The organism is Exiguobacterium sp. UBA1053 (genome assembly GCF_002316465.1).
Classification (GTDB): domain Bacteria; phylum Bacillota; class Bacilli; order Exiguobacteriales; family Exiguobacteriaceae; genus Exiguobacterium_A; species Exiguobacterium_A abrahamii.
Window position 1 is genome coordinate 1 of sequence record NZ_DCDO01000001.1, and the last position, 57,671, is coordinate 57,671.

Here is a 57,671-nt window from a genome sequence, read left to right on the forward strand (position 1 = left end):
TGCGCGCATCCAATGCCTTTTTTACATCTATTCGTTTCATACCATCAATAAACACACATCATTCGCGAACGCTACTGGATCCTCGAGTGGAAGCCCTTCGACAAGCAATGCTTGTTGATACATCAGTTTTGTATAGCGCTCGAATTTCGAACGATCGTTTTGATATGCCGTTTCAAGAGAGTGGAACACTGCGTGTGACGGATTCAATTCAAGAATCTTGACCGCTTCTACCCCTTCGTTATTCGGCATCGCCTTCAGGATTTTCTCCATCTCGATCGAGACGGCGCCGTCCGTCGCAAAACATACGGGATGCGATTTGAGACGCGTTGAGGCTTTGACTTCCTTGACTTGTCCACTTAGCACTTCCTGCATAGCTTGGAACATCTCTGCTTGTGCGTCCGTCGTCTCCGCTTCTGCTGCTTCAATCCCTAAATCGCTGCTTGTGACCGACTTGAACGTCTTCTCGTTATACGTCACGAGCATCTGAATCGCGAACTCATCGATCTCTTCCGTGAAGTACAAGATATCATACCCTTTATCACGAACGAGCTCGGATTGTGGTAATTTATCCAGACGATTCGTACTCTCACCAGCAGCGTAATAGATATGTGCCTGATCTTCCGGCATCGCTGCGACGTATTCTGCGAGTGTGATCAACTTCTTCTCCTTGGCTGAGTAGAAGAGGACGAGGTCCTGCACCTGTTCTTTATGCATGCCGTAATCATTATACATACCGAACTTCAGCTGACGTCCGAACGCTTGATAGAACGTTTCGTACTTCGTACGATCCTCGCGCAGAAGTGCTTCGAGTTGTGTCTTGATCTTACTTTGGATGTTTTTCGCGATCAATTTCAATTGACGATCGTGCTGCAGTAACTCACGCGAGATGTTGAGCGATAAGTCTTCCGAGTCGACCATCCCTTTGACGAAACTGAAGTGATCCGGCAACAAGTCGCTGCATTTTTCCATGATCAAGACACCGTTGGCATAGAGTTCAAGACCCTTTTCAAATTCCTTCGAATAATAATCGTACGGCGCTTGCTCCGGAATGAATAAGATCGATTGATAACGAACAGCGCCGTCGACACTGATATGAATGTGTTTCGCCGGTGTGTCGAAACCATACCGCTTCTCTTGGTAGAAGTTCGTATAGTCTTCGTCTGTCAGTTCCCGTTTGTTCTTCCGCCAGATCGGCACCATGCTGTTGATCGTCTTGACGACTTCGACCTCTTCCGTCTCGTCACTGCCTTCGATCGGCTGACGTTCGAGTTCCTTCATCTCGATCGGATAACGAATGAAATCTGAGTATTTTTTGATGATACTGCGCAAGCGATACGTCTCGAGGTATTCGTCATACGATTCTTCTTCCTCGTTCGCCTTGATGTGGAGTGTAATCTCCGTTCCGACGGTTTCCTTGTCGATTTCCTCGATCGTATAACCTTCGACACCTCGCGATTCCCATTTATAAGCGACTGCACTGCCGAACGGTTTCGTAACGACAGTGACGACGTCTGCGACCATGAAGGCAGAATAGAATCCGACACCGAATTGTCCGATGATATCATGACCATCTTGTGCTTCATTCTCTGCCTTGAAGGCAAGCGATCCACTTTTTGCGATCGTACCGAGATTGTCTTCTAGTTCTTCCTTCGTCATTCCGATTCCCGTATCACGAATGATGAGTTGACGCGCTTCTTTATTTGGTTCGATCGTAATTTTGTAGTGTTCCTTTTCGAACGAAATCGTCTCGTCAGTCAATGCTTTATAGTACATCTTATCCATGGCGTCACTTGCATTCGAGATCAATTCGCGCAGGAAAATCTCCTTATGCGTATAGATGGAATGAATCATCATCTCCAGCAATCGTTTTGATTCCGCCTTAAATTGTTTCGTTTCCATGCTCATTCTGCCTCCCCTTTTTTAGCACTCAATCATATAGAGTGCTAATTCACCTCCTATTATTAGGGAGTTCGAAATATCTGTCAATCTCCTTTTGCACTGTATGTCGTAACTTTTTCAAGGACAATCATTCCAATTTGACGTAAGTGTTCTGCTGACCCGTAGGTGCCATGGCTAACGCCGTTTTCATCCTTTCGATTACCGAGACCGATGAACTGCTCACTCGGTTTGAAGTGGAGTCCGACGACGGGTACCTGAAATCGTGACGAGAAGCCAACTTGAAAAATCGCGTCCGGATAATCCGTTGGTCGATAGGTTGTCCAATCGATATCTGGTTCGAGCTTCGCAAATCGTTCCGTGTGTTCCTTACCGAGCAGGATGATTCCTTTTATCGAAAACAGTTCAAGCAGGCGTAACAAAAATGTCTGACCGAATGGACTATCTTCCAACACGCTGCGTTCTTTGATCGCTCCCATGTAGTGGTGTGTCGGAAACGGGAAAAAATCCAAGTGAATGACCGGATCAAGCGTCTTCTCGTAAAACGACGCACCGAGTCCGTTCAAGAATCCTTCGAGCTTACCGCCACCTGGTCGACCGAACCAGGTCCGGTACACATTTGGTTGTTTGAAGTAACGATTGAAGCGTCGAATCGATTCCGTCAATGTCTCTTCTTGTAAATACGCATTCCATGTCATAGATTGTGGACGTATGAAAAGCGGACCATGCTCGTCAAATCGTAATGCACCTGTTCGGTCTAAAAACTGCGATCGAGATGGGTTCGTCGCGATCGTCACCCAACTGCTACGTGTCGCATCACCAAACCAGAGGACCGGTGTCGTTTGGTCGATCAATTCACTTGCGAATGCACTCTTCTCGAGTGTCATTTGGTACTGGACGGCTTCGTGTAATAAGTTTTTAGCAAGTTGCCATTGATTGGATGTCAGCGTTCTCATCTCCCTCTATATAGCGATTGTGCTGTTGTAGATGTACCCCCTATCCTCTAACACTAGACGCATCGATGGGTTTAATCTCCATTTCTCCGGGAATGTTTCATAAGGTGAACGATACGACTTAGGAGGGATTTAACAATGGGTAGACTCGATCAAAAAATAGCTGTCATTACTGGCTCGGCAACAGGAATTGGACAAGCGACTGCGCTTGTCTTCGCAGAACAAGGAGCAACGGTCGTCTGTGCCGATGTCTCACTTGAAAAAGCACAACAAACAGTAGAACAGATTACACGACAAGGTGGGAAAGCGGAAGCCGTCCATGTCGATGTCTCAGACGTCGAGAGTGTCGAGCAACTAGCGAAGCACATCAAAGAGACATACGGTACAATCGATGTCCTCTTCAACAATGCCGGAATCGATGAACAGGGCGGGAAGGTCCACGAGTATCCAATCGATCTCTTCGACCGGATCATCGCGGTCGACTTGCGCGGTACATTCCTCGTCAGTAAATTCTTGATTCCACTCATGCTTGATAACGGTGGTTCAATCATCAATACGTCATCGATGTCTGGTCGCGCAGCTGACTTGAACCGGTCCGGTTATAACGCAGCGAAAGGCGGGATCGCGAACTTCACACGCGCGATGGCAATCGATTATGCGCGTCATGGCATTCGTGTCAACTCATTATCACCAGGAACGATCGAAACACCACTCATCGATACACTCGTCGGTGAAAAAGAAAAAGATCAAGGTAAACAGTTCCGCGATGCGAACGCTTGGATCACACCACTCGGACGACTCGGTAAACCACGCGAGATGGCAACGGTCGCCCTCTTCCTTGCTTCTGACGACAGCTCATATGTCACCGGTGAGGATATCACAGCAGACGGCGGCATTATGGCTTATACATGGCCGGGAGAGATGTTGATTGATTCGAAGTGGAAAGACGAAGCAGAAAAAAGTGAATGAGTAAGGTACGGTGTAACCTTCTGGTTGCACCGTTTTTCTTTTATCTCAAGACGTTCAGTCCCTTAAATTATTTTCCGAATTCGTTTACCTCCCTGAAGTATTTTTATCAGGGTACAGGATAAGTAAAGGGGGAAATACTTATGCAAACAGCAATTACTTACTTACAACGGTGTCTTCAAATCCCAAGCGTCAACCCGACGGACGGAGAGGAAGCCGTCGCACGTTACGTGTACGATGTACTGGTCGATCATCAGATTTCGACTGAATGGATTGAGGTCTCATCAAAACGAATCTGTCTCGTCGCGACCGTTCCTGCGACCGAGGAGTTTTCACGTCCTGCTGTCCTCGGATTATCTGGTCATCTCGATACGGTTCCGGTCCAAGAAGACGGCTGGACGAAAGATCCATACGGTGGTGAAATCGAAGACGGACGCATTTTTGGTCGTGGGGCTTCGGATATGAAATCAGGTGTCATGGCGATGGTACAAGCACTCATTCAATACAAGGAACGTCAAGACCGTCCGAACACCGTCAAACTTCTGATTACATCCGATGAAGAGAATGGCATGACGGGTGCTCGGCATTTGACCGAACAAGGGCATGCGGATGATTTAGATGCTTTACTGATCACAGAACCGACGAGTGGGATGATCGGTTATGCACAAAAAGGGGTTGTCGGGATAGAAGTGACATGCCGTGGGAAAAGTGCACACAGCTCTGCCCCGCAACTTGGACGTAATGCGATTGATGACGTATATCGCGTCATCCAGGAAGTGAAGTCGGAACGCTTCTCGATCACGGTGAATCATCACTCGGCACTCGGTCCGGTCGTTGCGTCGATCACATCCATAACAGGAGGCGAAGGACCAAACGTCGTTCCGAGCCAGGCTTCGTTCTATATGGATATTCGAACGATTCCGGGATTCGGTCGAGCGGATGTACTTGCTGCCTTTACGGATATCGAGCGTCGACTTGTTGCCGAAGATCCTGACTTTGATATGAGCGTAACCGTCATCAAGGATATTCCTTCCTGTGAAACCGATGAACAAGCGCCTTTCTTGCAGCAGGTCGCAGATACGATGGAGCAGGTCAGCGGCGTGACACCACGAAAAATCGCCATCCCAGGTGGAACGGATGGTGCGATGTTCAGCCAAGCAAAAAAAGCATTCCCGATCGCGATTGCTTCTTTCCATGATTTCCGTCTCGCGCATCAAGTCGATGAGTCGATTCCGTTATCCGAATATGAACAAACGATTGCGTTTTGCTTCAACTTGATCAACACACCATTACATCAACCTCTTTCATCACACTAAATAAAAGAAGGGACGACATTCGGGTGCAATACCCAAAGTCGTCCCTTCTACTTTTACTGTGTCTAGTTTAGTACACACCAAGCTGTGCCAATGCCTCACTTAAATAACTTTGATCACTGCGAAACTGATGACTCGTTTGTCCGTCAGACCAACTGATGAAGACACGACCAAGCCGGTCATATCGTAAACGGAGACGTATCACGCCCTGCTCAAATACGACTTCTCCCTGTAACGATTCATGAACATGGGCAAAATCACGGATGAACAGATCATATTCGTCGAATGAAACTGAAATGTCGTGTTTACTATCTTGTCCCGTCATCTGAATCGTTAGTTCACCTTGCTTTGGATACACGTGTAAGATGTCCCACGATATACTGTCTTCTTCTCCTCGAAACACGATGCGATGCTTCATTTGATTTCCACCTCTGAGTTACAGGATATTTACTAGCCTTTCTCGAAAGTAACCGATATCTTCTTCATCCGAAAGGAGTCTGCTTATGTCTGATACGCCAAAGACAGGTCCTACCGAACAGTCCGTTGATGCCTTTTTGGCACAAGTCGAACCGCCACTACGTCAAGCAGATGGTATCACGTTACGTCAGTTCTTCGAAGATGTCACGGGATACGAAGCCGTCATTTGGGGATCTTCCTTGATTGGTTTTGGTTCCTATCATTATCACTATGCCTCCGGTCACGAGGGCGACAGCTTTTATGTTGGCTTTTCTCCGCGCAAGACGAACCTCGTCCTTTACCTCGCGCTTGGTGAAGACGATGTATCGGAACGACTGCTTGCCACTCTCGGTACGTATCGACGCGGCAAGTCCTGCCTCTACGTAAAACGACTGACTGACATCGATTTAAACGTCCTTCGGGAAATGATTGAGCACTCGATCCGCACGTTAAAAGACATGTACCCGTCTTGATTTCAATCAAAAACAGCCGAAGCGGATTCGCTTCGGCTGTTTTTGAAATTAATGTCCGCCTTCCGTCCGATCGATATGGCGAATGTGTTTGAGATTGACCCCGATGATGATGACGGATAAGAGGACAAAGCCACTTCCGACATAAAATGGTAGGTTTGCGTTGAAGATTTCAGCCAATTTACCGGCCATGAATGGCGCGATGGCTGCCCCGAGAAAGCGTAGGAAACTGTATGCCGCAGATGCTGTCGAACGTTCGACAGGTGCTGCGTCCATGACAGCTGTCGTGATGAGCGTGTTGTTATTCCCAAGCACGGCTCCCGCCAAGATGACACAGACGATGACGACGGCTGGTGTTTCCGTGAAGATCCCCATTAATAGAAGCAAGATTGCGAATGTGATCAACATCATGACCATCGCTTTGATTGTTCCGAACCATTGTTTCAGTTTCGGAGCCGTTAAGACCGATGTGATCGCAAGCAACATTCCCCAGCCGAGGAAAACAAATCCGAGTCCTTGCGCTGGTAGTTTCATGACGAATGGTGCATAGGCCATGATCGTGAAGAACCCCACGTTATAAAGTGCCGCAACGATCCCGAGCGTCAAGAGTGAACGATGCTTCATCGCTTGAAACGGTGCTTTTAATGATAACTTCTGTTTCGGTGCAGCAGATGCTGCTGGTTTTGGCATCAAGAAGAGCAAGACAAGGAACGCGATGACCATGATTGTTGCAACACCCATGAATGGCGCGCGCCATGTGATCGATCCGAGCGTTCCGCCTAACAATGGTCCAATCGAAATCCCAAGACCAACGGCTGCTTCATACAAAATGATCGCTTTGGCTGTTCCGCCTGACGATAAGGAAACGATCGCAGCGAGTGCTGTTGCAACGAATAAGGCATTCCCAAGCCCCCAACCACCGCGTAACGCGACGAGCGTCCAGATGCTGTCAGCTTGTGAAGCAAAACCAGCAACGATTGCGATGACGGCGATCCCGAGCATCAATGTTCCTTTTTGACCAATCCGTGATGAGATCGCGCCTGTAATCAACATCGCGAATGCCATGACGGCGTTATAACTTGTAAATAAGAGCGTTACTTCACTTTTTGACGCTTCTAAATTCTCGGCAATCGTCGGTAAGACCGGATTGACGAGCCCCATTCCCATGAATGCTGTGATACTGGCGAAAAAGACTGCCCAGACAGCAACCGGTTGATGGAATAATCCATGTTTGCTTTCTGCTAATACCGTTTCCGGCTCAAGCGTCGTTGTTTTTTCAGCAAGTGCCATAGTGTCCCTTCTTTCTATTGAGTGTGTTACATGAACTGTTTAAACGAATGACGGATGACGTCGCCTCGACTAATGATCCCAACAAGCCGTCCTGCTTTAAGGATTGGAAGCTTTTTGATTCGTTTTGCGCCGAGCGTTGCTGCAATCTCTTCCATTTCTGTGTCAGCGTCCGCAGTTACGACTTTCCGGCGTGCCAGTTCCATGACAGGTCGATTCAAGATATGACGAATCCGATCTTCATAATCTTCTTCGTCTCCTTTGATGACATCTACATATAAGAATGTATCGACGATGATGTCCTTGTGTTTTCCGATCGCGCGCATGATATCTCCATCACTGATATACCCGACGACCTCCTGCTCAGCATTGATGACAGGAACGCCGCTAATACCAGATTGAATGAATCGTTCGATGACCGTCCGAATCAGATCTGTATCGTTTACCGTGATGACCTCTTGTTTCATCGACTCATAAGCTTTCATCTGAATTCTCCTTTGTCGTTCATTTCTCATATGAAAAAGTTGTATGATACAATTAAAAGAACAAAAATGATTGTATAATACAACTACAACTCTGTCAAGCCTCCTGCTTTTCGCATTGACAGCTTATCCACATTGGGTAATCATGAGGGACAGAGAGACTTTTTTGAAAGGGGAGATACCCGATGTCTCAACAAGCACTCGAAACCATTGAATTGGAGTTAGCGATTCTGATCCGGCGCTTGACGACAGCGACGGCAGACAATCGCAATTTAGATCGTGCTTCCTACCTCTTACTGCGACAACTAGCGGATTCCGGCAACGTCGGTGTCAAAACACTTGCCCGTGAACTCCAGCTTGATGTCTCGACCGTCAGTCGCCAAGCTGCAGCGCTCGATCAAAAGCAACTTGTGGAAAAAGTAAAAGATCCGACAGATGGTCGTGCCTTCTTCTATCATATTACGGATAAAGGACAAGAAGAGCTCACGATTTACCGGACAGCACGTCTCGCGAGCATCGAACGTCTCCTGACGGATTGGCCATCGGACGATGCTGAAGATTTTGGACGTCTGTTGCAACAATTCAACCGTGCCTTGCGCGAGCGTTAACAAAATCACACCATTTAAAGGAACGGACGCAAAATCAATCGATTTCGCGTCCGTTTTTTCGTCATTCTTCATGATATATGAGCAACCTGACAAACCGAACGAATTTGTGCGATGTGTTCAGGTGACGTTCGGCAACAACCGCCGATCAATCGTGCCCCTGCCTCATACCATGTCTTCGCGACGGTTTGGAACGATGTACACTGATTCGTACCTGACCACGTTTTTGCGATCGGATCATAGACCTCACCGGAGTTTGGATAGACGATGATTGGCACATCCGTCAACGCCTTGAGGTGACGGATAAAGTCGGTCGCGTAAGATGCCGGAAAGCAATTTGCACCGATTGCTGCGAGCTGTGGATGTTGTCCAATTGTCTCGATGCACGTCGCAAGTGCCGTTCCTTCACTAATGTGCGTCGCATCTTGAAGCGAAAACGTCAGCCAAGCGGACACTTCCGGATACGTTTCGAGAATCCGGAACAACACGACAGCTTCCTCGAGCGACGGAATCGTCTCGAATGCCAGCAGATCAGCCCCCGCTTCAATCAATGCTTCGATTCGTGGTCTGTGGAAGGCTTCCAGCACATCTGCTGACACCCCATAATGACCGCGATACTCAGAACCATCTGCTAAGTAGGCACCATAAGGACCCACTGATCCCGCGATTAATGCGTCACTCTTTCCGCTACGCGTGCGTGCGTTTTGCGCCAAGGTGACCGTTTGTCGGATCAGCGCCTGTGCTTCCTCTGTCGTGATATGACGTTGCTTGAACCCTTCGATACTTGCTTGATAGCTTGAAGTGATGGCAACATCGGCACCTACTTCAAAGTAGTCACGATGGACGTGTTCGATTTGTTCCGGTGCTTCGATTAAGAGACGTGCTGACCAAAGCGGGTCGTTCAGGTCGAATCCCTTCTGTTCAAGTTCGGTTGCAAGGGCACCATCTAAAATGAGAAAGGGAACTTCCTGTAATCGTTGATCAACTGGATTTTTGATTCGGGACATCTTCAACACTCCGTTTCTGAGAAGAATTCGTGAACGCATGTACGACATAACAGATCACGATGAATGGAATACCACAGTACAAGGCTATTCGTTGTGTCGGATCAAATCCGATACCAATCAGGGAAATCAAACAAACGACGAAAGCGGCGATCGGCACGAATGGAAAGAGTGGTGTGCGATAGACCAATTCGTCGACCGTATGCCCTTCGCGGAGAAATTGTTTCCGGAAGCGATACTGAGCAATGCTGATACTCATCCAGACGACGACAACAGCGAGACCGGAAATCGAGACGAGCGCGATATAGACACTTCCTGCTGCATAGATGCTAGACAGCAAGGCAAGTCCTCCGCCAAGCATGCTGAACAATACAGCTCGAAGTGGAACCCCACTTGGCGTCACCTGGGCGAAAAAGCGTGGAATCATGCGTTCGTGCGCAAGCGACCAGAGCATCCGAGAGGCGGCGTAAAGTCCAGAGTTCGCTGCCGACAAGATCGCTGTCAAAATGACGAAGTTCATCACGTCTGCTGCGTAGGGAATTCCGATTCGTTCAAACACAGCGACGAACGGACTTTCGAGTACACCTTTCCCATCCGTTGGTAATAAGACGGCTAACACGATGATCGTACCGACGAAGAAGAGGACGAGTCGCAAGATTGTCGTCCGGATCGCAAGCGGAATCGTCCGTTTCGGATCGACTGCTTCACCCGCTGCTACGCCGATCAGTTCCGTTCCCGAGTAAGCAAAGTTCACGGCAAGCATCGTCATGAAGATGACGAAAGCTCCATTTGGAAACAATCCGCCTTCGGTTAACGAAGAAAAGAATGGGGCCGGGCTACCATCTTGCAGTGGAATGAAGCCGACGATCGCTCCCGCACCAAGTAAAATGAAAGCAATGATCGTCACGACCTTGATGGCGGAAAACCAAAACTCGACTTCAGCGAACACGCGAACTTTCAAGACGTTAATACCAAGGATCATCGCAGCGAATAAGGCGCTGAACACCCAAACGGGAATCGATGGGAACCAACGTTGCATCAAAATACCCGCTGCCGTGAATTCTGAACCAAGGGCGACCGTCCAAGTCAGCCAGTAGAGCCAGGCCACTGTATAACCGGTGCCGGGTCCAATGTACTTCGTTGCGTACTTATGAAATGATCCGGTTTCCGGCATGTGCACGGCGAGTTCACCGAGACTTAACATGACTAAGTAAACGACGACGGCCCCAATCAAATACGATAAAATCGTTCCGACGCGTCCTGCTTGTTCCAACGTATAACCTGTACTTAAAAATAATCCTGTTCCAATAACACCACCTAACGACAGCATGATCAGATGACGTGATTCCATCTTGCGTCGAAACGCTCCGCTCGTTTTCATGAATCCATTTCCTCCTCGTTCCACCTATTCCAAACAAAAAACGCATCCTCACGGATGCGTCGGTCGACAATTCGGAAATCTTATCGATCGGGTGCAGCACCCGCAGGAATTAGCACAGTATCTTTCGACCTGTTGCTGAGGTTTCATAGGGCCAGTCCCTCCACCTCTCTGGATAAGTATGTAATTGTTCCTAACCCTATCAAGTCTTTTTCAAATTGTCAACACAATTCAGAATACTCCTATCAAAAAAACATTCCGCATCGTATCGATCCGGAATGTTTGGAGGTTTATTTTTTGGCGAATAAATCCGCTGTTTTCAAGGCTGCACGAACCGCTTTCCGATTCAATGTTCCTTGCTGGTGCTTCATTTTCTTCGTTTGGGCAGCCAATTGCGCTTTGAGCGCCGCAATCTCTTGATCCTTTTGAGCCGTTCCTGTTTGTTTCTGTAATGCTTTGATTTTCTTATCTTTTTCAGCTAATTGTGCTTTTGTTTGTTTTTGCGCATCCGCAATCTTCTTCTCTTGTTCCGGGAAGAACCGTTCAAAACGAGCGACTGCTTCCTCAAGACTTACGCCAGAGATCGGTTGTACTGGTGGGAGCAACTCGGTTTGCGCCATTTGACGGTCAAACGGTACATTCTCAGGATAGTTCGTCTCTTGGTAGATATGCTCAAGATTGTTCACGTTCAAGAAGTCAACGAAGTTGTCGAAGTTACGCGCTTGAACACGTGCCGGACTTTGGAAGTCAGCGCTTGCTACGACGTCGGATAATTGTGTATCCGCTGTGATGTCGTTCGCCCAAATGTGCGTCAACTGATGGTAATCCGTCAATTCGCGCATCCGTGCATCTTTTGGAATGAGGATACTCGGCGTACCTGCAAGCGTTGCTGTGATGTTTCCGTGCAAGCGCGCACCAAAACTAAGGTCTGCTTGTCCGATGAAATCGAACCATGTCTGTGCGTTCAAGAAGAAACGAACCCGATCATTCATGTAAGCAGGATCTGACATCTTCACCGGATAGTTCGTCACTGAAAGATCTGCGATCGGGTGCGTCCCTGTATACGTCAACTTCAGTTCCTTCATCCACTGGGGAATGAAGTAATGATTCGGATACTCTTCCATCCCACGTGTAATGAAATCGAGGACATTTTGTGGAGCTAAACGTGACGAGTTGACCGTAATCATCGACTCAGGTGTGATGTTCGTTTCACGGATGTGCAAATCACGACCGAACGCGTACATCGAAGGACATCCGATGACGCGATGATCGATCCCTTCGCGGAAACCAAGACGTGTTAAGTATTTCGACGTGATCTCCCCGCGAAGACCCAGCATGCTCGAGCGCTCGAGAACGGCACTGACGAACGCTTTGACATCTTCATCGAATGGGAATCCACCATCTAAGTCTGGTTCAAACGGTGCACGTAACCCTACACCGATGACGACGACTGGAATTTTTAATTTTTTGATGAGACGTGTATATTTCCGTAACGTCGGTACGAATTCTTTTCGGAATGCATCCGCTAACGGAATGACATAAAGATCAAAGTTGGCATTGATTTCGTCTGCCCGTTCTTCGTCGTAATAGTAATAGTCAGGTGTAATCGTCGTACCTTCTGTCATCAACGTCCGAAAGATACTGTATTGATAGATAAGATTTCCAACGTTTCCTCCAATGGAATTATGTTTCATCAAATAAGGAGCATCGAACTGTTCGAATGGTGTCATACCTGCACGAATAATAATACGTTTCATAATGGATAAACTTCCCCTCTCGTCTGCTTCATTCGTCCTTGCAAGAAAAAAATACGGAAAAATATATTATCAGTTTTTTTCAATCTCATTAAGAATAGATGAACTTTATTTCGGAAGTCAACGATTCCTAAGGGAAACAGGTCTTTCGTCATCAAAACGAAACATCAGGACTACTCCATCATTTTTCTAAAATAGAAAAAAGTGACTATTTAATCGTTTCGAGATACATGCGTAGATTTGCTTCGACTAATTTCAATGCATTCATCTGATTTGTCGTAGAAGGCTTCAATAATGCACTGAAAAAATGTTCCACTTCGACGGGCTGACCCTTTTCCATGTCACGTAACATCGACGATTTCATCGTGTCTTCCATTGCATGCATCTGTTTCAACAGCACCGCTTCTACATCGTCATTAAAGACTGCGCCTTGTTCTTCCATCGCCTGTTTCGCTTCCGTCATGACGTCTAGGATCATTTGACGTCCGACAGCTTCTTCCCGAATCGGACCGATTGCTGAGCGAAATAGCGTCGTCACGCCCGCGAATGTCGAAATGAAGAGATACTTTTGCCACATGTCGTCCATGATATGCATCGAATACTTCATTGGTGCCTTCGCTTTCGCAAAACACGCTGCGATTTTCTCTAGACGCGCTGTTGGTTTACCGGTTCGTGAACCAAATAGCAGCCGATGCGACGGGCTTGTCTGTACAATGCGCCCTTCTGCATCAAGCGTCGACTCAATAAAGCAAAGACCACCCAAAACTCGATCTTCTCCAAAGACTTCTGTTAATCGTCGAATGTGCTGCATGCCGTTCAACAAAGGAATGATATACGTCTCGCTCGAAACGAATGGCGCGAGGTCCTGTAGGACGTCATCTAAGTGATAGGCTTTCGTCGAAAGCAAGATGACATCAAATGCACGATCCGGTCGCATGTCTCGTGTTATCAACTGAGGCGTAATCGTCATATCGCCATGAGGACTAGTGATGTGTAGTCCTGTTTTTTGTAGTTGTTCATATCGATTCGAACGGACGAGGAATGTCACCTGCTCCCCTTGCTCAGCAAGACGACCTCCGAAATAGCCTCCAACTGCCCCTGCACCTACAACTAACATGTTCATATGTACTATCTCCTCCTTACCCGTTCTGTGCGTTGCTTACTCCTTCACCCTAACATATTTGGAACAGATTTCCTGATTTCTACGTGGATTGATTTGTTTTAAGTTAAGCGTTTGCATTTTAGAAAAAAACGTATATACTAACTTGTATACAAGTATACTCACTTTAGAAATCAGGTGATTCCATGTCAGAAATGTTATACCCCTTGAAGTGGTTATCAAAAGCCTCCGCTGGAGATCGTGTTGCACACGAGCTACGGATGCGCATTATTTCAGGAAGGATTGAAAGCGGTACCATCTTATCTGAGAACAAATTAGCCTCTGATTTTTCAGTCAGTCGCTCGCCTGTCCGTGATGCGTTAAAGGTCCTTGCATCCGAACAATTGATTCGTCTCGAGCGGATGGGAGCGGTCGTCGTCGGTTTGTCTGAGCGAGACATTCAGGAAATCTATGATGTCCGACTACTTATCGAAACGTTCGTCTTCGAACGACTCGTCAAAATCGAACGGGCAGAACTCGTCCGGGAACTCAGTAAGATTCTCGAAATGATGAAGGTTGCCATCAAATACAAGGATGCCGATGAATTCTCCTTCCAGGATGTACTGTTTCATGAAACAATCATCCGCTCGATTGATCATGGATATGTCAGCATGATTTGGCAAAATCTCAAACCGGTCATGGAAAGTTTCATCCTCCTATCGATGCGGGTACGATTCGAGGAAGACATCGAAGACTTCGAACGCATCCTCGCGAACCACGCCTTGTACATCGAAGCGATTGAGACGGGCGACCGTGAACGGATGGTTGCTTCCTTACATCAGAACTTTGATGACGTCCAGGAAGTCGAAGATCTCTGGAAAACGCAACAAATGATGTCGAAAGGAGTCGATTCACATGACTGAATATATGCTAGGCGTCGATATCGGAACGACGAGTACGAAAGCGGTCTTATTTACGACAAAAGGAGAGGTCATCGGACAAACGAACGTCGGTTACCCGCTCCATACACCAAATCGCTCGACGGCGGAGCAGGATCCGGAAGAAATTTTTGATGCTGTACTCGAATCGATCCGCTTGATCACGAAACGTCATCCGAGCATGCCACCAAAGTTCGTCGCGTTCAGTAGTGCTATGCACAGCTTGATCGCAATGGACGCACAACATCAACCATTGACTGCCTGCATCACGTGGGCAGACAGTCGGAGTGAAGCATGGTCGAACAAGATCAAGGAACAATATGGTTTATCGATCTATCATCGGACCGGAACACCGATTCATCCGATGTCACCGCTCAGCAAAATCAGTTGGCTCGTCGAAGATCGTCCGGAGCTCCACGCTCAAACGAAAAAATATGTCGGGATCAAGGAATTCGTGTTCCAAAGACTGTTCGGCAGATATGTCATCGACCACTCTCTCGCTTCAGCGACCGGTCTCTTCAACATTCATGAATTAGGCTGGGATACGGGCGCGTTACACGTCGCAGGGATCGATGCAAGCTACTTATCGGAACCCGTACCGACGACGACGACATGTACCGGACTGAATGCTGATTACGCACGACAAATGGGACTCTCCGTCGATACGCCGTTCCTAGTCGGTGCCAGTGACGGTGTCCTTTCTAACTTAGGTGTCAACGCGATTCGCAAAGGGGAAATTGCGATCACGATCGGAACGAGCGGTGCCATCCGAACAATCATTGATCGTCCGCAGACCGATGAAAAGGGACGGACGTTCTGTTACGCGCTGACCGAGGACCACTGGGTCATCGGCGGACCCGTCAATAATGGTGGAATGGTCTTACGGTGGATCCGAGACGAACTCGCTTCAGCCGAAGTCGAGACAGCAAAACGCCTTGGCATCGATCCGTACGCTGTTTTGACGAAGATTGCCGAACGCGTCCGTCCTGGATCCGACGGGCTATTGTTCCATCCTTACTTGTCCGGTGAACGAGCGCCGCTCTGGAATCCGGATGTCAGCGGTTCGTTCTTCGGTTTGACACTTTCGCACAAAAAAGAGCATATGATCCGGGCGGCACTAGAAGGCGTCATCTACAATCTCTATACCGTCTTCCTCGCCCTAATCGAGTGCATGGACGGTCCCGTGACACGGATTCAGGCAACAGGTGGGTTTGCCCGGTCCGAAGTCTGGCGCCAAATGATGGCGGACATCTTTGAATCAGAAGTCGTCATTCCGGAAAGTTTTGAAAGTTCATGTCTTGGTGCTTGTATTCTCGGACTGTATGCGACAGGGGAAGTCGATTCGTTCGAAGTCGTCTCTGAGATGATCGGGGAAACGCATCGCCATGTACCAAATGAAGAAGCGATGCATGAATATCGTCAGCTCTTACCAATTTTCATTAGTCTAGCGCGGACATTGTCTGAGGATCACAAACGAATCGCTACGTATCAACGGAGCTTGATTCAAGAAGAAAACTAACTTAATCTTTTGGGGGAAGTCATCATGCCTTTAGTCATCGTAGGAATTGGGATCGTCGCGTTGCTCGTTCTCATCATGGGGTTGAAATTAAATACGTTCGTCTCACTCATCATCGTTTCCTTTGGCGTTGCACTACTACTCGGCATGCCGCTCGATCAAATCGTCAAGACGATCGAAGCCGGTATCGGAGGAACGCTTGGTCACCTCGCATTGATCTTTGGTCTTGGTGCCATGCTTGGAAAGCTGATCGCTGACGCCGGGGGGGCGCAGCGAATCGCCATGACGCTTGTCGCCCGATTCGGGGAAAAGAACATCCAGTGGGCAGTCGTCGTCGCTTCATTCATCATCGGGATCGCCCTCTTCTTCGAAGTCGGACTCGTCCTGTTGATTCCGATCGTCTTTGCGATTTCACGTCAGCTCCGCGTCTCGATCCTGTATCTCGGGATCCCGATGGTCGCAGCACTATCTGTCACGCACGGCTTCTTACCACCTCACCCGGGTCCGACCGTCATCGCCGGGGAGTATAAAGCCAATATCGGGGAAGTCTTATTGTATGGTTTCATCGTTGCTGTTCCGACCGTCATCATCGCCGGTCCTATCTTTACGAAAATCGCCAAACGACTCGTTCCTGAATCGTTTACACGGACAGGAAACATCGCGTCACTCGGGGAACAAAAAGAATTTGATTTAGACGAGACACCAGGCTTCGGCATCAGTGTCTTCACGGCGATGCTACCGGTTCTTTTGATGTCGGTCGCAACGATCTTCACGCTTTTACAAGAAACACTCGGCTGGGGTGAAAACAGCGTCATCTCGGCAATCGAGTTTATCGGGAACGCCTCGACGGCGATGTTGATTTCATTACTCGTCGCGGTCTACACGATGGGGATCGCGCGTAAGATTCCGATGCAAAAGGTCATGGAATCTTGTACGACGGCAATCGCCCAAATCGGGATGATGCTATTGATCATCGGCGGTGGCGGTGCCTTTAAACAAGTCTTGATTGACGGCGGTGTCGGGAAATACGTTGCCCAATTATTTGAGGGATCAGCGTTATCCCCGATTCTACTTGCTTGGTTGATTGCTGCGATTCTCCGGATCTCACTTGGTTCCGCAACAGTCGCTGCCCTATCAACGGCAGGTCTCGTCATTCCGTTACTGGAGCAATCCGACGTCAACTTAGCGCTCGTCGTTCTCGCGACTGGTGCAGGTAGTCTGATCGCTTCACACGTCAATGATGCAGGCTTCTGGATGTTTAAAGAGTATTTCGGATTATCATTAAAAGAAACGTTTGCGACATGGACTGTGCTTGAGACGATCATTTCCGTTTGTGGACTTGGGTTCGTTCTTCTCCTCAGCCTCGTCGTCTAAGAAAAGGAGTCGTTCTACTTATGCAACATTCTATCGGATTCATCGGGCTTGGCGTCATGGGACGCAACCTGGCACTGAATATGGCGAGTCATCAAGAAGAAGTCGCCATCTATAACTACACACGTGATTTAACGGACGATCTCGTCGCACATGATGAGGGACTACCTCTTCATCCGTACTATGACATTGAAGCATTCGTTCAATCACTCGCTCGTCCACGGAAAATCTTCATGATGGTCACGGCTGGTAGCGCGATTGATTCAGTCATCGAATCGTTGCTTCCGCATCTCGAAACAGGCGATATCATCATGGATGGTGGGAACTCTCACTTCCTCGATACAGAGCGTCGTTTCGACGAGTTACAACGCCACGGGATCGAGTACATCGGTGTCGGTGTATCGGGTGGTGAAGTCGGTGCGCGGACCGGTCCTGCGATCATGCCTGGTGGATCGAAAGAAGCTTACGAACATGTCGCACCGATCTTGACGAAGATCGCCGCTCACGTCGAAGGAGATCCATGTTGTGTCTATATTGGTCCAAAAGGCGCTGGTCACTTCGTTAAGATGGTCCATAACGGCATCGAGTATGCAGACATGCAACTGATTGCTGAAGCGTATAGCTTCCTCCGTTTCCGTCTCGGACTCGACGTCACGGAAGTCGCGGACATCTTCGCTGAGTGGAACGAAGGTGAACTGAAAAGTTACTTGATTGAGATCACAGCGGATATCCTCCGAAAAACCGATGACGAGACAGGGCAACCGTTGATTGATGTCATTCTCGATCAAGCCGGTCAAAAAGGAACTGGAAAATGGACGAGCCTGCAAGCAATTGATAATGGGATCGCCTCTTCGATCATTACAGAAGCTCTGTTCGCGCGTTACCTTTCAGCTATTAAAGAAGAACGCGTCGCAGCGTCTGCTGTCTTAAAGGGACCAGAAGACTTGTCGACGCTTGAGCGAGACGCGTGGGTCGAACGAATTCGTCAAGCGCTTTATATGGGGAAAGTTGCCGCATACGCGCAAGGCTTCACCCAGTACCGGACGTCGTCTGAGTTGTATGACTGGAACTTACGCCTTGAAGAGATCGCCTTGATTTTCCGTGGTGGATGTATCATCCGGGCCGACTTCTTGAACGTCATCAGTGAAGCGTTCAAAAATGATGCGAACCTCTCGAACTTGATGCTTGCCCCGTTCTTCGCTGAGAAAGTACAGGCGTATCAAGAATCGTTACGTCACGTCGTTGCCGAGGGTGCATTATCTGGTTTTGCACTCCCATCTCTATCGACGTCACTGACGTATTACGATAGTTACCGGACAGCGAATTCGAATGCCAACATGTTGCAAGCGCAACGCGATTATTTTGGTGCTCATACGTATGCTCGGACAGACCGCGAAGGGATCTTCCACACGGACTGGCAATAAAGAAAACAGCTCCCGACTCCTGTTTCATTTAGGAGTCGGGATTTCTTTTTTTGTTCACACAATCTTTCCTGAAATAAGAAATTGCCGATTATACCTTGACAAAAGTGTTGGTCTATATGAAATTAGTATTAGATTAGAATTATTCTAGTGTGATAAATACAGATTGTTTGTATGCACTAGAACAGATTCTAAAAATAGAACCCTTGAGGAGGATTTTTATCATGTCTTTAATCGGAAGTGAAGTAAAACCATTCAGTGCATCAGCATTCCACAACGGAGAATTCGTTGACCTAACGGATGCTAACCTTCGCGGTAAATGGAGTGTCGTATGTTTCTACCCTGCAGACTTTACATTCGTTTGCCCGACAGAACTCGAAGATCTCCAAAACCAATACGAAACTCTCAAAGCGCTTGACGTTGAAGTTTACTCTGTCTCAACAGATACGCATTTCACACATAAAGCATGGCACGAAACATCAGAAACAATCGGTAAAATCGAGTACGTCATGATCGGTGACCCATCACACGTCATCTCACGTAACTTCGAAGTCTTGAACGAACAAGATGGTCTTGCTGACCGCGGTACGTTCATCATCGACCCAGACGGCGTCATCCAAACAGTTGAGATCAACGCAGGCGGTATCGGTCGCGATGCAAGCACGCTCGTCAACAAAATCAAAGCAGCACAATACGTACGTAACAATCCAGGCGAAGTCTGCCCAGCGAAATGGGAAGAAGGCTCTGCAACACTCACACCAAGCCTTGACCTCGTCGGAAAAATTTAAGGAGCGGATTCGCGATGGCTTTAGCACCAGACATTAAAGCACAACTCGCGCAATACCTCGAGCTTCTCGAAGGCGATCTCGTCCTAGCGGTTAGCGCTGGGACAGACGCCGTCTCGCTTGAGATGAGCGCACTCGTCGAAGAGATCGCAAGCATGACACCACGCATCTCCGTCGAGCAGGCAAGCCTTCCCCGGACACCCAGTTTCACAGTCAACCGTGTCGGTGAGACAAGCGGAATCACGTTCGCGGGAATCCCACTCGGTCATGAGTTCACGTCCCTCGTTCTCGCCCTGCTACAAGTCAGCGGTCGAGCACCGAAGGTCGATGCGGACGTCATCAAGCAGATTCAAGGTATTCAAGAAACGTACCACTTCGAGTCGTACATCAGCTTGAGCTGCCACAACTGCCCAGATGTCGTACAAGCATTGAACGTCATGAGCGTCCTCAACCCGAACATCAGTCATACGATGATTGATGGCGCGGCATTTAAAGCAGAAGTCGAACAAAAAGAGATCATGGCTGTTCCGACGGTCTTCGTCAACGGCGAAGCGTTTGGTAACGGACGGATGTCACTCGAAGAAATCTTGGCGAAGCTTGGCACAGGTGCCGATGCTTCTGATTTCGCTGATAAAGATCCATACGATGTCCTCGTCGTCGGTGGTGGTCCAGCTGGATCGAGTGCTGCCATCTATGCAGCCCGTAAAGGCATCCGGACAGGAATCGTCGCAGAACGCTTCGGTGGACAAGTCATGGATACGATGAGCATCGAAAACTTCATCAGCATGAAGTACACGGAAGGACCAAACCTCGTCGCAAGTCTTGAGGAGCACGTCAAGGAGTATGGCATTGATGTCATGAACCTGCAGCGGGCAACTCGTCTTGAGAAGAAAGACCTCCTCGAGCTCGAGCTTGAGAACGGTGCTGTCTTGAAGACGAAGAGTTTGATCCTTTCAACAGGTGCACGCTGGCGTAACGTTGGTGTCCCAGGCGAACTCGAATTCAAGAACAAAGGCGTCGCGTACTGCCCACACTGTGACGGTCCATTGTTCGAAGGAAAACGTGTCGCAGTCATCGGTGGCGGAAACTCAGGGATCGAAGCAGCCATCGATCTCGCAGGAATCGTCAAGCATGTCACGGTCCTTGAATTCGCACCGGAACTAAAAGCCGATGCTGTTCTTCAAGAACGCCTCGCTTCTCTTCCGAACGTCACGGTCGTCGTCAACGCACAGACGAAGGAAATCACGGGAACGGATAAAGTGAACGGGATCACGTATATCGAGCGCGAAACGAACGTCGAACGTCACGTCGAGCTCGAAGGTGTCTTCGTCCAAATCGGTCTCGTACCGAACACGGACTGGCTCGGTGAAACGGTGAGTCGTAACAAGTTCGGTGAAGTCCAAGTCGATCGCCACGGCGCAACGAACGTACCAGGCGTTTTCGCAGCAGGAGACTGCACGGATAGCGCGTATAAACAGATCATCATCTCGATGGGATCTGGTGCAACAGCTGCACTGGGTGCTTTCGACCACTTGATCCGGAATTAATGCAAAAGAGCGGAACTCAGACGAGTTTCGCTCTTTTGTATTTCAATAGTAGATTTCACCAACAGATGAACAATGAAATTCTTTCGTGATGTGATGTCTAGTTAAGATACCTTGCTTCGCGTATGTACCACTGACCGTTACGACCATCGTTTGTCCTGCATCGATTCGGGTACCATCAAATCCTTTCTGTGTCCAAATGCCATCATTGATGGCTTGAGACGTCATCGAAAAGACATCAGAGAACCACTGTCGCTCACTTTGCTCCAAAAGCTCCGTTTCGAAATTCCCCGTGATCCGAACTTCTTTTCCACCTTGTGTTCGTTCAAGTGCTCGTTGACCATCTCCATAAATACTCAGTTGAACATGCAACGGCTTTAACCGCTTGACTACTCGTTCCTGAAAACGTTTTGGCGAAACCCAGTCCTCGTCTGCGAATTGATTTGCTGCAAGCAACGTGACGTCCGCATTTTCATGTGTCCGATTCAATTCTTGCACGATTTTTTCATATGCTGCGTAATAACGTTGATGTTGCGTTGTCTGATCCTTTGCCTCCGATGTGACTGGTGATAATGAAGCAAGTATGACAACAGCTGTTGCAATCTGATATTTCATTGACTTCCCCTTCCTTTCGCTATTCATTGTAAGAAAAAAACGAGGAATAGATTCGAAAACGACAACCGTTTTACGGATTTTTTCATTCAGGGCTGTATCAATAGATCGTACGTTTCTGGAATTAAGAACAGATAAAGATTTGTATTCAAAACTGACCCCTATAAATAATTCAAAGTTGACACTTTTGACTAGTCCAGGCATCTGATAGATTGAAGATATCTTAAAATCTATCATAAAGAAGGTTAGTCACATGCAAAAAGCAGCACCGTATTCTAGCACTCGTACCCGCCAGCTCGTCATCACTGCGATGTCAATCGCACTTGTTCTTGTCGCAACGATGTTAATCAAGATTCAATTACCAATCGCACTAAACGGTGGTCTCATTCATATGGGAACAGCAATGCTCTTTCTCATCGCGATTTTATTCGGTCCACGGACAGCATTGATTGCCGGTGCTGTTGGAATGGGGTTATTCGATCTTCTAACGGGCTATGCAATTTGGGCACCTGGTACAATCATCGCACGTGGACTTCAAGGATTGATTGTCGGTTACATCGCGTGGTCAGGTGGTCGTAACGGAACGAATGTCACGTTTAACTTGATCGGGATGATTGTTTCCGTTCCTGTCATGCTACTCGTCTACTTCGTGCATGAAGGGATTATGTTCAGCAACTGGGTTGCACCAGCCACTTCAATTCCAGGAAACATCACACAAAACGTCATCGGAATCCTCGTTGCGATTCCAGTCGGGATTGCCTTAAAGAAAACACGTTTCTTCCGTAACTTCCGCTAAATCAAAAAACCGTCCGGCTCCTCGTAGAGTCGGACGGTTTTCGTTTAGCGAATCGGTTGACCTTGTTCAAGCTCGAGCGTTTTAGCTGTTTCGGCATGGATCTGTTCGAACAGCTCCGGATGTTCAACGAGTGAGATCCCGTAAGACGGAATCATCTCCTTGATTTTCGCTTCCCACGCCGGTAATTCGGACGGGAAACATTTTCCGAGTACTTCCAGCATGACCGGAACCGCTGTTGAGGCACCTGGTGACGCCCCGAGTAAGGCAGCGACAGATCCGTCGGCTGCACTGACGACCTCTGTTCCGAACTGGAGTGTCCCTTTTCCTTGTGGTGTATCCTTGATGACTTGGACACGTTGACCAGCGACGACGACATCCCAGTCTTCTGTCTTCGCATTCGGAATGAACTCTCGTAATTCGTTCATCCGTTGTTCCGTCGACAAGAGGACTTGTTCGATCAGATACTTCGTCAATCCCATCTCTTTAGCTCCCGCAGCAAGCATCGTCAAGACGTTGTTCGGTTTGACAGACGCGATCAAATCAAGATTTGATCCTGTCTTTAGGAACTTCGGTGAGAAGCCAGCAAACGGTCCGAAGAGGAGTGATTTCTTCCCATCGATGTATCGTGTATCTAAGTGCGGTACTGACATCGGCGGTGCTCCGACTTTCGCTTTTCCGTAGACTTTCGCATGGTGCTGTTCGATGATCTCAGGATTTTTACAAACGAGGAATAAACCACTGACCGGGAAACCACCGATTTGCTTCGATTCCTCGATGCCTGTTTTTTGGAGCAACGGTAGACTACCGCCGCCACCTCCGATGAAGACGAACTGCGCCGTATGATGCTCGATCCGGTGATCGCGCTCATTCTTCACTTTGACTTCCCAACCCCCGTCAACACGCTTCAAATCCTCGACACCATGCTGATAGTTGATCGCTACATCGTGTTGTGCGAGATATTCAAACAGGATTCGTGTCAACGCACCAAAGTTGACGTCCGTTCCTGAATCGATTTTTGTCGCAGCGATCGGCTCTGGTGACGTCCGACCGTTCATGATGAGTGGAATCCACTCGGCTAATTTCGCTGGATCCTCTGAATATTCCATTCCCGCAAACAACGGATTCGCTGATAGCGCTTCCAATCGTTTTTTCAGGAATTCGACGTTTTCCGTTCCTTCAACCATGCTCATATGTGGAATCGGCATGATGAATTCTTTCGGATTCGGCAAGACACCTTCCTTGACGAGATGCGACCAGAATTGACGTGACAGTTGGAACTGTTCGTTTACTTTGACCGCTTTACTGATATCGATCGAACCATCGGCATTTTCCGTCGTATAGTTCAGTTCGCATAGTGCGGCGTGACCTGTTCCTGCATTGTTCCACTCGTTCGAGCTCTCTTCCCCGGCACTCGCGAGTTTCTCAAATACCTTGATGTTGATCTCAGGCGCGAGTTCTTTTAATAAGACCCCTAACGTCGCGCTCATGACTCCGGCACCAATTAAAATAACGTCTGTTTTTTTAGGCATACTGCTCATGATATCCTTCCTATCCCCGTTGATATTATGGACTACCTGTCATGAAAAACTTCCCCCTCATGACGACAACTTACCTTTCTATTATAACCCTATCACAGCTTGCACAGAAAGGAACTTCTTTTACATTCAGAAATGTGTAAAAGCGACGATTCAGGTAAGAAGATTTTCGTCAGCCGGCATACAATCAGGCATGACTTTGACGAAAAACGGTAATCATATAACGAAAGTAAAAGGAGGAACACTCATGGCGACACGCTGGATATTCGGCAATCAATTGAATCACGATCTCCCTTTATTGAAGGAAGCAAACAAACAAGACGACGTCATCCTGATGGTCGAAGCGACCTCACGCTCCAAGTGGAAGACGTACCATAAACAAAAACTTGTCCTCGTCTTCTCAGCGATGCGACATTTTGCGGAAGAACTGCGCGAAAAAGGCTTCACCGTCGATTACCGGGAAGCTGATTCGTTCGATCAGGCATTTAAGGCGCACCGGAAAGATCATGATCCGGATCATGTATTCTATACGGCGATCACGGACGAACCGATGCGAAAGGCGATGCACAAGTGGCAAGACGCTTTACCGAAGAAAATCAAGGTCGAGGTCTGTTCCGACGTGCCGTTGTTTTTACTGACACAGGAAGAAGCGGTCGAAGCAATCGGCGACAAGCCCTACAAGATGGACCGTTTTTATCGCAAACTGCGCAAGGAACGAAACGTTCTCATGAACGGCTCCAAACCGATTGGTGGAAAGTGGTCGTTTGACGCCGAGAACCGAAAACCAGCGAAGTCCGGGACGACGTTTCCGGATCCCGTTAAGTTTCGTCCCGATCGCATCACAAAGGATGTCATCGACAAGGTCGAGCGTGATTTTTCCGATCATCCGGGAGCACTTGATTCCTTCCATTGGCCGGTCACGCGCAAGGAAGCGACGCGGGCTCTCCATCGTTTCATCGAAGAACGACTCGAGACGTTCGGGACGTATCAAGACGCCATGCTAACCGGTGAAGATACGTTATCGCATTCGCTCTTGTCCGCAGCAATCAATCTCGGCTTGCTGACACCGGAAGAGGTCATTCGTCAAGTCGAGGCCGCCCTTGAAGATCAAGATGCTCCGCTCAATGCGGTCGAAGGTTTCATTCGGCAAATCCTCGGCTGGCGCGAGTACATGCGTGCCGTCTATCTAGCCGAGATGCCAGACTATGCTTCCGTCAATGCGCTACGGCATGAAGCGGATCTACCGGACTTTTTCTGGACCGGGAAGACGAACATGAACTGTGTCGCAGAATCGTTACGTCCCGTCGTCGAGCATGCCCACAATCACCATATCCAACGCTTGATGGTGCTCGGGAACTTCGCTAATCTGTTTGCGATCTCGCCGCAACAGACGGCAGATTGGTTCAATGAGATGTACATCGATGCCTACGACTGGGTCGTCTTACCGAACGTCCTCGGAATGGCGCTTCATGCCGATGGGGGAACGTTATCGACTAAACCGTACATCGCTTCGGCGAATTACATCCATAAGATGAGTGATTATTGCAAGGGATGCCCGTTCCATCAAAAGGACATGCTCGGAGAGGATGCTTGTCCGTTTAACGCCTTGTACTGGGACTTCATCGACCGGCATGAAAAACGGTTCGCTGATAATCAGCGGATGTCGATGATGTATCGGCAATGGGGAAAGCGCGATGCGGACAGCAAACGCGATATTCGAAAGAAAGCGAAAGCACTTCGAAAACAACTGCAGGACGGTGCTTTCGATACACCATAAAACAAGCCGGTCGGATTAGATCCGACCGGCTTGTTTTGAATTACGCACTTTTTTGTTCAGCTGCTTGTTGTTTCTTTTTCCGGAGGTGATACAGTCCGAATAGTCCGAGGAACCAGACCGGTGTCAGCAACAAGGCTGGGCGTGTATCGTCAGAAAACAGCATGACGACGAGAATGACTGCAAACAATCCGAGCACGAGGTAATTGACGAGTGGTGTCAATGGTGCTTTGAATGTCGACGCCGCATGCAATTCCGGATTTTGTTTCTTGTACCGGAGATGACAGACGAGGATGACACCCCAGACCCAGATGAAGCAGATCGCACTGATCGTCGTAACGATACTGAACGCTTGTCCTGGTAACAGTTTACTGAGCAAAGCACCGACTGAGACGACGATCGTTGAGACGAACAAGGCGTTTGCCGGGACATGGTTTTTATTCAACTTCGAGAACTTGTTCGACGCTTGCTGTTGATTTCCCAGGTTATACAGAATCCGGCTCGTCGAGAACATTCCGCTGTTACATGCAGAAGCAGCAGACGTCAGTACGACGAAGTTGATGATTCCTGCTGCGAGCGGAATCCCGATCAGACTGAACGTCTTGACGAACGGACTTTCTGTCGCACTTAATCCTGTCCATGGGTTGATCATCAAGAGGACGAGTAAGGCACCGACATAGAAGAATAAGATCCGAAGCGGAATCTTATTGATCGCGGACGGAATGTTCTTCTTCGGATCCGCTGTTTCTGCTGCGGACACCCCAACGAGCTCGACGCCGACATAGGCAAAGACGACCATTTGGAACGATAGCAGGAATCCAGAAATCCCGTTTGGCATCCATCCGCCATGTGACCAGAGGTTCGACACGGTCACGGGACCGGCGTCCGTTTTAAAACCGATTGCGAGCAGGACGATTCCGACACCAATCAAGGCAAGGATCGTCACGACCTTGATCAAGGCAAACCAAAACTCGAGTTCACCGAACAATTTAACCGTTAATAAGTTAAAACCAAGTAAAATCAAGAGAGCAAGAACGGCTGGAATCCATTGCGGGATATCAAACCAATACTTGACGTACACACCGACGGCGATGATGTCCGCCATCGCTGTCATTATCCAACAGAACCAGTACGTCCAACCGGTCACGAATGCGGCACGTGGTCCGAGATAATCTTCTGCGATATCCGTGAGTGACTGATAACCTGCTTTTGACAATAACAATTCCCCAAGTGCACGCATGACGAAGAAGATCGCGATCCCGACGAGTAAGTAGGCAAAAATGATCGATGGTCCGGCGAGTTGGATCGCTTTACCTGATCCTAAAAACAAACCCGTTCCGATCGTTCCACCAATAGCAATCAACTGTACATGACGATTCGATAAATCCCGTTTTAATCCTTGCTGTTCCAAACCTGAACTCCTCCTTGTGATGGTTTCTCTACGCTTCAGACCGTTCTGTCGGTCCTGAAAAAGAAAAAAAGAGACTGGACGAATGTCCAATCTCAACAAAATCAAAGGAATAACCCATACACGCCACTACGACATTCCATGAATGCCCGTCGCTGCATGTGATTACTCTTCTGTCCGTTTGCCTGAGATTGTGAACCCTTCGGCGCCGTGTCGACACGGTCTCTCCAGAAGCTGCTCCTGCCATAGTGTGACCCATGACAATCATAGCTTTCTCTTTATTTGATTATCCGATGCGTCGCTGCATCGATGAATTGTTTCTAATTCTAGTAATCTCGACAGCGTTTGTCAACGCCTTTTTCAAAATGATTTTTCAATCTATGAAAAGGACTTTACCATCTTTTCCAGAAATCATACAGCACCACTTGATCACGAAAGGATGAAACATTCATGTCGACGATTTACTTGATTCGCCACTGTGAAACGACTGGTCAAGCACCGGAAGCCCCGTTAACACCTCGTGGAGAAGAACAGGCGCAACGACTGTGTACGCAGTTATTTGAGCTTCCGATCACACATCTTCTTTCGAGTCCGTATCGCCGAGCGCTCGACTCGATTCAACCACTTGCGACTGCTCTGAAACTACCCGTTGCACAAGAAGATGACTTAAAAGAACGACGGTTAAGTGCCGTTCCACTTGACGATTGGCAGGATCATCTTCGTCTAACGTTCATCGATCCCGACTATACGTGTCCTGGTGGTGAATCTAGCCGGATAGCAACTAAGCGCATCACGCGTGTCGTTGAAAAAGCCTTGCAACAGCATGATGGTTCCATTCTCGTGACACATGGGAATTTGTTATCTTTATACTTGCATTCGATTGACCCTACGTTTGGATTCGAAGAAAGTTTACAGCTGAAGAATCCAGATATTTTTAAGGTGACACGTGTTCAACAACAAACAATCATCGAACACTTGGAAGCTTTTTGAAAATCTATTCATTTTAGGCATACGACTTGATATAATCTATTCTTTTTACTTATGAAAAGCATAAGAACTATCTATTTTACTTCCCTTCGGAACGGCTTTATATTGAATAAATTGATAATAAAGTTAAGTAGTTTTCGATTCAGGTATGAAGCGGAACTTCAGAAAAGAAGGGATTTTTATGTCTACCACAAAAAAAGGCTATTTCATGATGATCGTCCTCTGGTTCGCCTATGCGACCTTCGCCATGAACTGGGTCGCGGGTTCATCGTTGACGCCACAAATCACGGCGCATTTCTTCGGTAATCAGACCGTTGACCCCCTCATCTCACAACTCGTCAACTATTCGATTACGACGGCACGTGTCTTCGCCAACATTCTCGCTGCGCTCATCTTGATGAAGCTCGGTCCGAAAAAAGCACCGTTACTCGCACTGTTGTTCCTGATGATGTCGATCGTCGCCATCTACCTGCCGAACTACTGGGCGTATACGGTCGCTCGCATGGTCATGGGACTCGGTGGTTCGATGGTCATCGTCTACATGAACCCGGTCGTAACACGTTACGTCCAAGACCCGGCTGAAAAATTACGGATTAACGCTTTCAATACCGTTTCCTATAACGTCGGTGCATTCGTCGTGTCACTCTTGTTCACCTTGTTCGCCGATCAATTCGTCAGTGACTGGAAACTAACGTTGACGATCTTCGCGAGTCTGACAGCGATTCTCTTCTTCGCATGGTGGATCGGTAGTGAGTCGTTTGAGTTGAACGATGCTACAGACGCAGACGAAACGCCTTACGGTTACGGAGATGCTGTCCGCGATCCGTTCCTCTGGAAATATGCGGTTGCCTTCGGTGGTTTCTTGACGCTCTACATTTTATCGCTCGTCGGCTTGAAACCTGTGCTCGATACGTATACGCAGTTGAACGGTTCGCTCGTCAACCTGTTGGTTTCAGGTGCTGGTATCGTCGGAACGTTCGTCGGTCTACGGATCGGTAACAAAGGAACACCTCGTAAACCGATTCTGTTGATCAGCGGGACGGTCATGATCGCGAGTTTCCTCGTCACCGTCTTGTTCGGAAACATCTCGCCACTCGTTTCGTATGTCTTTGCGTTCATTTCCGGATTTGCGATGTACATCCAGTATCCGATCTTCATGAACTTGGCACACGAACGAAAAGGGATGACACCGCAAAAGATCACCGTCTTATTTGGTCTCTTCTGGGCAATCGCTTATGCGACGCAGACGATCTTTACGATCATTTGGAGTTACGCACTCGGACATGCTGGATATACGGTCTCAATGATCGTCTTCTTCCTCTGCTGTTCCATGTATCTGTTCTTCACGTTCTTCTTACCAGAAACAAAACCAAAACGGACGGATGCACTTCGAAAATCTGCCTAATCCACCAACAAGCCCTTCCGGATTACGGAAGGGCTTGTTTTTACACCTCGTTATGCGCGCCATAACTATGACGAAGAGCAAACAATAGTCGAATCAATGATTCATGATACCCGATGAACCATCCTTCCTCGATTCCGTTAACGATGGCTTCTTCTGTCATCCAAGCGACGCGTTGGACTTCTTCTTCCTGTAGCGTCAAAGTCGTCAGATCCACTTCCTGCTCGACGAGATAATAATCGTCAAAACCGATTTCAAACGGGATCGTCAGATGGGGACGGATGCCTGTGAAATCGATATCGAGTCCAAGCTCTTCCGACAGTTCCCGTTGCGCTGCCATCTGACTCGTATCCCCACTAATCGCACTGCCTCCGACCGTCAGATCCCACATGTTCGGCCAACCAGATTTAAACGGTTGCCGTTGTTGGACGAGCATCTCTCCTTTGGCGTTAAAGACACAGACGTGAATCGTCATGTGATAATCGCCAGCTGTATGTGGCGTCCCCCGTGTCCAGAGCCGTCCTGTTTTCTTACGATCTGCTGTGTATACGTCCCACTGTTCCATTCTAAATCCTGCTCCTTTTTAATCAATGAAAGATGTAGAGTTCGAACTTTCCTCCGCCTTGACACAATCAATTGCGACGACGAGGGCGATCAACAATTCTTCCATCGCTTCATCTTCGACTTCAATCATGTACTGATCGGTCCACGAAATCCATTTCTTCTGCACGCGCCCAATCCGTTGCCCTTGTTGTAAGACCTCAAAATCAACATCCCACCAGTCGCCCGTCACTTCGAATTGATCCGAGTTGATCGTATAGCGGTCCTTGAAGAACGTGAACTCTTTAATGATTTCAAACGATTGCCCTGCTGCTTCGACATAAAAGACCGGTCGGAAACTGAACGTCTTCTTCGTGATTTCCGCGACTTCCTCTCCATCTCGGTTCGTCACGCTGAATGACTTCGGAAGTTTCATAAAACTGCCCTCGATGTGATAGGCTTCGTGCCCCGCCTCGTCTTGAATCGAGAATCGTCCACGTAAACTGAACGCTTTTTCTTTCATATAAAGTGTATGCATACCGGTCTCCTCCTTTAGTGTATAGTCTCATTTACGCTAACATCGATGGAAAAGATTCAATATCTGGAAATTCTCGTTTGTTTCCTGACTTTCAGTGGTATCAACTTACATACCACGAATCTACGGGAAAGAAGGAATTTTGATGTCTATCGATACGATTGTTCTCTTCATTTTACTCGCCATCGCCCTGTTGATCATCCTTGTCCCACCGCTTCTCTTTTGGCACGTCTGGCGCGCCGATCGTCGCCAGCAAGAACACGCGGTCCTGCGTAACTTCCCTGTCCTCGGAAAGATGCGTTACATCCTCGAAAACATGGGACCGGAACTTCGCCAATACTTATTTCTCAACAATAACGAAGGGAAACCCTTCTCCCGTAATGAATACAAGACGGCTGTCCTTTCCGGCAAATACCAAAGTCGGATTCTCGGTTTTGGATCGGAACGTGATTTTGAAGAAGCTGGTTTTTATGTACAAAACGCCCTCTTTCCAACGAATCGTCAGGAATTACGAATCGATCAATCCGAACGTGTTGATACGCATATCTATCAGATTGACCGTGATGAACTATTTACACGTAAAGAACATCTCGTTGAGAAGCAAATTTCACCGTATCTCTTGAAAATGGAGGATGCACCGGTCATTGGCGCGACGACGTGCCGACACCCTTATCAAGTTCAAGGGCTGATCGGTCAATCGGCGATGAGTTTTGGCGCACTCGGTGACCGGGCGATCACCGCGCTCTCAATCGGACTTGGTCGCGCTAAGGGGAGCTGGATGAATACCGGGGAAGGTGGACTATCCGATTTTCATCTAAAAGGTGACGTCGACATCATCTGTCAGATTGGTCCCGGTCTGTTCGGTGTCCGAACGGAAGGCGGTGACTTTTCGTTCGATGAGTTCCAGAAAAAAAGTGAGTTACCGCAAGTCAAAGCTTTCGAACTCAAGCTCGCCCAAGGAGCTAAGACACGCGGTGGTCATCTCGAAGGATCAAAGGTCACAGAAGAGATTGCCGCTGTCCGGAAGGTCAAAGTCGGTGTCGGCATCGATAGTCCGAACCGGTTCAACGAATTCACGACACCAGAGACGATGCTCGACTGGGTCGAACGTCTACGTGAGATCGGCGGAAAACCGGTCGGAATCAAAGTCGTCGTCGGTAATCTTGAAGACATGCGGCAGTTGATTGCTTATATGAAAGAATCCGGACGTCATCCGGACTTCATGACGGTCGATGGAGGTGAAGGAGGGACAGGCGCGACGTTCCAAGAACTCGCGGATGCTGCCGGTCTACCACTCTTTTCCGCCTTACCGTTCGTCCATCAACTCCTGACGGAAGCCGGTTTACGCGACAAGGTCAAAGTGTTTGCGTCCGGTAAGCTGATCAGTGCCGATAAGATTGCGATCGCTCTCGCCCTCGGTGCCGACTTCGTCAATATCGCACGTGGTCTGATGTTTAATGTCGGCTGTATCCAAGCGCAAGTCTGTCACACGAATCACTGTCCGGTCGGTGTCGCGACGACCGACCCGAAGCTGCAAAAAGCGCTAATCGTCGACGAAAAAAGTTTCCGCGTGACGAACTACATCATCTCGTTACGAGAAGGTCTCTATAACCTGACAGCGGCAGCAGGACTCGTCTCACCAACGGAACTACGACCCGAACACGTTATCTATAAGGATGAAGCCGGACACCTGATTCCGGGACCGGACTGGATGGCACGGCATATGATGGATCGCTCTCTTTCCTCACGGTAACGAATAGCACTCACTTGCACTTTTTAGCCAGAGCGCTTAAAGTGTATAGTTGATGAAATTCTTTAACCACACATGTGCATTACCTTAAGGAAAGGGTTTAATATACTATGAAAAAGAACTTTTGGCAGGACTTACCACGACCATTTTTCGTCTTAGCACCGATGGAAGACGTCACCGACGTCGTCTTCCGCCACGTCGTCGCGAAAGCGGCGCGTCCGGACGTCTTCTTCACGGAATTCACGAATACAGAAAGCTATTGTCATCCGAAAGGCAAGCAGAGCGTCCGCGGACGTCTCGAGTTCACGGAGGATGAACAACCAATGGTTGCTCACATCTGGGGCGACAAACCGGAATATTTCCGCGAAATGAGCATCGGCATGGCAGAGATGGGCTTTAGCGGAATCGACATCAACATGGGCTGTCCCGTCCATAACGTTGCTGTTAACGGTAAAGGCTCCGGTTTGATCAATCGTCCGGAAGTCGCAGCTGAACTGATTCAAGCTGCAAAAGCAGGCGGTCTCCCGGTCAGCGTCAAAACGCGTCTCGGCTATACGAAGGTCGAAGAGTGGCACGATTGGTTGCGCCACATCCTCGAGCAAGATATCGCGAATCTCTCGATTCACCTTCGGACACGTAAAGAGATGAGCGCCGTTCCAGCGCACTTCGAATTGATTCCGGAAATCAAGAAGTTACGCGATGAGATCGCACCACAAACGTTACTGACGATCAACGGGGATATCAACGATCGCCAACACGGTCTTGAACTCGTTGAGAAATACGGTGTCGATGGTGTCATGATCGGTCGCGGGATCTTCCACAATCCGTTTGCGTTCGAAGTCGAGAAAAAAGAACATTCGAGCCAAGAACTCCTCGATTTGTTACGTCTGCAGCTCGATCTGCACGATCATTACTCGGCTCAATTCGAGCCACGTCTCTTCAAACCATTACGCCGGTTCTTCAAGATTTACGTCCGCGGATTCCGCGGTGCGAGTGAACTGCGGGTCAAATTGATGGAGACGAACTCAACGGATGAAGTGCGTGCTTTACTCGACGCCTTCGTTGAAGAAGAAGGGATTCACGAGGTCAACTCGTTTTCAATCTAACAACAAAGCACGCCTCCTCATCTTGAGGAAGCGTGCTTTTTCGTGTCACCAGCATTCGACTGTTTGCCGCGTATCCGCACACCATTGTTCAAAGTCAGACTGATGCGTCAGCGATAAGAAACGTCGTTTGCCGAGTCGCCGATCGAGCCGTGCGATGCCACGGATGAAAGGATGTGGATGAACGAGCACTTGTTCAAACGCAAGGTTCGGGTACTGCAACAAGTCCTGTTGGATTTCATAGTTCGCTAGGTATCCGTCCTGTTTGACCTGTCGTTCGATCTCAGTGGATAACGCATGCGACTGCTTCAACCAGTCGGACTGCCATAGCGATCCGGTTGGTTTATCCGGTAACTGTGAAGCTTGTAACGCGTAGCGTCGATCGACTTCCCGTTCGAAGTGAAAGTCGTCTGCTCCGAGAATCTCTTCTCCGTCAAACGTCACCCAGACGCGACTGGGACTATCTTGAATCCGGTAGACAGCTGCATGAAAAGCAATCCGTCCTTGTAACGACGGGGCGAGCAGTTGTTCGACTCGTTTTTTGATGATGGAAAACTGCAAGCAATCCGTCCTTTCCGTCCGGCTAATCTAATCAGCCGTTCTTCATATGAAACGATTCCGCAAGCGTAAACGTCAACTCTTTTAACTCGAGACCACCAAGTGCAAAGTAGAGTTTTAAATAGTTGTGCGGGTTGAAGACGAAGACGTCCTTCGTCTGGCTGACCCACTCGCCGTTTGTCCCGTTGAAGGTGAAGGTTGCGACCGGCATGTTGTTCGCAAACAACGTCACCGGCATCTGCGCCAGTTCACCAGCGTTCGAACGTGCCGTCAACGTGACCTGATACATCCCCGTCTCTTCCGCCGTGACAGCGAAGACATGACTGCTGCCTGTCGTCGTCGTGATGTCCGTTAACGGGAAGGCATCCCCACTGACGAGACGTTGGTGTGAGACCGCTTGCTCTTCGAGCGTCTCTTCTTCGACCGGTGCCCCGAGAACTTCGACCGGTGATCCTGTTCCCATCACACGCTCCATGACCGGTGAGCGTAACAGGAAGTGACAGATGTTCGCGGCACTGCGCAGTAACTCGGAACGTCGAAGTGTCCCGTCAGCGAGAGCCGTCAACGTATCATCCTCGAACGGATTCGTTCCTGGTTCGCCGACGACCATGTAGAGATCGTTTTGCGAACGGACCATCGTCGCCGTTTGTTGACGGTTTGCTTCCGTTCCTTCGGCATTGATTTTCGCCCACCAGTCGGTCATGACGATTCCGTCAAAGCCCCACTCATCGCGCAAGATGCGTGTGTTCTGATCATATAAGCCGGCAGTCCAGATGCCATTGACGGCACCGTACGTCGTCATGATCGAGTACGCTTTCCCGTCCTTGACGGCCATCTCGAACCCTTTCAAGTACAACTCACGTAACGCCCGTTCTGATACGATCGAATCCAGATCGTGTCGGTGGAACTCTTGGTTGTTGGCACTGAAGTGTTTCAACGTTCCCGTCACACCAACCCGGTGCATCCCGTCGAGCTGTGCCACGGCCATTTTTCCAGTCAGATACGAATCTTCCGAGAAATACTCGAAGTTCCGTCCGTTGAGTGGATGACGGTGGAGGTTCATCCCGGGTCCAAGCAACGTATCAATCTCGTTTTTCCGTAACTCGAGACCTGTCATCTCAAATAGATCGGCAATCAACGTCGTGTTGAACGTCGAAGCAAGCAACGTTCCGTTCGGTAACGAGAAGGCTTTCGTCCCGATGTCCATCCGGATTCCGGACGGACCATCCGCGCAACAGCCTGCTGGAATACCAAGTGCTTCGAGTTCTGTCGTCACGCCACCGAAGGCTCCTGCCGTTCCCGGTGTGACGCGCGGTGAGTTCATCCCTTCCCCCCGGACGATTGCCGCGAGATCCGCATCCGTCAATTGATCGAGGAACGTCTCGAGCGTGACCTGTTCTTCTTTGACGTCGCGTAACTTCCAACCAGCGTCTTCCGTCTGCGTCCGTTCAACGGGACGCTCCTGTTGACGACGTTGTTCCGGATCGATCGTCCGCAGTGGTGTTGTTTCATACGTCACCGTATATCCCGTTTCGGTCGCTTGTGGTTTGATGCGTTCAAACGCCGTCACCGGTGCCATGTTCTCCGTTAAGACGTCCGTGACGTCAAGCGTCTCGACGGAATGGCTTGCGACTGGAACCGCTGACCGGACGTCCGTTCCGAGATAGAGCTGATACGTGCCCGGTTCGACGACATAAGACGACTTATGCCCGGTAACGCCACTATCGTCATAACTCGCAAACGAGGCGAACGGTACGACGAGTGTGAGAGATTCTTGTTCGCCTGGTGCGAGTTCTTTTGTCTTGCCGAACGTCACGAGTTGACGCGTCGGATTCCCGAGTTGTCCTTGTGGTTTCTCGAGGTATCCTTGTACGACTTCCTTCCCACTCGTCTGCCCGGTATTCGTCACCGTCGCTGTAACCGTCCAAGCATCAGCTGACGTCGTCACGTCTGTCGTAAGGTCAAACGACGTATACGATAATCCATACCCGAACGGATACAAGACCGCTTCCGGTGCGAACGTCTCGAAGTAACGGTACCCGACATAGATGTCTTCTTGATACAACGCGCGATCAGCATGACCGAAGTGTGGTGTTGACGGATAATCATCGAGTGAACGGACGATCGTATCTGGTAATTTTCCGGACGGCGAGACGCGACCGAGCAAGAGATCACTCAGTCCAGTTCCGCCTTCCATTCCTCCTTGCCACGCGTAGAGGACAGCACTTGGCACCGTCTCTTCGACCCAGCGCATATCAATGATGTTCCCGACGTTCAAGACGACGACAGTTTGTTTGAAGTGTGTCGTCACGAGTCGGAGCATCTCCTGTTCCGTCTCCGTTAAAAAATAACTCCCTGGATCCGCTGTATTGTCGCGGTCTTCCCCAGCCGTACGACCGATCATGATCAAGGCAACATCGGAGTCAAGCGCTGCTTGCTGAACGAGTGTCGCGTCAAGCGGCATCTCTTCTTGCGACCACGGCTCGGCTGCCCAGCCTTCCCCTTGGTCAAACGGATGGTCTTCAAGCCAGTTCTCGTACGCCTTGAGGACGTCTGCATTCAGCGTTACGTCTTCGCGTAGCATATCGAGCGGACTGACGACGTTCGTGACGTTGACCATCCCACCTGATCCCGTACCACTTTTGTAGTAGTTGAACTGATTACGTCCGAAGACAGCGACCGTCGATGCGGGTTGCAACGGGAGCACACCATCATTTTGTAAGAGGACCGCCCCTTCCGCGACGGTTTGTCGAGCGAGTTTTGTATAGGCTTGCCAATCGAGCGTGTATGTCATGCGTCATCCACCTTTGTTAGTTAGTTTGAGAAAAAAGTCGTTTTAAGTCTTTTGCGATTTCGTCTAAGCTGTCCTCGGCTTGCGGATACAGACCGAGTTTATCAAGAAAGGCATGTTCCATCCCGCGGTACTGGAGATAACGAGTCTTGACGCCGGCGCGCGCGAGCTTTTTCGCATACGCTTCCCCTTCAAGACGTAAGTAATCAAACTCTCCCGTAATGACGAGTGCCTCTGGTAGATCGTTGAGCGTCGCGAACAACGGTGAGATCCGTCGATCCGTCGAATCACTCGCTTGGACGTACCATTGTTCAAGGACACCCTCTTCATCTTGAAGCGACAAAATGATCCGTTCGAGTAACTGCGGTTCCGTTTGTCGGTCATACGCTTCAAGCGTCCAGTCATATTCCGAATTTGGATGTTCCCCAACGTTGACGACCGGATAATACAAGACTTGATAGCGGATATACGGCGTCGGACGCTCGCGGTCGAACAAACAACAGACCGTCGCCAAGTTCCCACCGGCACTATCACCGGCGACAGCGATCGCACCTGGATCAATCCCAAGTCGATCAGCGTGTTCGACTGCCCAATCGATCGCTGCATGACAATCCTCAAGTCCTGTTGGAAACGGATGCTCGGGTGCTAATCGGTAGCCGACTGACAAGACGGCGACGTTCCCCTTATCGGCTAATGCTTTACATGGATTCTCGACCGTCTCGAGCGTACCACCGAAAAAACCACCTCCATGGAAATAGACGACGAGCGGGAGCGGACGTGCCGCTTCCGGACGATACAGCCGTGCTTCGATCGTGGTACCGGGTCTTGGGATCGCGAGGACGTCCGTTGAGATTTTCCGAGTCGTCACGTCTTCGTTGTCCCAGCCCATGCCGACACGCGCCAATTCAACTGGCGACGCTCCTTCTGGCATCGAGACCGATGGACGCTGCGTGAGGACGACCTCACGGACACGCGGATCGAGTGTTCCTGGAGTCGAGACGTCGGGAATTGGCTTATCGACGATTTCGAGTCCGTCTTGATGGATGGATGAACGATTTCGTAACGTTCGCAGTAAATCTTGCATCGATGCGGTAGACAAGTGGATCGCTTCCTTTCTAGTCAAACCGTTATCGAAAGCGCTTTCGATAACAATTAAAAAAATTTCGAATGCCTCTTTTTCAAAAAAGAGACCGCTTACATCACAATATACCTGTCTTTGACAGGAGAAGCAAATATTTCACCTAAAAAAATCAGCGCAGTCGCCTGCGCTGATCCTCATCGTAATTGTTCTTGTGAAACGATCGTAAAGCCATCAATGACCGTGTCTTCCTCGACCTCGATCAACAGGCATCGTTTCCCTTGATAGTTGACTTGTTTGACGTACTTCAAGTCTTGCGGACTGATTGCGATGTTCGCGACCTTCGTATTGATTTTAATCGATTTCGCTTCATAGTTTGGGACGATGTTACTCGCCTTCATCTCGTATGTTGGATCGTCAACGACCGTCTTGAACGCCCGTTCGACTTGTTCCGTGCTGACATCTTCGACACCACTTGCCTTGAGCACACGCTCGACTTCCTGAACGTCGAGCATCGGTACTTCTTCCTCATCTTGATCCTCTTCGACGACGATCAACTGGTTGATGTTTTCATAGACACCGGCTAACGTCTTCGTATCCATCGATTCACCGACGACCGATTTGACGATTTCCTCGAAGATCGCTTTATCCTCATCTGCCGTGACGATCGGTTGACCGTTCAAGACGTTTTCAAGGAAGCCGAAATCCGGTTTATTCGGCTTGCCCGCCGCATACAAGACATGATTGACGTCTGCTGCGTTGTCGGTAAAGGTCGGGAAGAGGAATCCACCAATCGGCGACGCCAGTTTGATGACCGGATTGATGAATAAGTTCGACTTGAATTCGCGTTCGACGAAATCAAAGACGAGTGATTGTTTCGGTAACTCCGTCAAGTTAAGGCTACCGAGAATGAACGGTGTCGTATAGACGTCGTCATTCGGATCGATCTCTGTCTCGTCCGCTTGGCGCTTTGTCGTTTTATAGTATTGCCCGCGAATGAACGTGACGACGAGGTCATTCTCGTACTGAACGTCTTGGACCATCTTCAACGCCATCGTCTGCATCTGCTCGACCCAGTCCTCCGGCTCTTCCGCATACAGTCCTTCATAAAGGAGCTGCTGTGTGTGACCCGTCTCTCCTTCTTCCGGATGCGTGAACTTGACCTCGAACAGCTTGACGTCGAGTTTTCCACCTAATACTTTCTTGAAGTTCGCGAGGAACAGCTCCTGTTGTTCCGGATCAAGCAATGGAAACGGTCGGGCTTCCTCATGATAGATTTCGCTCGTCTCTTTTCGGATATAGACGTTGTAGATTTCATGGATTTTTAGTAAATCGGCATCCATCTTGAAGTGACGACGGATGTCGGCGATGTCTTTTTTATTCATGCATACCAGCTCCTCGAATCATTAAAATCCTGCTTCCTGAAAAGCGTACCATATGCGAGATGACCAGACATCTTTTAGAAAATCAATGCGCACGGAATGAATACGCGCGTGTGACAGGATTAACGATCTCATATTCATATTCCTGATGGGCAGCGCGAGCTTGCGCGATGCAATTATCTAGTTCTTTTGTGTTGAAATAACGTTGCGCTTCCGTCAACGTGCCACTTACGACTAAAAAGATACCGAACACGATCAACCATCCTCTGATTCGTTCGTTCATGATGTAGTCTCCTTTCTTCTCCACCTAAATCCTAACATCAGACCCTTCTATATAATGACAAAAGTTTAATTTTAATAACATTTACACGATATTTATTTTTTCCTAAATAAGTGATGCCATACTAAAAAATGTGAAGGGTGTCTTCACATCATCTCGTCTCATACATAGGAGGAATGACACGTGTTCAAAGCCATCAAGTCCATCGTCATCACTACGCTCGTCTGCCTGACCGCTTTCCAATTCGATACGACGTCTGTTTCCGCGTTACCATCGGGCATCTTATCAAAAGCGACGGCCCAGTCTCAACTCGATGCTTTAACGGTTAAAACAGAAGGCAGCATGACCGGTTATTCGCGTGATTTGTTCCCGCACTGGAGCAGTCAAGGAGGCGGCTGTGATACACGACAAGTCGTCTTAAAACGTGACGCTGATTCATATGTCGGATCGTGTCCCGTTACATCCGGTTCTTGGTATAGTTACTATGACGGACTGACATTCACGAATCCGTCTGACCTCGACATCGATCATGTCGTACCGCTTGCGGAAGCATGGCGCTCAGGAGCAAGCAGCTGGACGACAACGACTCGTCAAGCATTCGCAAACGATTTAACAGGTCCGCAATTGATCGCTGTCTCTGCAAGCTCGAACCGTTCAAAAGGGGATCAGGATCCGTCGACATGGAAGCCGACACGGGCAGGTGCGAGCTGCGCTTACTCGAAGATGTGGATCAATACGAAGAGTCGCTGGAACCTCAGCTTACAGTCGAGTGAAAAAACAGCCTTACAAACGATGTTGAACACATGTACATACTAAAAAGGAGTCGATTCGATGGAAACGAAAACCTCTACCTTTACCGCCACACATGGTGTCATGACGCAAGAAGTCGGTGTCATCAGCGGTGAACTCGAACTCCGGACGACCTGTCAGGAGGACGGAACGTTGGAACTGAAGATTGCTTACGTCGGAGCGATAGACGTCTATACGTTACCCGGTAGTTATCGTGTTCATGACGTTCGGGATCATGACGTCATCCATCAGATGTTAGTGACAATGCTCGAACGCTACTGAAAAACAAAACTAGGACAAGAATGTGAAACATTCGTCCTAGCTTTGTTTTTCAAGTGCTTTCAATTTATCGATACATCAAAAATATATGGTTTAATTTCTAAATCGTAATTCTCTGAAGACACTTCAGCATTAAATTTAATTTGTGTTTCACTTAAATCTATTGCAGGATAGACAATCACACCTTCAGTTTCTATACTAGGTAATATTTCATTTTGAATTTCTTGAAGTCCAGTAGTTTTAGAATCAACATACTCTTCTTCTAGTTGCTTATTTCCGACAATTAATTTTGCAGATCCCGGATAAAATGAAGCTTTTTCTTTTGTATCGTTTTTTATTTTTACATACACTCTCGTTTGATTCTCCGCAATTTCAATTTTTTTTAAAGTCATCTTAATTTCATATTGATTGATTTCTTTATCCACTTGAACTTCTTTTAATGTGGGAGAAACAGCAGTTAAATAATTAACGACTTCAATATGTTTAGCTAATACAACTGGTGCTGTTACAGTTCCTCCGAATGCATTTTCTCCTTCAAATTCATCTTTAATTACTCCATCTATTTTTACATAATCATCTGTTTTAACTTTAAATTTCGGATCATCTATAGCTACTAATGTATTTTTTTCAGCATTTTCCGGATCAGCCCAAACCTGAATGTACGTACCTTTTTCATCTTTTTCAGGTTCAGCAAATACTTTTCCAGTAATCTCTAATTCATAACCTTTATATTTTTTAGGGTCACTATACAATTTCTCATAATCTTCTTCGTTTAATTTACCTTTCGTTTTGACACTCTCCGATTTTTTAACATCCTTAGAGTTTGAGGATGAAGACTCATTATCACTACATGCTCCTAACATCACTGTAGCAATAATCAGGCTGACAAGAATCATTAATTTTCGCATAATAAAGATACCTCCTTTAATAAAAATTATTATAGTAATTTTACCATATTTTTTAATATTTATTATTTTAATTCTATTTAAAAGATCAAAATGGTAAATTAAATTCAAAAATGCTATTAAGTCGTATAAAACGTTTTACCACGGTAACTTTGCATTTTTTATTTCTTCTTCCCACAAAATTCGTATCTCCTCGAAAACATTCATCGGTAATTTGCCTTCGGGTGCAGATAGATTGTGTTGCAATTGCTTACTAGTTTTAGCTACAGGAATCATCGTCGATACTTCTTCGTATGAAAGAATGCATTGTATGGCCGCCTGCACCATAGAAGTATCTTGACCGAGAATGCGACGAACGTTTTCAACTAACGCAGCTCTTATTTCGATTTCTTCCTTGCTTCAGCGATCCCGAACCCCACTGAAGGTACTGTAACGATCATACTTTCCAGTTAACCAACCTGAATCTAGCGGAATCTTAGAAATGATTCCGACTCCTTGTTAATGAGCTGATTTCATTCTCGTCACTGGTTCTTGATGAAACATATTGAACATTACTTCAATCACTTGACTGTTCGTGTGTTCTAATAGTTCTTTTACTTCTTTCCCTGTATCGACCGAAGCACCGAAAGCTCGAATTTTCTCTTCTTTTTTAGTCGTTCAAGTAGTTCGAATTGTGGAGATTCGCTTGTCAACGTCGTAAACGGTGGATTATGTAGTAAAAGACAATCTAAATAGTCTGTCTGTAAACGACGTCAGCTACTTTCGACGGATGTTAAGAGTTGTTCCGGTTCAAAATTTTGTTCCCCACTCGATTGATGACCACACTTACTACTGATTATGACTTGATCTCGTTTCTCTTTAATTGCTTTTCCGATCAACTCTTCACTTTTTTCAGCTCCATAATTAGGTGCTGTATCAAAAAAGGTGCACTCTTCATCAATAGCTTGCTCGATCTAATGTACTGCATCTGCATCGGTCATTTTACCCCAATCCTTTTCGTTTCCTAATTGCCATGCACCAAAGCCGATCTCCGATACTTTGATTCCGGTATTTCCTAATACTCTTTTTTTAATAAATATCTCCAACTTTCTTTTTTATGATTATCATCAATAACCCCCCTTAATCGGGTCACTTTATGTAGTGTATAAAAAAAGACAATCATTCCACCTGACCGTCTTTTGTCATTCATTTAGTAAAATTCAATCGTCACATCGTTATACCCATTTGTTTTAAGGAAAGAGGTTAATAATTTTTGTATGCGTACATCTGCCGCTTTTAGAAAACCTTGCTGAATTTTTTTCTCTTCAATTTTTCTTTTTTCTTTGTTGATATCATCAAAAATCTGCTGGGATTGATAATCAGAAAAAATATTCCCTTTGATATCCGTTACCTTGGCTGTATCTGTATCTGCTACATTATCAAGGATAGTCGCATTCGGAACCTTAACGTATAATTGCTTAGCTGTTTCGTCATAAGATAACTGTAATTTCGAGAGATCCGTTCCTGCTTTTAGATAACCATCATATTCAATTAGTTTGATTGCCTCTGCCAGCTTCATGTCGATGAACGGTACCTTTTTACTGCTTCGACTGACTATGACTTTGCTATATTCATATTTTAAGGTAGTCCACTCGGACAATTCGACCAATCGTTCTTTTACTAAAGCAGTATCAGAACTTTTAGTTGTAGAAAATAGAGAAGGTTTGAAATAGAAAATGGCACCGGCACCGACTATTCCTATGATTACCAAAAGAACCAACATGTTCATAACGAATTTTTTCATTTTTAAAAGTCTCCTTACATGTGTATCACTAAATTTCAAGTATTAAGAATATATCTACGCGCTAGTTAAAAAGAGGTGACATGATCCATGATAATCACATCACCTCTTCCATTCATACTTATTACTATTACATAGCTCTTTTACATACTGCATAACATTCTTCGATATGTGCGTTCCCTAAATATTTCATTGCACCAAAACTAATTCCAGCTGAAACGGCCTGTCCCACAAAAGGAACGTACTTGGTGACCTGTTTAATTGCCATTTTGGCACCCATTCTTTTTAGTAATTGTGCAACTACTGTTTTTGTAATGTACTTCCCAACCAATTCGCTTCCGACCGAAGAAATAATGATTGCGAGTCTTCCTTTTATTTCAGAATCGAGCTGATCAATCTGCTCAGGAGATAATCCGAATTTCCGGTTAATCGCAGGAAGGAGCTCCATCATAATGACGACGTCTGCTCCAACGTCTGCTCCTGGAATAGGAACGACTGCGGCTGCGGCTGAAGCTGATGCTCTTTTATTAACCATTGAATGACACTCTGCTTTAATACGGTCTAGTTCTGAATTAGAAATAGGCAACACGTTGTTTCCCCCGATTCTTAAATTAATTTCTATACTAACAAAAGATGGTATCTCATAATGATTATCGGTTTCATCCCTTAAATTTACAATCTTTTTTATTATTTGATGTAAAAAGTTATTTATCCGTAATATCTTTTATTTTATAAATATGAATAAGAAGTACCTCAGAATTTTTAAATAGTATTAGGACTGCTTTATGATATCCTGTCCCCTCAGATAGAAACAAAAACCTTTACGTTTGCTACGATCGCGGGATTATCAGCGGTGAACTGGAAGTCGGATGACTTGTTACGGTTGCTTATGTCAGAGCGGTAGACGTTTGCGTTATTCAGTAATTATTGTGTCATGACGTCATTTATCAAATGTTCATCAACGTGCTAAATCAGACACAATAAAACAGACGCTGTTCCATCACTGAATGGCGTCTGCTTTATTGTCGAGTATTTAAAATCAGATTGTCATTATTTACTAAAGCATACGTTTTTATCTGACGTTCCATTCGGTATAGTGAGAGCAGAGTCATTATCCGTTTTAAGGAGGCATAACTCATGCGGAATATTTTGATTCCAATCGGCGTCATCTTAAGTGGTGCAGGTCTCTACATGGCACTAGAAAGTCATGTTCCTGCGTTACTCGTTACCGGCATCATCATGCTATTTGGTTGCGGTATTGGTATCATCACGAAAGAAAAGTCGGAATAATCCATAGATCCAGTCAGGAGGATAAATATGATTCAACAATTCATCGAGGAACAGCAGTCACACGATACTATTGGCGGGTTTATCGCTAAGTCTGTTGACCCGATCCTCGCCCACGTTAATCCATCACGTTTACAAGACAACGATCTTGTACTATTGATTCAAGCTGATCAATCGATTGTTATCTCTTTCGCTAATTCACAAGATCAATCAGATTGGACGCCAATATCACGAGAGCAGATTCATCGATCGAAAAGTCTACTTGCACCTAAGACATGATATTTCAAAATTAAGCACGGTGAATATGCCGGAACCTATTTGATTTCACCGGATTTGATTGTGAATGATCAATTCAAGAGTGAGAAAGATTATTTAGAAGTTCTCACATCAACAACGAATAAGTAACTCATAAATGTTTTATCAAGACGATTTCGTCTTTAATCGGAACTCCCTTTTCATTGTATAACGGGATTTCCGGTTTTATTTTGCGTGCAAAGTCCACGGCATTCGGAATCACCTGCGATATTGTATATCCCCGATGTTGATAGAAACGTATCGCATGCTCATTATCATTCGTCGTAACAAGTGTCAGCAAGTCGCATTGTTGCTGTGCTGCCCTTTCTTCTACCACTTGCATCAATCGTGAGCCGATTCCTTTTCCTTCCTCAAGACTATCCAGCGAAATGATTTCGCACGTCTGCGAAGTCATATGATAGGTAATCAGTCCAATGATTTCATGATCATCGTTTATGGCATAAAATCCATCTAAGAGACTACAATCATGAACACCTGTCGATGTTACCATTTGTGAACTGCCCCAGTGCTTGGTAAAAAAGACTTTAACCTGACTACGTGTTTTTTCTTCAATGATCTGAATAACCATTATGTCCTCCTTTCATTTATATACATTTCGTCGTCTTTGTTAATTATGATATAAGAGTTAATCTTACTAACTAAAAAAGACCACCTAGAGTATCAGTTAATACACTTAAGGCGGTCATCTAAATAGTGCTTATTTGTGATAAGGCTCATTTCGATTAATCCGGTACGCCCGATAAATCTGTTCACAGAGGATCATCTTCATCAATTGATGCGGGAATGTCATCTTTGAAAACGAGATTGTATCATTTGCACGCTGCATCACTTCTGGTGCAAGACCAAGTGATCCACCGATGACGAAAGCAATTTTACTCTTGCCGTATGTCGCGAGTTGATCGAGTTCTTTTGCGAACTGTTCACTCGTCCGTTGTTTTCCTTCGATAGCAAGTGCGAGGACGTGAACGTCGGGTCCGATCTTCGCTAAAATCCGTTCGCCCTCTTTTTTCTTCACTTGCGCCATCTCCGCTTCACTCAATTGCTCCGGTGCCTTTTCGTCCGCGACCTCGATTTCTTGGATCGAACAGTAGGCGCCGAGACGCTTCGTATATTCGGCGATGCCTTGCTTCAAATACTTCTCTTTTAGCTTTCCGACCGTAATGATAATAATTTGCATCTTATTTCTCGCTTTCTGACAGAAAATTCAGGAGTTATCCACAGAGTTATCCACAAATCCACATGTTGATATTTATTTTTTGCTTGACACAAGATATGTTGCCGGTGCGTCACAGTATTCACAGATGATGTTTTTTTCTGGATTTAGCTGATCGAGAATCGGGTATTGTTCTGTTTCATCTACGATTTCGTCAAGCGCGAGCTCGACATGTTCTAAACAGACGTACTTATCCACAGGTGGTCTCCTCCTTTCACTTATCCACATTTATCCGCTTCCAGTATAACAAATATCGACCTTCCTGACCGGAAAAGGCGCAGGTTTCCTCACTCAAAAAAACCATCCACAGGTCGGACCTGTGGATGGTTTTTCAGATTATGCTTTACTGAACAGTTGGTGACTGAGCTGACAACTTCACATCTGCTGTCTGTTTTTCACCGCTACGGTAGAACGTGACTTTGACCGTTTCGCCAACTTTTGCATCCCGGTAGAGGACGCTTTTTAGATCAGCGAACGATGCGATCGCTTTTCCGTTGATCTCAACGATGACATCGTTTGCCTTCATACCCGCTTTTTCGGCTCCGCTGTTACGTGTCAGACCGACGACGACGATTCCTTTCGTGACATCATTCGGTAATTTCAGACGATCTTCGCGATATCCGCTTGGGAATTCCTGCACGTCACGAATCTGAATCCCGAGCTGTGGACGAACGACTTCACCATTTTGCTCGAGATCACGCATGATTGGTAACGCTTCGTTGATCGGAATCGCAAACCCGACTCCTTCGACACTTGCTTCCGCGATCTTCATCGAGTTGATCCCGATCAATTGACCGGCTGTGTTGATGAGCGCTCCACCCGAGTTCCCCGGGTTGATCGCTGCATCGGTTTGGATGACTTCCGTGTTGAAGTCTTGCTGTCCATCCTTGTTCGTATCGACTGGAACTGTCCGTTCCTGCGCACTGATGACACCGCGTGTGACGGAGTTCGCGAAGATTCCGAGTGGGTTTCCGATCGCAAGCACCGTTTCACCGGCACGTAACGTATCCGAATCCCCCAGTTTTGCGACTTGCGTCACTTTCGATGAATCAATCGACAAGACCGCTAAATCGTACGTCGGATCTTCCCCGAGGACTTTTGCCTCGAGTGCTGTTCCGTCGGATAACGTCACAGACAGGCGGCTCGCGCCTTCGACGACGTGGTAGTTCGTGACGACGTAGGCTTTATTGCCGTCTTTTTTATAGATGACGCCGGACCCTGCACCCGTTTCCTGATCGGTTCCTTGGAACGAGCTCTGAAGGTTCGTCACGCTCACGACGGCTTCCTTCGTCTTACCAACCGCACCGACGATGTCGGCTTCATCCTCTGTCGTCTGTGTTGCAGTCTGTTCCGCTGTCGTCGACGAAACCGGAGTCGGACTCGTCATCTCATCGCGGACGAACGGCCACGCGACGAGGGCAATCAACAAGGCTCCGACGATTCCGCCGATCAGACCGACGAAAAAGGCTTTTCCGGCACCGCGACGACGCTTTGGTTCTGGTTGTTCTTCATATGGTTCACGATAAGGGCTGACCGGTTCGCTCGTTGCCGGTTGACGGGGCGGGAAGCCGCTCTCATCGGATGACTGTTCGTATCGTTCGGATTCGTTCCGTGGTTCTTCGGGTCGATCCATCGACATACGCCTCCTTTATGACTCTCTTTACACAAGTATACCCCCATCACGTGGCAAGTGAGCCAAATGTGGGGGTCTTTTGAGCATATTCAGTAATTTCCCATAATCAAAGCTTTAGGAGCGGCGTCGGAATGACCGGATCCGTGTCGAGAAGCTGAATCTTACTCAGATCGACGTCACGGCTCGCGAGCGTCTGGGAGACACTCATCCGGGCGAGTTCCTTCATGTTGTTGTCCTTGCTCAAATGGGCCATATGGATCCGTTTTGTCCGATCATCAAGGACCTCGCTCATCGCGATTGCGGCGTCCTCATTCGAGACGTGTCCGTAATCCCCGAGGATCCGTCGTTTGACGCTCCACGGATAATGTCCCATCTGGAGCATACCGATATCATGGTTCGCTTCGAAGATATAGGCATCAGCGCCCCGAATGACACCTTTCATTCGGTCCGAGACGTATCCGGTATCCGTGATGTGCGCCAACCGTTTTCCTTCATGGGCGAACTGGAAGAACATCGGATCGGCTGCATCGTGACTAACGTTGAATGATTCGACTTCGATGTCACCGAACTGCTTGACCTCTCCGACTTCCCAGAGGAACTTCAGCGCCGGATCAATCTTACCGATCTTCGCTTCCATCGCTGCCCATGTCTTTTCATTCGCATAGAGCGGGATATTGTACTTCCGCGCCATGATGCCGACGCCTTTGATATGGTCGGAGTGCTCATGGGTGACGAACAGACCATCGATGCCATGTGGCGACCGGTCGATCTGGTCGAACAAGGCGAGCATCGCCTTGCCGGTCAATCCCGCGTCGACGAGCAAGCGGGTCTGTTCACTTTCGATATAGAGGGCGTTCCCCGTCGAGCCACTGGCCATGACGCTGTAGTGTAGGCTCATCGTGCATTCCTCATTTCTCTGAGACTGTATCCAATCGTTCTACGGTCTGGACACCGCCATCAATCGCATTGACGAAATAGACTTCTTCATTATCGAGCTCGATTTGCCACGTCGGCGGCAGGATTTGGACCGATTCCGTGCCTTCCGTGACGAGACAGAAATAACCGAGCTTGTGACTCGTCAACCGCTTCGATGCCGGGAACAAGCCTTGCTCCGACAACTGGACGATTGCTTCACTTGCCGATAACAACGTCACGTCCTGCGCTTGCCGGACGACCTTGTTCAAGTGGCGTTGTTTGTAGCTGACGATTTCCTTCGCATCGTTGAGCTGCAAGACGAGCAGGGACGGTCCGATCATCGCATCGTCCTCACGCGACTGCTGTGGTGTCGAATAGAGCGGCTGTCCCTTATACGTCTGAACGAATGTCATCTCCTGATACTTACTATCATACTTCCAAAATGTATATTCGGCACCATATCGAACTGATGCTTGAACGAACGATGAAGCAGAATCCCGCATCGTCTTCGCATCGAGTCGATACGGTTTCGTCAACCGGACCGACCACTCGACATCGTTCTTGACGGAGGCGACCGCGTCACGAATCGGTGAACTCGCGAGTGGCGCTAGCGTCCGCGCATCGACTTCGGCTGTTAAATAGCCGATGTCTCGCGTAACCGGTTGTAGCTTTTTCTCATCGATTTGACGATCCTTCAAGATCGATTTACCGGTCGCACTCGTCGCGACGATCCGCGGCTCGACCATCCGGTCCATCAATTGAATGGCGAGGTAGACGTTCAGGATCAAAAAGGTCAGCATCAATAAGGTCTTCGCTTTACTCCAGTCCATTCATCCTCACCCCTCATTCCCGACAGCTTGATTGATCGATTGCCAGACACCGTCGATCTTAATGAACCACGTCGGCTCAAAGACGGCATAGCGGCTCGTTGAAATCTTATACGTCATCTCATATCCAATCCGGATTCCACTGATCTCTTTTAAGAGATCAGCACGGCTCAGACGTTCGAGAACCGTTTCAACGGCTGGCACCGTCTCTTCCCGAAGGATGAGCTTCCGCTTCGCCCGAAGCATGCTACGACTGAGCGACCGGACTTGATTTTCCTCATACATGATCTTCAGTGTCGCAAGATCGAACTTCGTCTGTTCGAGTAGCGGACCACTCTCCCCAAATACCGGATACCGGTTCAAGTACAACCGGAACGTCGCCGTCTGTTCCTCACTCTTTTTACTCATCTGATCAAAGTAATACCGGAAGCCACTGCGTTGGGTATCTTGATCGAGCCAGCCCCCATGAATGTTGACATAGCTGACGAGCGTGCTGTAATCGACAGTCGAGCTTTGCGTATTCGGCGATAATGTATTGAAACGATACACATTATAGTTTCGGTCATACGTCGAAACGCTGACGCCGTCCGTCAAGACGTCGAGATCATCCCGACTCTTGATTTGCTGGACGTTCGAGTTCTCGGCAAAAAAGGCACTCCGAATGCGGTCGAGTGGTTTCGGCGATTGCCCGACCTCGTCATAGACGAAGACTTGCTCTAGTCGCGTCGTACCGCTCGCGACATACGTATAATCGCCACCTTTGAGTTCGACGCGTGTCATCGGTTTTTTCTTATCATGCGCGAACAGTCGCTTCAGAACCGTCTCATCGCCGACGAGCTTGAAGTCCTTCAGGCGACCGGTCGCCGACTCGAGACGGAGGATTGGTCCATCATAATCGAGTAAATAGAGTCGTTTGATCGGTTCCGAGAAGGCGATCTGTTTTTCTCCGAGTAACTCTTCAAGAATCGTCGCACTGATCGGTGTCGGGAAGATCATCTCGACACTCCGATCACCGACCGGGATGTTGTTCGCTTTATCCGTCAAGACGAGGACACCGATGTTAAACGACGCACCGATTCGGTTAAGGAAGGTCCGACCGATGATTTGTGTCTGATAGATCCCTTCCTGATCCGAATAGACGAGTAGTTCCGGGTTGATCAGTTGGTTGCTTTCAATCGTCTTTGAGGCATCGATCTCGTTGAACGAGACCTGTTCCCGCTCGATTGATTCACTGCTTGGATGATAGGTCCAGAGCATCGCTGTCTGAGCGATCGAACCGGCGACAAGTAGGACGAGTAACAGCGAACTCCAGTGTTGTTTCTTCATCCGGCATCCACCTCTTCGATCACCTCATACGGAAGCGTGAAGTAAATCGTCGTGCCGCGTCCCCATTCACTTTCTGCCCAGATGTCGCCACCATGTGCCGAAACGACGTCTTTTGCGATCGACAGACCAAGACCGGTGCCGCCGATTTTACGGGCACGGGCTTTATCGACACGATAGAAGCGTTCGAAGATTTTTTGGAGATTCGCTTTCGGGATTCCGACACCTTCATCCTTGATGCTGATGACGATCCGTTTTGCCCGGAGCATCGTCCGGACGGTGATCGTTCCGCCTTCCGGTGAGTACTTGATTGCGTTCGTCAGGATGTTGTCTGCGACCTGAATCAATTTATCCTGATCACCACGGATATAGACTTTCCGCTTCATGATCTTACGACGGAAACGAATCCGTTCCGGCTTCGTCATGTCATGGCGATCGAGAATCTCATTCAGGAACTGAATGTAATCGAAGCGGACCTTGTTCATTTTGTATTCCTTACTGTCCATCTTCGACAGTTGTAAGAGATCGGTGACGAGGCGGATCATCCGCTCCGTCTCATTTTGTGTCGTCTCAAGGAAACGCGGTGCGAGTTCCTCGTCCTGATACGCTCCTTCTGCCAAGGCTTCAAGATAGCTGCGCATCGTCGTCAGCGGTGTTCGGAGCTCGTGACTGACGTTCGCGACGAATTCGCGACGATCCTGTTCGACCTGCTCCTGTTCCGTGACGTCATGCAGGACGACGATCATCCCGGTAATCGGACCACTGTGTTTCTTGACGGGCGAGAAGAATGCCCGGACGAGGAACAATTCGTCCTCACTACTGAAATCAAGCAGACGCGGTGGCATCGTACCATCTTCCGGAATCATGAAATCGTCACCGAGTGCCAGTAAGTCCTTCAAGTTCGTTCCGACGACGCTCGCATCGTCCGCACCGACGATATCCTTCGCTTGATCGTTCATCAAGATGACGCGCAGTGTTCGATCCGTCGCGATGACGCCATCGGTCATGTTCTCAAGGACGCTCGTCAACTTCCGTCGTTCAGCTTCCGTCGTCGCGTTCGCTTCGAGTAGCTCATCCGTCAATTCGTTGAAGGAACGGGCGAGTTGCCCGATCTCATCGTCCGAATAGACCTTAACCTTCCGCGAGAAGTTCCCGCGTCGCATCTCGATCGCTTGACGCCGCATATCGGAAATCGGACGCGTGATCGTCCGCGACAGCAACACACCGAGAATTGACGTGATGACGAGGGCGATGACCGTTCCGGTCGCAAGAATCCGCGTAACCTGTTGCATCTGCGAATAGATTGACTCCATCGAAGCGCGAACATAAATCATACCGGTCGTTACGCCGTCTCGTTCCGAGGTAACCGGTACGGCAAAGATTCGGATCTTATCCTCTGATTCCGGATCAAGCACGGTGTCTGTCCGGGTCGAGCTCGTTGCCTGCGCTTTTTTAATCAGTGAATTCGTCGCCCGTTGTCCGACTGCTGATTGGTTCTCGTTATCCGATGTTGCCTGGATGATCGAGTCCTGGTCAATGATCTGAACTTCGAGGATGTCGTTCCTTGAGGTGGAGCCATTACTAAACTCAGACAGCAGTTGCCCTAGTGATTGGGACAACTGCCGCTTGGAGGCGTCATCATCGCCTGTTTTATCGAATTCCTTCCCGACGTTATAGGCGACAAGACCTGCCCGGTCCTCGACCGACTTCGAGAAGTTCGTAATGTACTGCTTTTCAAGGGAACGAACGAAATAGACGCCAATGACCTGCATCGCCACTAAAATCAATAAGGCATAGATGACGACGAGTTTCCATTGGATGGATTTAAAGAAGTTCGTTCCTTTTAACATCGTTATTCATTCTCCCCGTCTTGGAGATAATAGCCGACACCACGACGCGTCATGATGTAAACTGGCGTACTTGGGTTATCTTCGACTTTCTCACGGAGACGACGCACCGTTACGTCGACTGTCCGGACGTCACCGAAGTAGTCATAGCCCCAGACCGTTTGCAACAAATGCTCACGTGTCATGACTTGACCGATGTTTTTCGCGAGGTAGTGCAACAATTCGAACTCACGCTGCGTCAGCTCGATCTTTTGATCCTTACGTGTCACCGTATGCGAATTCGTATCGATATACAGTTCTCCGACTTTGAGTGGACCTGGTCCAACCGGTTGTGGTGTAGCTTCCGGACTCGTGTTGCGTAAGTGGACTTTCACGCGGGCAAGTAACTCGCGCGAGCTGAATGGCTTCGTCACGTAATCGTTCGCGCCAAGTTCAAGACCAAGTACCGTATCGATCTCGGAATCCTTCGCTGTCAACATGATGATCGGAATCTTCGACGTCTTCCGGACTTCCCGGCAGACCTCCATCCCGTCCATTAACGGGAGCATGATGTCGAGTAACATCAAATCCGGTTTGAACTCCTCGAATTTTTCTAATGCCTCCACGCCGTCATTTGCGATCGCGACCTGGTAGCCTTCTTTTTCTAATTTAAACTTGAGTATATCTGCAATCGGTAACTCGTCATCGACGACTAGAATTTTGCGTTCCGTCACTGGGTGTGCCCCCTTAAAAATTTCTATTCAATCTATTTTACCTGTTTTTTCGGCATATAGAAAGGTGGCGACGGAAACTCCCGGCGCCACTCTCTCTGCTGTTCGTCGTCTCACGAGAGAGGTTCCACGTGAAACACTGTATTCAGTATACCTGTTTTTGCTTCCGTTTGTGAACCATTTCGCACAAAAAACAGCCTCTTGCGGGAGGCAAGAGGCTGTTGAGACTTATGCTTCTTCGTAGAGATCACGCAAGACGACTGTCTGTTCACGACCCGGTCCGACCGAGAACGTGACGAGCGAGATACCTGTGAGATCCGCAATCCGCTTAACGTAGTTCTGTGCGTTCAACGGTAGATCTTCAAAGCGACGGACACCTGTGATGTCCTCCTTCCAACCTGGCAGTTCTTCGTAAACTGGAACACATGCTTCGAGATCACGGAAGCTTGCTGGGTACTCATCGATCTGTTTACCGTTGAATTCGTATGATGTACAGATCTTCAATGTGTCGAGTCCAGTCAAAACGTCGATCGAGTTGAGCGAAAGATCCGTCAATCCACTTGTACGGCGCGAGTGGCGAACAACGACCGAGTCGAACCAACCAACACGACGCGGACGTCCTGTCGTCGTTCCGTATTCACGACCGACTTCACGGATTTGATGACCGATGTCATCAAACAATTCCGTTGGGAACGGACCGTCACCGACACGTGATGTGTACGCTTTACAGACACCAACGACGTGATCAATCCGGGCTGGACCAACACCGACACCCGATGCGACACCACCGGCAGATGCGTTCGATGATGTAACGAACGGGTACGTTCCGTGGTCAAGGTCGAGTAAGACACCTTGTGCGCCTTCGAACAACACTTTTTCGCCGTGATCGAGGCTATCGTTGACGACGACGGATGTATCGCAGACGTATTTCGCGAACTCTTGTCCATACGCATAGTACTCTTCGAAGATATCGTCGAACGCGATTGGTTCAGCGTCATACATCTTCGTGAACATCCGGTTCTTTTGGTCGAGAACGATCTTCAACTTCTCAGCGAACGTTTCTTTGTCGAGTAAGTCTGCCATCCGGATTCCGATTCGTGCGGCTTTATCCATGTAGCACGGTCCGATTCCTTTTAGCGTCGTTCCGACTTTTGCGTCGCCCTTCGCTTCTTCTTCTAACTGATCCTGCAACTGATGATACGGCAAGATGACATGCGCCCGATTCGAAATTAACAAGTTATCCGTTGAGACACCACGATCGTGCAGATACTTCAATTCCTTGACGAGTGATTTCGGGTTGACGACGAGACCGTTCCCGATGACACATTTCTTATCCGAGTAAAAAATACCTGATGGGATCAAGTGCAATTTGTACGTCTCGTTATTGAATACGATCGTATGTCCTGCATTGTCTCCACCTTGATAACGTGCTACGACGTCGGCTTGTTTCGAAAGAAAATCGGTGATTTTCCCTTTTCCTTCGTCGCCCCACTGTGTTCCGACTACTACTACTGATGACATCTTATCATCCACCTCCACGTACGATTCAAAACCACGACTAAGTGTAACGCGATAAAAAAGAGAAGTCAACCAAATACCGAACAATTAATTGTTACAATTCTCTTTCGTTCGTTTAATTATCGTTTTTGGTGAACAAACTGAGAATCTTTAGGTGAAAATAAAAAAAGCTACGTTTTATCTCCGATTGATCGAAGACAAAACGTAGCTTGGATTAAGCTGGTGGCGCGTACGAGTTGCTTGGCTCGAGATCCACGAACTTGTTGAATTCTTTTCGGAAGGCGAGCTTGACGGTACCGGTTGGACCATTCCGCTGTTTTGCGATGATAATCTCAATCGTATTCGCATCTTCCGTTTCTTTATTGTAGTAATCGTCACGATACAAGAAGGCGACGATATCGGCATCTTGCTCGATTGCTCCCGATTCCCGGATATCCGACATCATCGGTCGCTTATCTTGACGGCTCTCAACCCCACGGGAGAGCTGCGATAAGGCGATGACGGGGACTTCGAGTTCACGCGCGAGTGATTTCAAGGAACGGGAAATTTCCGAGACCTCTTGTTGACGGTTGTCGCTGGAGCGACCATTCCCTTGAATCAGCTGCAAGTAATCGATCATGATCATCCCAAGACCGTGCTCCTGCTTCAAACGACGGCACTTCGCCCGGATATCGTTAACCCGAATACCTGGTGTATCGTCGATGTAGATGCCGGCTTGAGACAGGTTACTCATCGCAAGCGATAACTTGCCCCAGTCCTCTTCCTCGAGTTGACCAGTCCGCAGACGCTGCGCATCGACGTTTCCTTCGGCACAGAGCATCCGCATGACGAGCTGTTCGGCACCCATCTCAAGACTAAAGATGGCGACGTTCTCGTCAGCGCGTGTCGCGACGTTTTGCGAGATGTTCAAGGCAAACGCCGTCTTCCCGACCGATGGACGTGCTGCGACGATGATTAGATCGTTACGCTGGAATCCGGCCGTCATCTTATCGAGATCCTGGAAACCGGTCGGAATCCCCGTCGTCTCGCCGCTTTGCTTATGCAATTTATCAATCGTTGCATAGGCACTCGTCAAGACGTCCGAGATCGGGATGAAGCTCGCGCTCCCTTTTCCTTGTGATACTTCGAGAATCTTCCGTTCTGCCTCATTCAGCAGGACATCGACCTCGTTTTGCCGCTCGTATCCGTCAGTGACGATTTCACCCGCCGTCCGAATGAGACGCCGAAGCGTCGACTTCTGGTCAACGACGTTGACGTAGTAATTAATGTTGGCTGCGGTCGGTACCCCTTCCGCTAGTTCCGCTAGATACGGTAGACCACCGATCTCATCTAGGATACCAAGCGTACTGAGCTCGGCTGTGACCGTGACGAGGTCGATCGCTTCGCCTCGGTCGGACAGCACGAGCATCGCTTCGAAGATCCGTTGGTGAGAGGCACGGTAAAAGTCCTGTGGTAACAGACGTTCTGATGCACTGATCAAACGATCCGCATCAATCATGATCGCCCCTAGGACGGCTTGTTCTGCCTCGATACTTTGGGGAGGCATATTTTGCATGACTTCACTCATCACCGTTCCCCTTTTCTACTCACGCCTCTTTGACCTGAACGTTCAGCGTCGCTGTCACTTCGTTGTGTAGCTTCAATGGTACCTTCGTAAAGCCGAGTGCCTTGATTGGGTGCTCGAGCTCGATTTTACGTTTGTCGATTTTGTAACCCATGCTCTTGAGTGCTTCCGCGATCTGTTTGCTTGTGACAGAACCGAAGACACGACCGCCTTCACCGGCTTTCGTCGAGACGACGATCGTCTCTTTTTCGATTTTCTCTTTTAACGCTTGTGCGTCAAGCAAGTTCTGTTTCGCTTCTTCTGCTGCTTTACGTTCATGTGCTTCATGTTGCTTCAAGTTGCCAGTCGTCGCAGGACGCGCCAACTTTTTCTTGAAGAGTACGTTATTTGCATAAGCATCGGCCACGTCTTTGACGTCTCCTGCTTTACCTTGTCCTTTTACATCTTGTAAGAAAATAACCTTCATTCTGATTCCTCTCCTTTTGTCTCATCTTCTAGATATTGATCGATCGCTTTACGCAACGCATCCGCGACCGTGATGACCGATTCTGACATCTGTGTCGCCGCGTTCGTCAAGTGACCGCCGCCTCCGAGCGTCTCCATGATCAACTGGACGTTGACTTCTCCAAGCGAACGGGCACTGATCGCTGTCCGTCCGTCTTGAAGTTCTGCGATGACGAAGGCAGCACGGATGCCTTGAAGCGACAACAATTGATCGGCCGCTTGTGCGATCAAGACTTGATCGTGAATGACGCCAGGTTCCGCTGTCGCAATCGCCATCCCTTTCGTATAGACCTCGGACCGCTCGAGAATATGTGACTGCTCAACGTACGTCTCAAGATCCTGACTGAGGAACTCTTGCACGAGCACCGTGTCAGCACCTTGTGAACGCAAGTAAGAGGCAGCATCGAACGTCCGCGAGCCGGTCCGAAGGGCAAAGCCTTTCGTATCGACGATGATTCCGGCAAGTAACGCCGTCGCTTCAAGCATCGATAGC

Annotated in this window: 56 protein-coding genes and 2 riboswitches (1 of these 58 running past the window's edge); of the genes, 20 read left to right on the top strand and 36 right to left on the bottom strand. The window is 48.2% G+C overall.

All coding sequences use genetic code 11. From position 1 onward, the window contains the following. Window positions 1-36: 36 nt before the first annotated feature. Both htpG and B3G15_RS00010 read right to left on the bottom strand, forming a co-directional pair. Window positions 37-1,899 (bottom strand): molecular chaperone HtpG, encoded by a 1,863-nt coding sequence (gene htpG, locus B3G15_RS00005; RefSeq protein ID WP_290714303.1) that lies wholly within the window; start codon window positions 1,897-1,899, stop codon window positions 37-39. Window positions 1,900-1,982: 83 nt separating this feature from the next. Continuing rightward, a complete protein-coding gene (locus B3G15_RS00010) occupies window positions 1,983-2,852 on the bottom strand; it encodes a hypothetical protein (RefSeq protein WP_290714304.1) in 870 nt (289 codons plus the stop codon). Between the two features lie 135 nt (window positions 2,853-2,987). Here B3G15_RS00010 and B3G15_RS00015 point away from each other — a divergent pair, with 135 nt between their 5' ends. After that, the gene (locus B3G15_RS00015) at window positions 2,988-3,818 is read left to right on the top strand and encodes an SDR family oxidoreductase (protein WP_290714305.1); all 831 of its coding nucleotides are present in this window, start codon (window positions 2,988-2,990) and stop codon (window positions 3,816-3,818) included. A 140-nt stretch (window positions 3,819-3,958) separates the two neighbouring features. Then, entirely contained in the window at window positions 3,959-5,131 is a 1,173-nt protein-coding gene (locus B3G15_RS00020) for a M20 family metallopeptidase (protein ID WP_290714306.1), read from the top strand. 67 nt (window positions 5,132-5,198) lie between these two features. Here the strand turns inward: B3G15_RS00020 and B3G15_RS00025 are convergent, their stop codons facing one another. Next, window positions 5,199-5,546, bottom strand: a complete 348-nt coding sequence (locus B3G15_RS00025) for a WapI family immunity protein (protein WP_064300747.1) — start codon at window positions 5,544-5,546, stop codon at window positions 5,199-5,201. Between the two features lie 85 nt (window positions 5,547-5,631). Between B3G15_RS00025 and B3G15_RS00030 the strand changes: the two genes are divergently transcribed. Next, window positions 5,632-6,057 carry a DUF1801 domain-containing protein gene (locus B3G15_RS00030; RefSeq protein ID WP_290714307.1) on the top strand — a complete coding sequence of 142 codons (426 nt, stop codon included), beginning with the start codon at window positions 5,632-5,634 and terminating at the stop codon, window positions 6,055-6,057. 48 nt (window positions 6,058-6,105) lie between these two features. Here B3G15_RS00030 and B3G15_RS00035 read toward each other — a convergent pair whose 3' ends face one another. Both B3G15_RS00035 and B3G15_RS00040 read right to left on the bottom strand, forming a co-directional pair. Continuing rightward, a complete protein-coding gene (locus B3G15_RS00035; protein ID WP_050678549.1) occupies window positions 6,106-7,344 on the bottom strand; it encodes an MFS transporter in 1,239 nt (412 codons plus the stop codon). A gap of 26 nt (window positions 7,345-7,370) precedes the next feature. Beyond that, window positions 7,371-7,826: a CBS domain-containing protein gene (locus tag B3G15_RS00040; protein WP_035395501.1), complete on the bottom strand. Its 456-nt coding sequence runs from the start codon at window positions 7,824-7,826 to the stop codon at window positions 7,371-7,373. A gap of 182 nt (window positions 7,827-8,008) precedes the next feature. Between B3G15_RS00040 and B3G15_RS00045 the strand changes: the two genes are divergently transcribed. Next, window positions 8,009-8,431, top strand: coding sequence for a MarR family winged helix-turn-helix transcriptional regulator (locus B3G15_RS00045; protein WP_035395500.1), 423 nt, complete (start codon window positions 8,009-8,011; stop codon window positions 8,429-8,431). A gap of 68 nt (window positions 8,432-8,499) precedes the next feature. On the opposite strand, the gene mmuM is transcribed toward B3G15_RS00045, so the two are convergent. From mmuM to B3G15_RS00065, 4 genes are all read right to left on the bottom strand, one after another. After that, window positions 8,500-9,435, bottom strand: coding sequence for a homocysteine S-methyltransferase (mmuM, locus tag B3G15_RS00050; RefSeq protein WP_290714308.1), 936 nt, complete (start codon window positions 9,433-9,435; stop codon window positions 8,500-8,502). Beyond that, a complete protein-coding gene (locus B3G15_RS00055; protein WP_290714309.1) occupies window positions 9,410-10,813 on the bottom strand; it encodes an amino acid permease in 1,404 nt (467 codons plus the stop codon). The genes mmuM and B3G15_RS00055 overlap by 26 nt, the downstream gene beginning before the upstream one ends. Before the next feature lie 77 nt (window positions 10,814-10,890). Further along, a riboswitch (SAM riboswitch) is annotated at window positions 10,891-10,992 on the bottom strand. A gap of 108 nt (window positions 10,993-11,100) precedes the next feature. Further along, window positions 11,101-12,567, bottom strand: a complete 1,467-nt coding sequence (locus B3G15_RS00060; RefSeq protein ID WP_064300751.1) for a polysaccharide pyruvyl transferase family protein — start codon at window positions 12,565-12,567, stop codon at window positions 11,101-11,103. Window positions 12,568-12,772: 205 nt separating this feature from the next. Continuing rightward, entirely contained in the window at window positions 12,773-13,687 is a 915-nt protein-coding gene (locus tag B3G15_RS00065) for a ketopantoate reductase family protein (protein ID WP_290714310.1), read from the bottom strand. A gap of 182 nt (window positions 13,688-13,869) precedes the next feature. On the opposite strand from B3G15_RS00065, the gene B3G15_RS00070 reads away from it, so the two are divergent. From B3G15_RS00070 to ahpF, 6 genes are all read left to right on the top strand, one after another. Beyond that, window positions 13,870-14,586 carry a GntR family transcriptional regulator gene (locus B3G15_RS00070; RefSeq protein ID WP_064300753.1) on the top strand — a complete coding sequence of 239 codons (717 nt, stop codon included), beginning with the start codon at window positions 13,870-13,872 and terminating at the stop codon, window positions 14,584-14,586. After that, window positions 14,579-16,120, top strand: a complete 1,542-nt coding sequence (gntK, locus tag B3G15_RS00075; RefSeq protein WP_214806128.1) for a gluconokinase — start codon at window positions 14,579-14,581, stop codon at window positions 16,118-16,120. Before B3G15_RS00070 ends, gntK begins: the two co-directional genes overlap by 8 nt. Before the next feature lie 24 nt (window positions 16,121-16,144). Beyond that, the gene (locus B3G15_RS00080) at window positions 16,145-17,491 is read left to right on the top strand and encodes a GntP family permease (protein ID WP_290714311.1); all 1,347 of its coding nucleotides are present in this window, start codon (window positions 16,145-16,147) and stop codon (window positions 17,489-17,491) included. Between the two features lie 20 nt (window positions 17,492-17,511). Further along, window positions 17,512-18,912: a decarboxylating NADP(+)-dependent phosphogluconate dehydrogenase gene (gnd, locus tag B3G15_RS00085; protein WP_290714312.1), complete on the top strand. Its 1,401-nt coding sequence runs from the start codon at window positions 17,512-17,514 to the stop codon at window positions 18,910-18,912. A gap of 221 nt (window positions 18,913-19,133) precedes the next feature. Beyond that, window positions 19,134-19,697: an alkyl hydroperoxide reductase subunit C gene (gene ahpC, locus B3G15_RS00090; protein WP_023469815.1), complete on the top strand. Its 564-nt coding sequence runs from the start codon at window positions 19,134-19,136 to the stop codon at window positions 19,695-19,697. A gap of 14 nt (window positions 19,698-19,711) precedes the next feature. Further along, window positions 19,712-21,241, top strand: coding sequence for an alkyl hydroperoxide reductase subunit F (gene ahpF, locus B3G15_RS00095; protein WP_290714313.1), 1,530 nt, complete (start codon window positions 19,712-19,714; stop codon window positions 21,239-21,241). 42 nt (window positions 21,242-21,283) lie between these two features. On the opposite strand, the gene B3G15_RS00100 is transcribed toward ahpF, so the two are convergent. After that, on the bottom strand, window positions 21,284-21,853 hold the full coding sequence (locus tag B3G15_RS00100) for a hypothetical protein (protein ID WP_290714314.1): 570 nt from the start codon (window positions 21,851-21,853) through the stop codon (window positions 21,284-21,286). Between the two features lie 250 nt (window positions 21,854-22,103). Between B3G15_RS00100 and B3G15_RS00105 the strand changes: the two genes are divergently transcribed. Then, on the top strand, window positions 22,104-22,646 hold the full coding sequence (locus tag B3G15_RS00105; RefSeq protein WP_290714315.1) for an ECF transporter S component: 543 nt from the start codon (window positions 22,104-22,106) through the stop codon (window positions 22,644-22,646). 44 nt (window positions 22,647-22,690) lie between these two features. Here B3G15_RS00105 and B3G15_RS00110 read toward each other — a convergent pair whose 3' ends face one another. After that, the gene (locus B3G15_RS00110; protein ID WP_133208469.1) at window positions 22,691-24,184 is read right to left on the bottom strand and encodes a malate:quinone oxidoreductase; all 1,494 of its coding nucleotides are present in this window, start codon (window positions 24,182-24,184) and stop codon (window positions 22,691-22,693) included. 244 nt (window positions 24,185-24,428) lie between these two features. Between B3G15_RS00110 and B3G15_RS00115 the strand changes: the two genes are divergently transcribed. Beyond that, window positions 24,429-25,958 carry a cryptochrome/photolyase family protein gene (locus tag B3G15_RS00115; protein ID WP_290714316.1) on the top strand — a complete coding sequence of 510 codons (1,530 nt, stop codon included), beginning with the start codon at window positions 24,429-24,431 and terminating at the stop codon, window positions 25,956-25,958. A 40-nt stretch (window positions 25,959-25,998) separates the two neighbouring features. Here B3G15_RS00115 and B3G15_RS00120 read toward each other — a convergent pair whose 3' ends face one another. Next, window positions 25,999-27,366, bottom strand: a complete 1,368-nt coding sequence (locus B3G15_RS00120; RefSeq protein WP_290714317.1) for an amino acid permease — start codon at window positions 27,364-27,366, stop codon at window positions 25,999-26,001. Window positions 27,367-27,526: 160 nt separating this feature from the next. Further along, window positions 27,527-27,604, bottom strand: a riboswitch (glycine riboswitch). 209 nt (window positions 27,605-27,813) lie between these two features. On the opposite strand from B3G15_RS00120, the gene B3G15_RS00125 reads away from it, so the two are divergent. Both B3G15_RS00125 and B3G15_RS00130 read left to right on the top strand, forming a co-directional pair. Beyond that, window positions 27,814-28,353 (top strand): histidine phosphatase family protein, encoded by a 540-nt coding sequence (locus tag B3G15_RS00125; RefSeq protein ID WP_290714318.1) that lies wholly within the window; start codon window positions 27,814-27,816, stop codon window positions 28,351-28,353. 178 nt (window positions 28,354-28,531) lie between these two features. Continuing rightward, on the top strand, window positions 28,532-29,755 hold the full coding sequence (locus B3G15_RS00130) for an MFS transporter (RefSeq protein ID WP_290714319.1): 1,224 nt from the start codon (window positions 28,532-28,534) through the stop codon (window positions 29,753-29,755). A gap of 40 nt (window positions 29,756-29,795) precedes the next feature. Here the strand turns inward: B3G15_RS00130 and B3G15_RS00135 are convergent, their stop codons facing one another. Together B3G15_RS00135 and B3G15_RS00140 are read right to left on the bottom strand one after the other, a co-directional pair. Continuing rightward, window positions 29,796-30,317: an NUDIX hydrolase gene (locus B3G15_RS00135; RefSeq protein ID WP_290714320.1), complete on the bottom strand. Its 522-nt coding sequence runs from the start codon at window positions 30,315-30,317 to the stop codon at window positions 29,796-29,798. An 18-nt stretch (window positions 30,318-30,335) separates the two neighbouring features. After that, on the bottom strand, window positions 30,336-30,830 hold the full coding sequence (locus tag B3G15_RS00140; protein ID WP_290714321.1) for an LURP-one-related/scramblase family protein: 495 nt from the start codon (window positions 30,828-30,830) through the stop codon (window positions 30,336-30,338). Between the two features lie 142 nt (window positions 30,831-30,972). Between B3G15_RS00140 and B3G15_RS00145 the strand changes: the two genes are divergently transcribed. Next, entirely contained in the window at window positions 30,973-32,580 is a 1,608-nt protein-coding gene (locus B3G15_RS00145; RefSeq protein ID WP_290714322.1) for an FMN-binding glutamate synthase family protein, read from the top strand. 107 nt (window positions 32,581-32,687) lie between these two features. After that, window positions 32,688-33,683 carry a tRNA dihydrouridine synthase gene (locus tag B3G15_RS00150; protein ID WP_029343007.1) on the top strand — a complete coding sequence of 332 codons (996 nt, stop codon included), beginning with the start codon at window positions 32,688-32,690 and terminating at the stop codon, window positions 33,681-33,683. Between the two features lie 45 nt (window positions 33,684-33,728). On the opposite strand, the gene B3G15_RS00155 is transcribed toward B3G15_RS00150, so the two are convergent. The 5 genes from B3G15_RS00155 to B3G15_RS00175 form a co-directional block, all read right to left on the bottom strand. Further along, window positions 33,729-34,241: an SF0329 family protein gene (locus B3G15_RS00155; RefSeq protein WP_290714323.1), complete on the bottom strand. Its 513-nt coding sequence runs from the start codon at window positions 34,239-34,241 to the stop codon at window positions 33,729-33,731. A gap of 31 nt (window positions 34,242-34,272) precedes the next feature. Further along, window positions 34,273-37,032, bottom strand: a complete 2,760-nt coding sequence (locus B3G15_RS00160; RefSeq protein WP_290714324.1) for a glycoside hydrolase family 3 protein — start codon at window positions 37,030-37,032, stop codon at window positions 34,273-34,275. 16 nt (window positions 37,033-37,048) lie between these two features. After that, the gene (locus B3G15_RS00165; RefSeq protein ID WP_290714325.1) at window positions 37,049-38,128 is read right to left on the bottom strand and encodes an alpha/beta hydrolase; all 1,080 of its coding nucleotides are present in this window, start codon (window positions 38,126-38,128) and stop codon (window positions 37,049-37,051) included. A 176-nt stretch (window positions 38,129-38,304) separates the two neighbouring features. Further along, window positions 38,305-39,492 (bottom strand): DUF4317 domain-containing protein, encoded by a 1,188-nt coding sequence (locus B3G15_RS00170; RefSeq protein WP_035395462.1) that lies wholly within the window; start codon window positions 39,490-39,492, stop codon window positions 38,305-38,307. Window positions 39,493-39,574: 82 nt separating this feature from the next. Beyond that, window positions 39,575-39,772 carry a hypothetical protein gene (locus B3G15_RS00175; protein WP_214748953.1) on the bottom strand — a complete coding sequence of 66 codons (198 nt, stop codon included), beginning with the start codon at window positions 39,770-39,772 and terminating at the stop codon, window positions 39,575-39,577. 192 nt (window positions 39,773-39,964) lie between these two features. On the opposite strand from B3G15_RS00175, the gene B3G15_RS00180 reads away from it, so the two are divergent. Next, a complete protein-coding gene (locus tag B3G15_RS00180) occupies window positions 39,965-40,585 on the top strand; it encodes an HNH endonuclease family protein (protein WP_414651110.1) in 621 nt (206 codons plus the stop codon). A 15-nt stretch (window positions 40,586-40,600) separates the two neighbouring features. Then, window positions 40,601-40,840, top strand: a complete 240-nt coding sequence (locus tag B3G15_RS00185) for a hypothetical protein (protein ID WP_290714327.1) — start codon at window positions 40,601-40,603, stop codon at window positions 40,838-40,840. Between the two features lie 59 nt (window positions 40,841-40,899). Here B3G15_RS00185 and B3G15_RS00190 read toward each other — a convergent pair whose 3' ends face one another. From B3G15_RS00190 to B3G15_RS00205, 4 genes are all read right to left on the bottom strand, one after another. Beyond that, a complete protein-coding gene (locus tag B3G15_RS00190) occupies window positions 40,900-41,745 on the bottom strand; it encodes a DUF4352 domain-containing protein (protein ID WP_215085131.1) in 846 nt (281 codons plus the stop codon). A 749-nt stretch (window positions 41,746-42,494) separates the two neighbouring features. Beyond that, window positions 42,495-42,695: an aldo/keto reductase gene (locus B3G15_RS00195; RefSeq protein ID WP_326188686.1), complete on the bottom strand. Its 201-nt coding sequence runs from the start codon at window positions 42,693-42,695 to the stop codon at window positions 42,495-42,497. 236 nt (window positions 42,696-42,931) lie between these two features. Further along, the gene (locus B3G15_RS00200; RefSeq protein ID WP_214748962.1) at window positions 42,932-43,525 is read right to left on the bottom strand and encodes a DUF4230 domain-containing protein; all 594 of its coding nucleotides are present in this window, start codon (window positions 43,523-43,525) and stop codon (window positions 42,932-42,934) included. Between the two features lie 127 nt (window positions 43,526-43,652). After that, window positions 43,653-44,111 (bottom strand): hypothetical protein, encoded by a 459-nt coding sequence (locus B3G15_RS00205; RefSeq protein ID WP_214748964.1) that lies wholly within the window; start codon window positions 44,109-44,111, stop codon window positions 43,653-43,655. 548 nt (window positions 44,112-44,659) lie between these two features. Here B3G15_RS00205 and B3G15_RS00210 point away from each other — a divergent pair. Both B3G15_RS00210 and B3G15_RS00215 read left to right on the top strand, forming a co-directional pair. Further along, window positions 44,660-44,812 carry a hypothetical protein gene (locus B3G15_RS00210; RefSeq protein WP_290714328.1) on the top strand — a complete coding sequence of 51 codons (153 nt, stop codon included), beginning with the start codon at window positions 44,660-44,662 and terminating at the stop codon, window positions 44,810-44,812. A 27-nt stretch (window positions 44,813-44,839) separates the two neighbouring features. Beyond that, window positions 44,840-45,088 carry a hypothetical protein gene (locus tag B3G15_RS00215; RefSeq protein WP_214748970.1) on the top strand — a complete coding sequence of 83 codons (249 nt, stop codon included), beginning with the start codon at window positions 44,840-44,842 and terminating at the stop codon, window positions 45,086-45,088. Window positions 45,089-45,215: 127 nt separating this feature from the next. Here the strand turns inward: B3G15_RS00215 and B3G15_RS00220 are convergent, their stop codons facing one another. The 13 genes from B3G15_RS00220 to B3G15_RS00280 form a co-directional block, all read right to left on the bottom strand. Continuing rightward, window positions 45,216-45,692 carry a GNAT family N-acetyltransferase gene (locus B3G15_RS00220; RefSeq protein WP_214748973.1) on the bottom strand — a complete coding sequence of 159 codons (477 nt, stop codon included), beginning with the start codon at window positions 45,690-45,692 and terminating at the stop codon, window positions 45,216-45,218. A gap of 129 nt (window positions 45,693-45,821) precedes the next feature. Further along, window positions 45,822-46,301, bottom strand: coding sequence for a 23S rRNA (pseudouridine(1915)-N(3))-methyltransferase RlmH (gene rlmH / locus B3G15_RS00225; RefSeq protein WP_290714329.1), 480 nt, complete (start codon window positions 46,299-46,301; stop codon window positions 45,822-45,824). A gap of 72 nt (window positions 46,302-46,373) precedes the next feature. Beyond that, window positions 46,374-46,535, bottom strand: a complete 162-nt coding sequence (locus B3G15_RS00230) for a CxxH/CxxC protein (RefSeq protein ID WP_290714330.1) — start codon at window positions 46,533-46,535, stop codon at window positions 46,374-46,376. 145 nt (window positions 46,536-46,680) lie between these two features. Continuing rightward, on the bottom strand, window positions 46,681-47,970 hold the full coding sequence (locus B3G15_RS00235; protein ID WP_290714331.1) for a S1C family serine protease: 1,290 nt from the start codon (window positions 47,968-47,970) through the stop codon (window positions 46,681-46,683). 106 nt (window positions 47,971-48,076) lie between these two features. Continuing rightward, a complete protein-coding gene (locus tag B3G15_RS00240; RefSeq protein WP_023469840.1) occupies window positions 48,077-48,868 on the bottom strand; it encodes an MBL fold metallo-hydrolase in 792 nt (263 codons plus the stop codon). Between the two features lie 10 nt (window positions 48,869-48,878). Then, a complete protein-coding gene (locus tag B3G15_RS00245) occupies window positions 48,879-49,715 on the bottom strand; it encodes a two-component system regulatory protein YycI (RefSeq protein ID WP_023469841.1) in 837 nt (278 codons plus the stop codon). A 6-nt stretch (window positions 49,716-49,721) separates the two neighbouring features. Further along, complete coding sequence (yycH, locus tag B3G15_RS00250; protein WP_023469842.1) at window positions 49,722-51,038, bottom strand: two-component system activity regulator YycH; 1,317 nt, start codon at window positions 51,036-51,038, stop codon at window positions 49,722-49,724. Continuing rightward, window positions 51,035-52,885 carry a cell wall metabolism sensor histidine kinase WalK gene (walK, locus tag B3G15_RS00255; protein WP_029343019.1) on the bottom strand — a complete coding sequence of 617 codons (1,851 nt, stop codon included), beginning with the start codon at window positions 52,883-52,885 and terminating at the stop codon, window positions 51,035-51,037. The genes yycH and walK overlap by 4 nt, the downstream gene beginning before the upstream one ends. Before the next feature lie 2 nt (window positions 52,886-52,887). Next, complete coding sequence (yycF, locus tag B3G15_RS00260; RefSeq protein ID WP_023469844.1) at window positions 52,888-53,595, bottom strand: response regulator YycF; 708 nt, start codon at window positions 53,593-53,595, stop codon at window positions 52,888-52,890. Window positions 53,596-53,820: 225 nt separating this feature from the next. After that, a complete protein-coding gene (locus tag B3G15_RS00265; RefSeq protein WP_029343020.1) occupies window positions 53,821-55,113 on the bottom strand; it encodes an adenylosuccinate synthase in 1,293 nt (430 codons plus the stop codon). A 211-nt stretch (window positions 55,114-55,324) separates the two neighbouring features. After that, window positions 55,325-56,677 carry a replicative DNA helicase gene (gene dnaB, locus B3G15_RS00270; protein WP_023469846.1) on the bottom strand — a complete coding sequence of 451 codons (1,353 nt, stop codon included), beginning with the start codon at window positions 56,675-56,677 and terminating at the stop codon, window positions 55,325-55,327. Between the two features lie 19 nt (window positions 56,678-56,696). After that, window positions 56,697-57,140 (bottom strand): 50S ribosomal protein L9, encoded by a 444-nt coding sequence (gene rplI, locus B3G15_RS00275; RefSeq protein WP_023469847.1) that lies wholly within the window; start codon window positions 57,138-57,140, stop codon window positions 56,697-56,699. After that, window positions 57,137-57,671: the 3' portion of a DHH family phosphoesterase gene (locus B3G15_RS00280; protein WP_290714332.1), read on the bottom strand. It continues 1,451 nt past the right edge of the window; 535 of the gene's 1,986 nt are visible here — the last part of the coding sequence; its start codon lies off the right edge, out of view — the gene reads right to left on this strand; its stop codon occupies window positions 57,137-57,139. The genes rplI and B3G15_RS00280 overlap by 4 nt, the downstream gene beginning before the upstream one ends.

What these genes read in the sequence shown, in the direction of transcription:
- htpG (WP_290714303.1), bottom strand. Translation starts at nt 1,899, where the DNA reads ATGGAAACGAAACAATTTAAGGCGGAATCAAAACGATTGCTGGAGATG.
- B3G15_RS00010 (WP_290714304.1), bottom strand. Translation starts at nt 2,852, where the DNA reads ATGAGAACGCTGACATCCAATCAATGGCAACTTGCTAAAAACTTATTA.
- B3G15_RS00015 (WP_290714305.1), top strand. Translation starts at nt 2,988, where the DNA reads ATGGGTAGACTCGATCAAAAAATAGCTGTCATTACTGGCTCGGCAACA.
- B3G15_RS00020 (WP_290714306.1), top strand. Translation starts at nt 3,959, where the DNA reads ATGCAAACAGCAATTACTTACTTACAACGGTGTCTTCAAATCCCAAGC.
- B3G15_RS00025 (WP_064300747.1), bottom strand. Translation starts at nt 5,546, where the DNA reads ATGAAGCATCGCATCGTGTTTCGAGGAGAAGAAGACAGTATATCGTGG.
- B3G15_RS00030 (WP_290714307.1), top strand. Translation starts at nt 5,632, where the DNA reads ATGTCTGATACGCCAAAGACAGGTCCTACCGAACAGTCCGTTGATGCC.
- B3G15_RS00035 (WP_050678549.1), bottom strand. Translation starts at nt 7,344, where the DNA reads ATGGCACTTGCTGAAAAAACAACGACGCTTGAGCCGGAAACGGTATTA.
- B3G15_RS00040 (WP_035395501.1), bottom strand. Translation starts at nt 7,826, where the DNA reads ATGAAAGCTTATGAGTCGATGAAACAAGAGGTCATCACGGTAAACGAT.
- B3G15_RS00045 (WP_035395500.1), top strand. Translation starts at nt 8,009, where the DNA reads ATGTCTCAACAAGCACTCGAAACCATTGAATTGGAGTTAGCGATTCTG.
- mmuM (WP_290714308.1), bottom strand. Translation starts at nt 9,435, where the DNA reads ATGTCCCGAATCAAAAATCCAGTTGATCAACGATTACAGGAAGTTCCC.
- B3G15_RS00055 (WP_290714309.1), bottom strand. Translation starts at nt 10,813, where the DNA reads ATGAAAACGAGCGGAGCGTTTCGACGCAAGATGGAATCACGTCATCTG.
- B3G15_RS00060 (WP_064300751.1), bottom strand. Translation starts at nt 12,567, where the DNA reads ATGAAACGTATTATTATTCGTGCAGGTATGACACCATTCGAACAGTTC.
- B3G15_RS00065 (WP_290714310.1), bottom strand. Translation starts at nt 13,687, where the DNA reads ATGAACATGTTAGTTGTAGGTGCAGGGGCAGTTGGAGGCTATTTCGGA.
- B3G15_RS00070 (WP_064300753.1), top strand. Translation starts at nt 13,870, where the DNA reads ATGTCAGAAATGTTATACCCCTTGAAGTGGTTATCAAAAGCCTCCGCT.
- gntK (WP_214806128.1), top strand. Translation starts at nt 14,579, where the DNA reads ATGACTGAATATATGCTAGGCGTCGATATCGGAACGACGAGTACGAAA.
- B3G15_RS00080 (WP_290714311.1), top strand. Translation starts at nt 16,145, where the DNA reads ATGCCTTTAGTCATCGTAGGAATTGGGATCGTCGCGTTGCTCGTTCTC.
- gnd (WP_290714312.1), top strand. Translation starts at nt 17,512, where the DNA reads ATGCAACATTCTATCGGATTCATCGGGCTTGGCGTCATGGGACGCAAC.
- ahpC (WP_023469815.1), top strand. Translation starts at nt 19,134, where the DNA reads ATGTCTTTAATCGGAAGTGAAGTAAAACCATTCAGTGCATCAGCATTC.
- ahpF (WP_290714313.1), top strand. Translation starts at nt 19,712, where the DNA reads ATGGCTTTAGCACCAGACATTAAAGCACAACTCGCGCAATACCTCGAG.
- B3G15_RS00100 (WP_290714314.1), bottom strand. Translation starts at nt 21,853, where the DNA reads ATGAAATATCAGATTGCAACAGCTGTTGTCATACTTGCTTCATTATCA.
- B3G15_RS00105 (WP_290714315.1), top strand. Translation starts at nt 22,104, where the DNA reads ATGCAAAAAGCAGCACCGTATTCTAGCACTCGTACCCGCCAGCTCGTC.
- B3G15_RS00110 (WP_133208469.1), bottom strand. Translation starts at nt 24,184, where the DNA reads ATGAGCAGTATGCCTAAAAAAACAGACGTTATTTTAATTGGTGCCGGA.
- B3G15_RS00115 (WP_290714316.1), top strand. Translation starts at nt 24,429, where the DNA reads ATGGCGACACGCTGGATATTCGGCAATCAATTGAATCACGATCTCCCT.
- B3G15_RS00125 (WP_290714318.1), top strand. Translation starts at nt 27,814, where the DNA reads ATGTCGACGATTTACTTGATTCGCCACTGTGAAACGACTGGTCAAGCA.
- B3G15_RS00130 (WP_290714319.1), top strand. Translation starts at nt 28,532, where the DNA reads ATGTCTACCACAAAAAAAGGCTATTTCATGATGATCGTCCTCTGGTTC.
- B3G15_RS00135 (WP_290714320.1), bottom strand. Translation starts at nt 30,317, where the DNA reads ATGGAACAGTGGGACGTATACACAGCAGATCGTAAGAAAACAGGACGG.
- B3G15_RS00140 (WP_290714321.1), bottom strand. Translation starts at nt 30,830, where the DNA reads ATGCATACACTTTATATGAAAGAAAAAGCGTTCAGTTTACGTGGACGA.
- B3G15_RS00145 (WP_290714322.1), top strand. Translation starts at nt 30,973, where the DNA reads ATGTCTATCGATACGATTGTTCTCTTCATTTTACTCGCCATCGCCCTG.
- B3G15_RS00150 (WP_029343007.1), top strand. Translation starts at nt 32,688, where the DNA reads ATGAAAAAGAACTTTTGGCAGGACTTACCACGACCATTTTTCGTCTTA.
- B3G15_RS00160 (WP_290714324.1), bottom strand. Translation starts at nt 37,032, where the DNA reads ATGACATACACGCTCGATTGGCAAGCCTATACAAAACTCGCTCGACAA.
- B3G15_RS00170 (WP_035395462.1), bottom strand. Translation starts at nt 39,492, where the DNA reads ATGAATAAAAAAGACATCGCCGACATCCGTCGTCACTTCAAGATGGAT.
- B3G15_RS00175 (WP_214748953.1), bottom strand. Translation starts at nt 39,772, where the DNA reads ATGAACGAACGAATCAGAGGATGGTTGATCGTGTTCGGTATCTTTTTA.
- B3G15_RS00185 (WP_290714327.1), top strand. Translation starts at nt 40,601, where the DNA reads ATGGAAACGAAAACCTCTACCTTTACCGCCACACATGGTGTCATGACG.
- B3G15_RS00190 (WP_215085131.1), bottom strand. Translation starts at nt 41,745, where the DNA reads ATGCGAAAATTAATGATTCTTGTCAGCCTGATTATTGCTACAGTGATG.
- B3G15_RS00200 (WP_214748962.1), bottom strand. Translation starts at nt 43,525, where the DNA reads ATGAAAAAATTCGTTATGAACATGTTGGTTCTTTTGGTAATCATAGGA.
- B3G15_RS00210 (WP_290714328.1), top strand. Translation starts at nt 44,660, where the DNA reads ATGCGGAATATTTTGATTCCAATCGGCGTCATCTTAAGTGGTGCAGGT.
- B3G15_RS00215 (WP_214748970.1), top strand. Translation starts at nt 44,840, where the DNA reads ATGATTCAACAATTCATCGAGGAACAGCAGTCACACGATACTATTGGC.
- B3G15_RS00220 (WP_214748973.1), bottom strand. Translation starts at nt 45,692, where the DNA reads ATGGTTATTCAGATCATTGAAGAAAAAACACGTAGTCAGGTTAAAGTC.
- rlmH (WP_290714329.1), bottom strand. Translation starts at nt 46,301, where the DNA reads ATGCAAATTATTATCATTACGGTCGGAAAGCTAAAAGAGAAGTATTTG.
- B3G15_RS00235 (WP_290714331.1), bottom strand. Translation starts at nt 47,970, where the DNA reads ATGGATCGACCCGAAGAACCACGGAACGAATCCGAACGATACGAACAG.
- B3G15_RS00240 (WP_023469840.1), bottom strand. Translation starts at nt 48,868, where the DNA reads ATGAGCCTACACTACAGCGTCATGGCCAGTGGCTCGACGGGGAACGCC.
- B3G15_RS00245 (WP_023469841.1), bottom strand. Translation starts at nt 49,715, where the DNA reads ATGGACTGGAGTAAAGCGAAGACCTTATTGATGCTGACCTTTTTGATC.
- yycH (WP_023469842.1), bottom strand. Translation starts at nt 51,038, where the DNA reads ATGAAGAAACAACACTGGAGTTCGCTGTTACTCGTCCTACTTGTCGCC.
- walK (WP_029343019.1), bottom strand. Translation starts at nt 52,885, where the DNA reads ATGTTAAAAGGAACGAACTTCTTTAAATCCATCCAATGGAAACTCGTC.
- B3G15_RS00265 (WP_029343020.1), bottom strand. Translation starts at nt 55,113, where the DNA reads ATGTCATCAGTAGTAGTAGTCGGAACACAGTGGGGCGACGAAGGAAAA.
- dnaB (WP_023469846.1), bottom strand. Translation starts at nt 56,677, where the DNA reads ATGAGTGAAGTCATGCAAAATATGCCTCCCCAAAGTATCGAGGCAGAA.
- rplI (WP_023469847.1), bottom strand. Translation starts at nt 57,140, where the DNA reads ATGAAGGTTATTTTCTTACAAGATGTAAAAGGACAAGGTAAAGCAGGA.